Here is a 56,291-nt window from a genome sequence, read left to right on the forward strand (position 1 = left end):
CTGGGCGTTCGTCTGGATAGCGCGATCTTCGCCGGCTATTCGATCCCGCCCTATTACGACAGCCTGATCGGCAAGCTGATCGTCCACGGCCGCGACCGCGAAGAGGCGCTGGCCCGTCTGAAGCGCAGCCTGAACGAGACGGTCATCAGCGGCGTCGACACCACCATCCCCCTGTTCCAGAAGCTGTTGCAGGAGCCGGACATTCTGTCGGGCGACTATGACATCCACTGGCTGGAGAAGTGGGCGGCGGCGCAGAAGGCCAAGGCCTAACCCCTCTTGGACGAGCCCGGCTTCAGCGCAAGCGGCGCCTCTGACGTCTTCGGACCGGAGGCGCTGCTCGCCTGCTACGCGCGGGGCGTCTTCCCGATGGCCGAGGCGCACGACGATCCGCGCGTCTTTCTGGTCGAGCCGGACCAGCGCGGCCTGATACCGCTGGATCGCTTTCACATCCCCTCGCGCCTGCGCCGCACGGTGCGCAGCGAGCCGTTCGACGTGCGGGTGAACACGGCTTTCGCCGCCGTTCTGGACGCCTGCGCCGCCTCCGCGCCCGGGCGTGAGGACACCTGGATCAACGCCCCGATCCGCCGCCTCTATGTCGAACTGCATCAGCGCGGCCAGGCCCACAGCATCGAATGCTGGCGGGACGAGACGCTGGTCGGCGGACTCTACGGCGTGACGCTGGGCGGCGCCTTCTTCGGCGAGAGCATGTTCAGCCGAGCGACGGATGCGTCAAAGGTGGCGCTGGTCCATCTGGTCGCGAGACTGAAAAAGGGCGGATGGCGGCTGCTGGACACGCAGTTCCTGACCGACCACCTCAGCCAGTTCGGCGCGGTGGAGACGCCGCAGGAGGCTTACCTGCGGATGCTGCCCTGGGCCTTCCAGGCAACGCCCGACATGGACGCCTTCACCGCGCCCCTGAGCGGGGCCGACGCCGTGGACTACGCCTTACAGCCGACCACCCAGGCGTCATAGACCGGGTGCTGCAGGCCGCTGACGCTCGGCGATGAGGCGAACATCCAGCCCTTGAACACCTGACGCGCCTCGGTCGGCGCCGCCAGACCGCGCGGCTGAACCCCGACCTCCATATAGGCGATGGCGTCCTCGGTCATTTCATCGGAAGCCGAGACTTCGCAGGCCCGGGCCTTGAACAGCAGGGTCTTGCCGAACCGCACCGGACGGCCGCCCACCTCGACCTCGAACCGCATGGTCTCGGTCGTGGTCTTGTCCACCGCCTGAATGACGGCGACGCGGCGGCGCTGGCGCACGCCCGGCGGCGAGGTCGGTTCGACAGGCGCAGGCGCGACTTCTTCGACGGGAATCTCTTCAGGCGCTTCTTCCTGAACCGCGACCTCCTGCCCCTGCGCCACAAGAATGGGCGTGGACGGCGCGGCGGCGGGCGCCGTCGGCATGACGATGACGGGGCCGGTCGGCTGGGCCTGCGGCTGCGGCGCCGAGCCCTGCGGATTTTGCAGCGGCGTACGGCTGGTGTCGCGCAGCATGTCGCCGATCGGATCGGCGGGCGCAGGCGTCGCGTCCTGCGGCAGGTCCATCAGCACGCTGGTCACGCCGGCGCCGGATATCGCCAGTCCCGCGACGACCACCCCGGCCAGCAGGACATGGCGAAGGGTCATTCCGGGCTCCAGGCCTGATAGTCGCCGGTGGCGGCCGGGCGCTGGCCCAGGGCAGACAGCGAGCCTTGCGGACGACGCGCCATCGGCGTGCCGGTCATATTCGGCAGATGATCTTTTTCCCACGCCTGACGCGGCAGCGGACGCTCGGCCGGAGTCTCGTCATAGGTGTAGCGCAGCCAGCCCTGCCATTCCGGCGGCACCTTGGTCGCCTCGGCATAGCCGTCATAGATGACCCAGCGGCGCTTGCGGCCGTCATAGCTGACGGTGTCGCGGGATTCGTAATAGCGATTGCCGAATTCGTCCGTGCCGACCTGCTGGCCGCGTTTGCCAACGGTGAACAGGGTGCCGATCGTGGCGCCGTTCCACCAGGTGAAGATCTTGCTCAGCACGTCGTCGAACTCACTCGAATCCACCGCCCAGGGAAGGTCCGGCGGCGCAGGCCGATCATAGAAACCGCGACGCCCTACGTCCAGCACGGAGCGCAAGGGAAACGCCTCAACATCTTGTGGGCAACACCCCATCCAGCCGCAACATCTATTGAATGGCGTCATCCGGCCCCGTTAAGCTGCCTTCAGGACACGCCCGGCCCTCCCGGTCCGGCCTCAAGCGTGGGAGACGCCCGATGCGCTTCAAGCCCCTGTTTGCTCCCCTGGCCGCCGCCATCGCCATGGAGCCGCGCGAGATCGAGCGCGCCGATGCGGTCGAGACGACGCTGGCGCCCGCCGCATGGCCCGACGCACAGGTCGAGGCGTGGCTGGACTGGGCCGACGCCTGCACCGCCGCCCATGCCGATCTTCCGCTGAACGGCGGCGTGCAGGACTGGGCCGCGCGCCTCGCGGCCGCAGGCCATGAAGGCGGCGTCTTCGCCAACGCCGCCGAGCGCAACCGATTCGAAAACGAACTGATGTCCGCCGTCCTGCTGGGACTGGCCGCCGTCAGCGATGCGGGCGGCCGCAGCGACGCCCCCCGTCGTCTGGACCTGTCCGAGCCCGAGGCCGGGCGCCGTCTGGCCCAACAGGCCGCCGCATGGCGACGCGACCGACTGGCCAGACAGGCCGCCGAGGCGCTGGCTCAGGCGCTTGCCAATGTAGCCGACGCTGTGGCGCGGTGCGAGGGCGACGCCGCCGCCTGCGCCGATCCCGCCTCCAACCCGGCCCTGACCCGCGCCGCCCATGTCGCGCGACAGTGCGGCGCCGCCGATGCCGACATCCTGCGCGCCATCAGGGGCGAGGGCCTGTCGGCGGCCGCCGCGCCGCTGGCCGACGCTCCGCAGGCGCCGCTGATCGTGCTGGCGCAACCGGATACAGCCGCCGCAGGAGGGCCGCTGGCGCTGGCCGTGGCCGAGGCGGCGCTGGAGGGCCCTGTCGCCGTCGTCTTCGCGCCCGCCGACGCAGACGCCGCCGCCGATGCGGCCTTGGCCCCGCGCGCGACAATCAACCTGCCCGCTCTGGCGGCGATGTTCGCAGACAGCTTCGACGCTGCGCTGGCCGCCCTGACCGAACTGGTGGTCACGGCGCTGGACCTGACGCTGGACGAACAGAGCCGCCTCGCCGCCGCACGCCCCATCGCCATCGGCCTGGGCGCTCTGGCCGACTGGGCCGTGATGCAGGACGCCGCCGCGCCCGCCCTGCCCGCCGCCGCCGTGGCCGCACAGGTCGCGCGCTGCGCCAACGCCGCCTCGGCCGATCTGGCGGCGCGTCTTGGTCCCTGCACCGAATGGGAGACGGTGAAGGACGAAACGGTGGCCGCCCTGACCGAACGCGGAGAGCCGGTCGAGGTCCTGCACGCCCACGGGCGTCGCCATGCGACCATCAGCCTGTTCGCCGACGACGCCGAACTGGCGTTGCGCCTCGGCCTTTCGGCCTTCGCGGCGACGGAGGCGTGGCAAACGGCGGACGGCGAGGTCGAGCGCCGCCTGCGCCCTGCGCTGGCCCTCGCCCTGACCCGCGCGGGCGGCGATGTCGAGGCCGCCGAGCGCCACCTGTTCGGGCGCCGTACCCTGTCCGAGGCGCCGGGCGTCAGCCATGCCCGTCTGCGCGAACTGGGCTTCACCGATCTGGAGCTTGAGGGGATCGAGCGCGCCCTGGCCTCGGTCGAGGATTTCGCAGACGCCTTCGCCCCGCCGGTGCTGGACGAGGGGTTCATCGGCGACGTTCTGGGCCTGACCCCGGCGCCGGGCGAGGCCCTGCTGCCGCGTCTGGGCTTTGACGAAGCGGCGATCCGGGCGGCGACGGACTACGTCTTCGGCCGTCCCGACCTGTCCGACTGGGCCGAAGCGCCCGAGGCCCTGCGGCCGCTGCTGTCTCAATCCGGCGAGGCGTTGGAAGCCGAGCTGCGCCGCGCCGTCGAGCCGTTCAGCGACGCGCCCGACCTGCGTCCCGTCGCGCTGGACTGGCGCGCCGACCGGCTGGATCTGGCCCGCGCCCTGTCCGAAGCTGCGCTGAACGGCCGTCGCGCCGTTGTCCTGAATCGGGCGGCGGCCCCTGCCGATTTCCGCCTGCGCCTGCCCGAGGTCGAGGCCCCGCGCCGCGCCGAGGCGACCCCCGCGCCCGAGGCTGCGCCCCGCACCGTCGAGCGCGTGGTTGAGAAAGTCGTTGAACGCGACCGCACCCGCCGCCGCCTGCCCGACCGCCGCAAGGGCTATATCCAGAAGGCCTCGGTCGGCGGTCACAAGGTCTATATCCACACCGGCGAATACGAAGACGGCGAACTGGGCGAGATCTTCATCGACATGCACAAGGAAGGTGCCGCCTTCCGCTCGATGATGAACAACTTCGCCATCGCCATCTCCATCGGCCTGCAATACGGCGTGCCGCTGGACGAGTTCGTCGACGCCTTCGTCTTCACCCGGTTCGAGCCGTCGGGGCGGGTCACGGGCAATGATTCCATCCGCTCGGCGACCTCCATCCTCGACTATGTGTTCCGCGAACTGGGCGTCTCCTATCTGGACCGGCGCGAACTGGCCCAGGTCACGCCCGAGGCCGCCAATCTGGACGGCATGGACGGCGCCCCGACCGACGCGCCCCAGCCTGTGCCCGCCGCCCGCTTCATCTCCAAGGGTTTCGCCCGCGGCGCGGCGCCCGACAATCTGATCGTCGCCCCTTTCGGCCGGAAGGAGCCGTCGCCGCGCACCACGCCGCAAGCGCAGGCCGGTCCCTGCCCCGAATGCGGCGACCTGATGCTGACGGACCGGAACGGGACGCCCATCTGCGGCGCCTGCGGCGCGACGCCCAAGGTTCAGGGCTGAAACGGGACGCCCAAAGCGGGACAGGCTGTCCCGAAACGGCGGCCCGCTTCTTGCTGGAACAGGCGCAAAGTCTGGAGCCATTCGCATGATCCGTCCCGCAATCGCCCTTCTCGCCGCCGTCGGCCTGACGCTGACGGCCCTGCCCGCCTCGGCGCAGAACGCCTCGCAGATCGCCCAGGTGCGTCGCGGCGCCTCCTGCCCCGGCTGCAACCTGTTTCAGGGTGACTTTTCCGGCATGGAGCGCACCGGCCTGAACCTGTCCGGCGCCCGCATCCGTCAGGCGGACATCAGCCTGTCGGTGATGAACCGCACCAACTTCAGCCGCACGGACATGCGCGACGTGGAAGCCTATGGCGCGGTGCTGTCCAGTTCGAACTTCAGCGGGGCGGACCTGACCAACGCCAGCTTCGTCGGGACCTATCTGGAAGGCGCGACCTTCACCGGGGCCAAGCTGAACGGGACCAATCTGTCGGGCGCCGAAATGTCGCGCGCGCGCGGCCTGACCCAGTCGCAGCTCAATCAGGCCTGCGGCGACCAGAACACGGTTCTGCCGTCGGGCCTTCGCATTCCCGCCTGTTGAACGGCGCCATCGTTACCTCGATTTAAGTAGGGTTTTTACCGGCCCTGGCGCATTCAGGAGGGGTGATGGAACGCTCGATTTCACCCCTGCGCCTTTTGGCCCTCGCCGCTTCAGCCCTTGGAGGACTGATGACGGCCGCCCCTGCCCTGGCCCATGCGGCGGACGTGATTTCAATCCAGGACCGCGACGTGGCGCGTATGGTGTCGCTGGGCGGCAGCTGCACCCGCTGTGAACTGTCTGGACGCGATCTGTCGGGCGCCACCCTGACCGGCGCCAACTTCACCTACGCCACCCTGGTCGGCGCCAATCTGCGCGGGGCCGAACTGTTGGGCTCCAACTTTACCGGGGCGGACTTCAGCCGGGCCGACATGCGCGGGGTCGAAATGGTCGGTTCGGTCTTCACCAACGCCAATCTGACCGGCGCTCAGTTGATGGGCGCCGAGGCGACCGGTTCGATCCTGATGCGGGCCAATCTGACCAACGCCAACCTGACCGGCGCCGAGCTTCAGGGCGTCAACATGAGCTATGCCGTCCTGACCCGCGCGCGGCTGAGGGACAGCGAAATCTTCGGCGCCAATCTGAGCTATATCAACGCCAGCGGGGCCGATTTCTCGAACGCCGACATCAAGTCGTCGAACCTGACCAACGGGACCTACGACAACGCCTCATTCCGCGACGCCGATCTGACCAGCGCGCGCCTGTCAGGCAGCAGCTTCAACCGCACGGACTTCCGCGACGCCGACCTGCGCCGCACCGATATTCGCGGCGCCGACCTGTCCCGCGCGCGCGGCCTGACCGCCGATCAGGTCGAAGAAGCCTGCGGCGACGCCTCGACCCGCCTGCCCAACGGTCTGACGGCGCGTAACTGTCGTGGGGGCAGCGTGCGCGTCATCCGTACGCCGCCTACGCCGCCCACTCCTCCGACCCCGCCTGTTCCGCCGCGCCAGCGCAATCTGGTCGCCTCGTCGGGCAACTGAGGCGGCGACTGGAATTCGGACACAAAAAAGGGAGGGGTCGCCCCCTCCCTTTTCCAATTCAGCCCAAAGACTCAGATCAGGCGGCGCCGGTCAGACCTTGATCGGCAGCTGTGTGCGGATCGACAGTTCCTTCAGTTGACGTTCCTCGACCTCGGCCGGGGCGCTCATCAGCAGGTCCTGGCCCTGCTGGTTCAGCGGGAAGGCGATGACCTCGCGGATGGCCTGTTCGCCTGCCAGCAGCATGACGATGCGATCAATGCCCGGCGCCAGGCCGCCGTGCGGCGGCGCGCCATAGCGGAAGGCGTTCAGCATACCGCCAAACTGCTCCTCGACCACCGAGGCGTCGTAGCCCGCGATGTCGAAGGCCTTCAGCATGATCTCGGCCCTGTGGTTCCGGATCGCGCCCGAGCACAGCTCATAGCCGTTGCAGACGATGTCGTACTGATAGGCGCGGATGGTCAGCGGGTCCTGCGTCTCCAGCGCCTCCATGCCGCCCTGCGGCATCGAGAAGGGGTTGTGGCTGAAGTCGACCTTCTTCTCTTCTTCCGACCACTCGAACATCGGGAAGTCGACGATCCAGCAGAACTTGAACTGGTCCTCGTCGACCAGCTTCAGCTCCGTGCCGACGCGGGTGCGGGCCAGACCGGCGAACTTGGCGAAGACGCCCGGCTGACCGGCGACGAAGAAGGCCGCGTCGCCCTTGCCCAGACCCAGCGAAGACATCAGGGCCTCGGTCGGCTCCTGCCCCAGGTTCTTGGCGATCGGGCCGCCCCACGACTGCTGGTCGTCCGACCAGAAGATGTAGCCTAGGCCCGGCTGGCCCTCGCCCTGCGCCCAGGAGTTCATGCGGTCGCAGAAGGCGCGCGAACCGCCCGTCGGCGCCGGGATGGCCCAGACGGCGTTCTTCTCGTCGGCGCCCAGAATCTTGGCGAACAGGCCGAAACCACCCTCACGGAAGTGGTCAGACACGTCCTGCATCTTGATCGGGTTGCGCAGGTCCGGCTTGTCCGAGCCGTACCACTTCATCGACTGCTCAAACGTCAGACGCTCGAAGCCCTTGTGCTCCATCGTCTGACCGAAGTCGTTGGTGAAGGTGTGGACGCCGTCGATCGGCGACACCGGCTTGCCCTCGCCGAACTCGGTGAACAGGCCGTGCATCAGCGGCTCGATCGCCTGGAAGACGTCTTCCTGAGTGACGAAGCTCATTTCCACGTCGAGCTGGTAGAATTCCAGCGAGCGATCAGCGCGCAGGTCTTCGTCGCGGAAGCAGGGCGCGATCTGGAAATAGCGGTCGAAGCCCGACACCATCAGCAGTTGCTTGAACTGCTGCGGCGCCTGCGGCAGGGCGTAGAACTTGCCCGGGTGCATCCGGCTGGGCACCAGGAAGTCGCGCGCGCCTTCCGGCGACGAGGCCGTCAGGATCGGCGTCTGATACTCAAGGAAGCCCTGCGCCACCATGCGGGTGCGGATCGACTGGATCACGCGCGACCGCAGGACGATGTTCTTGTGCAGACGCTCGCGACGCAGGTCGAGGAAGCGGTTGCTCAGGCGAATCTCTTCCGGATATTCCTGCTCGCCGAAGACCGGCATCGGCAGTTCGGCGGCTTCCGACAGCACCTCCACCGACAGGACGCGCACCTCCACCTCGCCGGTCGGCAGGTTGGCGTTGACGGTCGAGCCTTCGCGCAGGACGACTTCGCCGTCGACCTTGATCACGCTCTCGGCGCGCAGGCGCTCGACCACCTCGAAGCCCGGCGTCTCGGGGTGCAGGACCAGCTGGGTCAGGCCGTAGTGGTCGCGCAGGTCGATGAACAGCAGGCCGCCGTGGTCGCGCTTGCGGTGAATCCAGCCCGACAGACGAACATTCGCGCCGGCATCCGTCGAACGGAGGGCGCCGCAGGTGTGGGTGCGATAGGCGTGCATATCGGATTTTCGTCTGAAAACGGCTGTCGAACAGCGTGAATTAGGAGCGGGGAAAGGCCCATCATCGCCCCCGAAAGTCAAGGCTGAGGCCTCAAACGCCCATGATACGCCATCCACAGCGGCGCACAGGTTGTCCCCGTGATCCCGCCCTATCAACAGAGACGCCTGCATCCCCGCCCGGCTAGGGTCCAGTCATCATGAACGCCTCGGCCGCCGAAATCCGTCAACTGCGTCTGCCGCTGCAGCAGGAGACGCCGCAGCGCGCCTCGGACCTGGCGATCTCGGAAGCGAACGCGGCGGGCGTGGCTGCGCTGGCGGCATGGCCCGAAGCGCCCGGCGCTGTCCTCAGCCTGTTCGGCCCGGCCGGTTGCGGCAAGAGCCATCTGGCCGCCGCATGGGTCGAGCGAACCGGCGCCATCGCCCTGCACGGCGCCGAGGCGGCCCATGTCGACCCGCTGGAGCTTGAAGGGCGCCCCGTCCTGCTGGACGATGCTCAGGACGCGGGCGACGAGGCCCTGTTCCACCTGATCAACCTGACTCAGTCGGGCGGCGGCGCCCTGCTGCTGGTGTCGCGCGATCCGCCTGCGTCGTGGACGACGCAGCTGCCCGACCTGCGCTCGCGTCTGAACGCCATCCGCACCGTGGGGATAGAGGCGCCCGACGACGTGGTCTTCGCCGCCATGCTGCGCCGCGCCTTCGCCAGCCGGAACATCACCCCGGCCGATGAACTGATCGACTATCTGGTCCGCCGCATCGACCGCTCGGCCGAGGCCGCCGAGGCCGTGGTCGACCGCCTGGACGCCCTGCACCGCCCGGTGACGCGCGTGCTGGCCCGGCAGGTGCTGGACGGGGAATAGCCGCCCCTACACCACCGCTCATCCCGGCGGACGCCGGGACCCAGTGCTTTGGCTGCAAGCTCGCGCGTGGATGGGTGAGCAGGTTTTTTTAGCGGGGCGACTGAGGCTCTTACTGGATCCCGGCGTCCGCCGGGATGAGCGGAATTATAGCTGGCGCTCCAAAGTCCCGCCCGCCGCGACACAATCGCGGTTGCAGCCGTCACAGGCGCGCGCGACAACAGAATCATGACCGATATCGCGCCCATCGCCGTCGACACCACCGGTGAAGAAGTCCCCTCCTCGCGCGCGCCTCAGCTGGAGCTGTCCGAAGCGCTGATGGCCTCGCCTGAGCGGTTCATCAACCGCGAGCTGTCGTGGCTGGCCTTCAACGGCCGGGTGCTGGAAGAGGCCGCAAACGAGGGCCACCCCCTGCTGGAGCGGGTGCGCTTCCTGTCCATTTCGTCCAACAACCTCGACGAGTTCTTCATGACCCGCGTCGCCGGCCTGAAAGGTCAGGTGCGCGAGCGGGTGCGCGTCGTCTCGCCTGACGGCCTGACCCCGGCGGAACAGCTGGAACAGGTCAATGCGGCGGCGGGCGGCCTGATGGCCGAACAGCAGCGCCAGTGGCGCGTCCTGCGCAAGGAGATGGCCGCCGCCGGCATCGAGATCGTCGAACGCGCCCGCATCACCAAGACCGAGCGTGAGCGGCTGGAGCCGGAGTTCCTGAACCAGCTCTTCGCCGTGCTGACGCCGATGGCCATCGACCCGGCGCATCCTTTCCCCTTCCTGCCCAACCTGGGCTTCTCGCTGGCGCTGAAGCTGCGGCGCAACAGCGACAACCGCGTCCTCTATGCTCTGGTGCCGGTGCCGACGCAGGTGCGGCGCTTCTGGGCGCTGGCGACGGACGGGCGTTCGACGCCGGGGCGGACGCGTTATGTCTCGCTGGAAAACCTGCTGCTGCTGTTCATCGACCACATGTTTCCGGGCTGCGAGATCCTGGAAAAGGGTCTGTTCCGTCTGATCCGCGATTCCGACATCGAGATCGAGGAAGAGGCCGAAGATCTGGTCATGGAGTTCGAGGAGGCGCTGAAGCAGCGCCGCATGGGCTCGGTCGTCCGCATCAAGATTCAGGCGGACATGCCTGACGACCTGCGCGACTTCATCATCGCCCAGCTTCACGCCCAGCCGCAGGACGTGGTGCTGGTTGACGGCATGCTGGGTCTGGCCCAACTTTCCGAACTGATCCCCGGCGGCCACCCGGACCTGAAGTTCAAGGGCTATGAGCCGCGCTATCCCGAGCGGGTGCGCGACAACGGCGGCGACATCTTCGCGGCCGTGCGCGAAAAGGACATGCTGATCCACCACCCGTTCGAGAGCTTCGACGTGGTGGTGCAGTTCCTGCGTCAGGCGGCGCGCGATCCCAACGTCATCGCCATCAAGCAGACGCTGTATCGCACGTCCAAGGACAGCCCCATCGTCGCCGCCCTGATCGAGGCAGCCGAGAACGGCAAGAACGTCACCGCACTGGTCGAACTTAAGGCCCGCTTTGACGAAGAAGCCAACCTGCGCTGGGCGCGCCAGATGGAGCGGGCGGGCGTCCACGTCGTCTTCGGCTTCGTGGAATACAAGACCCACGCCAAGATGAGCGTCGTCGTGCGGCGCGAGGGCGACAGCCTTCGCACCTACTGCCACTTCGGCACCGGCAACTATCACCCGGTCACGGCCAAGATCTACACGGACCTGAGCCTGTTCACCTGCGACCCGGCGTTGGGGCGCGATGCGACGCGGGTGTTCAACTACATCACCGGCTATGCGGCGCCCGACGAACTGGAGGCGCTGGTCGTCTCGCCGCTGAACATGAAGACCAGCCTGATCGAGATGATCGGCAGGGAGATGGCCGCCGCCGCCAAGGGCAAGCCCGCCGCCATCTGGGCCAAGATGAACGCCCTTGTGGACCCAGAGATCATCGACGCCCTTTACCGCGCCAGCCAGCAGGGCGTGCGCATCGAACTGGTCATCCGTGGCATCTGCTGCCTGCGTCCCGGCGTGACGGGGCTGTCGGAGAACATCCGGGTCAAGTCGATCGTCGGCCGCTTCCTGGAGCACAGCCGCATCGTCGCCTTCGCCAATGGTCACGACCTGCCCAGCAACCGGGCGCGGCTCTATATCTCTTCGGCCGACTGGATGCCGCGCAATCTGGACCGCCGGGTCGAGGTGATGACGCCGATCCTGAACGCCACCGTCCACGATCAGGTGCTGGATCAGATCATGGTCGCCAATCTGAAGGACGACGCCCAGAGCTGGGTGCTTGAGCCTGACGGCTCCTATCGACGGGTGATCCCCAGCGGGTCGGAGCGGCCCTTCTCGGCGCATAAATACTTCATGACCAACCCCAGCCTGTCCGGGCGCGGCCGCAAGGTGAAGACCCTGCCCGGCGCCCTGTCCTATCCGGGTCTCAAGGTGCGGAAGCGCCGCTGATGAGCCCTGAGCGCGAATACGAGTCGAAACAGATCGCCGTCATAGACATCGGCTCCAACTCGGTGCGTCTGGTGCTGTATCGGCTGGAAGGCCGCGCGGTCTGGACCATGTTCAACGAAAAAGTGTTGGCCGGTCTGGGGCGTGATCTGGCCGCCACCCGTCGCCTGTCGGAGCCGGGCGTGGTCATGGCCATGACGGCGCTGCGCCGCTTCGCCGCCGTGATCGAGGGCGTCCAGCCCGATCAGGTGCTGGTCGCCGCCACCGCCGCCGTGCGTCAGGCCGAGGACGGCCCCCTGTTCTGCGAGCGCGTGGCCGCCGAGACGGGCCTGCACATCCGTGTCCTGAGCGGTGAGGAAGAGGCGAAATATTCGGCGCTGGGCGTGTTGGCGGGCGATCCCGGCGCGCATGGCGTGGCCGCCGACATGGGCGGCGCCAGTCTGGAGCTGACGCGGATCGGGGACGGTCCACGCGGCAAGGGCGTCACCCTGCCGCTGGGGCCGTTCGCCCTGCTGGACGACAAGGGGTTTGACGCCGACCGCCTGCGCGGCCGCATCGCCAAGCGGCTGGCGCCGATCGAGGACGACTATACGACCCCGACGCTCTACGCCGTCGGCGGGGCGTGGCGCAGTCTGGCCCAGATGCACATGGCCATGGCCGATCACCCGATCCGCATCGTCCATCAATACGCCCTGAGCGCCGCCGACGCCCGCGACATGGCCCGTCTGGTCGCACGCCAGCCTCGCGCCTGGCTTGAGAAACAGCCGGGCCTGTCCAAACGCCGCGCCGAGACCCTGCCCTACGCCGCCCTGGTGCTGGAGGGGCTGATCGACCGGCTGGGCCTGACCTCTGTCAGCTTCTCGGCGTGGGGCGTGCGCGAGGGGCTGCTGTATCACGGCATGGAGCCCGCCATGCGGGCGGTCGACCCCCTGCTGGCCGGATGCTCCGCCTGGGGCGGCCGTCAGGGCGTGGACCCGGCCCTGCCCCGTGCGCTGGACGGCTGGCTGCAGTCGGTCGCCTCGGCCCTGCCCGAGGTGTTCGGCGAGGAGCGCGACGCCCTGCTGACGTCATCGGTGTGCCGCCTGGCCGATCTGGGCGCGCGGCTGCACCCGGACCACCGCATCAATCTGGTGTTCGATCAGGTGCTGTGGTCGCCGATTCCCGGCCAGACCCACACAGAGCGCGCCTTCATGGCCGTGGCGATGAACGCCCGCTATGGCGGCGAGGCCCGCACGCCCGCGCCGGAAACGGTCGACCGTCTGCTGTCGGAGAAGGGCCAGAAGCGCGCCCGTGCGCTGGGGCTGGCCATGCGGCTGGCCTGCGACCTGTCGGGCCGCTCGCCGCAGCTGCTGGCGAACGCTACGGCCACGGTGGAAAAGGGCGCGCTGCGGGTGACAGCCGCCAACGGCTATGCCGACATGCTGCTGGGGGAGCAGACGAAGCGCAGAGCCAAGGCGCTGGCCGAGGCGATGGATCTGACGCTGAAAATCTAACGCGACGCCTCTCCCTCCCCGTCCCGGGGAGGGTGGCTGAGCCTGAAAGGCGAGGCCGGGTGGGGGCGGCAAGGCTAGTCAAACGCCGAGGCCAGGATCACCTCGCCCTCCCCACCCGGTCGCTTCGCGACCACCCTCCCCATAAAGGGGAGGGAGAAAGTGTCAGCCCTCGATCTCGACGACTTCCACGCGGGCGCCGTTCAGCACCAGGGCGATTTCGCCCTTCTTCAGCTTCAGCGCGTCCTCACCGAACAGCTCGCGGCGCCAGCCCTTCATGGCCTCGATGTCCGCATTGTCGTTCAGGGCGATCTTTTCGAGGTCCGAGACGGTGGCGATCAGCTTGGCCGCCACGCCCGCGTTATCGCTCTTGGCCTTCAGCAGCACCTTCAGCAGTTCGACCACCGACGGCGGCGCGGGCTGGTGGTTGGCCGGGCGCTCCAGCTTGGGCGCATGGGCTTCCGGGTCGGCCAGGACGCGCTTCAGCTCGGCCGCCAGCTCCAGCCCCAGACGCGAGCCGCCGAAGCCCTTGGGCACCGAGCGCAGGCGGTTGAAGGCGTCCGGGTCGGTCGGCGTCTGAACGGCGATCTCGTCGATGGCCTCGTCCTTCAGGATGCGGCCGCGCGGCTGGTCGCGTTCCTGCGCCGCGCGCTCGCGCCAGACGGCGGTGGCGACGAAACCGGCCAGATATTTGGCGTTGAACTTCTTGGGCTTCAGCCGCTTCCAGGCGTTCTCGGGCGAGGTGTCATAGAGGGCCGGGTCCGTGACCGCGCCCATTTCCGACATGACCCAGTCCAGACGGCCTTCCTTCTGCAGCCGGTCGCGCAGCTTGGGGTACAGCGCCGACAGGTGCGTCACGTCGCCCAGCGCATAGGTCAGCTGCGCCTCCGACAGCGGGCGACGCGCCCAGTCGGTGAAGCGGCTGCCCTTGTCCAGTTCCTGACGCAGCATCTGGCGCACCAGCGCCTCATAGCTGACCTGATCGCCGAAGCCTGCGGCCATGGCGGCGACCTGAGTGTCGAACAGCGGACGCGGCATGGCGCCCAGCTTGTTGAAGATCTCCACGTCCTGCCGGGCCGCGTGGAACACCTTCAGAATCGATTCGTCCCGCAGGATGTCGAGGAAGGGCTCCAGATCCAGACCCTCAGCCATCGGATCGATGATGGCGGCGTCCGTGGGCGAAGCCGCCGCCTGAATCAGGCACAGCTTGGGCCAATAGGTGGTTTCCCGCATGAATTCCGTATCAACGGTGATGTACGGGGCCTTGGCCAGACGATCGCAGAAGGCGATCAGCGCGTCATTGGTGGTGATTGGCGTCATTCCGATGCTATAGCCCCGCGCGACGCCGTCGTGGCAAGAGCGCTGCGACAAATTTTCGCCCCCGATTTCGAGCCGTGACCGATGAGCGACACCCCTGAGGCCCAAAAAGACGGACTGAAGAATGGCCTGACCTACGCCGATGCAGGCGTGGATATCGACGCCGGAGAGCAGCTGGTCGATGCGATCAAGCCTCTGGCCAAGTCCACGCGCCGCCCCGGCGCAGAGGCCTCGCTGGGCGGTTTCGGCGCCCTGTTCGACCTGAAGGCCGCCGGTTTTGAAGACCCGCTGATCGTCACCACCACCGACGGCGTCGGCACCAAGCTGAAGATCGCCATCGAAACCAGCCGCCACGACGGCGTGGGCGTCGATCTGGTCGCCATGTGCGTCAACGACCTGCTGGCGCAGGGCGCCGAGCCGCTGATGTTCCTGGACTACTACGCCACGGGCAAGCTGGACGTGGACGCCGCGCGCCGCGTCGTCGCCGGCATCGCCGAGGGCTGCCGCCAGTCGGGCAGCGCCCTGGTCGGCGGCGAGACGGCCGAAATGCCGGGCATGTATTCGGGCGGCGACTATGATCTGGCCGGTTTCTCGGTCGGCGCGGTCGAGCGCGGCAAGGTCCTGCCCTATCTGGACCAGCAGAAGCCGGGCGACGTCATCATCGGGCTGGCCTCGTCGGGTCCGCACTCCAACGGCTATTCCCTGATCCGCAAGGTGGTCGAGAAGTCGGGTCTGGCCTGGGGCGACGACGCGCCCTTCGCCAAGGACCAATCGCTGGCCCAGGCGCTGATGGAGCCGACCCGCATCTATGTGAAGCCGGTCCTGCCGCTGATGAAGGCCGACCTGATCAAGGGCGCGGCCCACATCACGGGCGGTGGCCTGATCGAAAACCCGCCGCGCTGCATCGCCGAGGGCCTTGAGGCCAGCTTCGACTGGGACGCCTGGCCGATGCCCGCCGTCTTCCAGTGGCTGGCCGAGACCGGCGGCGTGTCGGATCACGAGATGCGCCGCACCTTCAACTGCGGCGTCGGCTTCATCCTGATCGTCGCGCCCGAGAACGTCGAGACGGTGCTGGCCGCCCTGCTGAACGCAGGCGAGACGGCGTTCGTCTGCGGGCAGCTTCAGGCGGCATAAGACGCCGCCCTTACGACAAGACAAAAGCCCCCGGCCCACGCGACCGGGGGCATTTTTGTGGGCTGATCCCCCATTCCCGCTCATCCCGGCGCACGCCGGGATCCAGTGCTTTGGCTCAGGACGCCGCGCTTGCGGTTCTCACTGGGCCCCGGCGTCCGCCGGGGTGAGCGGAAGAAGGCGTAGGCGCAAAAAAAGGCCCCGGTCGCGCTGACCGGGGCCTTCTTCATTTCAGACTGTCGCTAGGATCAGCGCAGGCCGCCGTTGACCGTCTCGTCGTAGAATTTCGACAGGTCGACGTGCAGTTGCTCCAGCGCCGGGCGGGCCGTGTACATCATGTGGCCGCCTTCATAGTAGGTGAACTCCAGGTTCCGGCGCAGGTGCGGCTCCAGCATCATCTGGGCCAGATCATATTCCGTGCTGAAGAACGGCGTGGCGGCGTCGTAATAGCCGTTCAGCGCCAGCACCTTCATGTGCGGATTGCGGCGGATGGCGGTGGCCAGGTCGACGGCCGTGTTCGGCGTCGTCTGCGGGCCGCCGACCGGCGGACGGTGGTTCCAGTCCCAGTTGAAGCCTGGCAGGCCGCGCGCCGACTGGCGGTAATCCACGTCGGTCCGGTAGTTCAGCGTCGTGGCGATATAGTCGCGGAAGATGCCGAAATAGGCGCCGGTGATGGCGCTGCTCGACGGGTCTTCTTCCGGCGAGGCGCCGACGGCGTTGGCGTCGATGCCGGTATAGCGCATGTCCAGACGGCCGATGGTCTGGCGACGGTCGCGCAGCAGCTCCTTGCGGAAGGGGCTGAGTTCAAGGCGCAGGTTGGCCTGATCCAGCACCGTCGGCGAAATGCCGATCAGGGCGCTCATCTGCTGGGCGATCTGGGCGCGCTCGGCGTCCGAGATCAGGTGTCCCTTAGCCAGGGCCGCCGCATAGGGGCCGATGGCGAATTCGCGGGCGCGCTGGACGTGTTCTTCCAGGCTGGGCTTGTTCGGGATCTTGTTGTGATACCAGGCCGTCGCCGCATAGGTCGGCAGCAGGGTAATGAAGTTCTGCGGATAGCCCGGCTGGCGCACGCCGTAGTTCATGATCGACGACAGCAGCACCACGCCGTTCAGCGACATGCCGCGGTCTTCCAGCTGATGCACCAGGGCGCCCGCGCGCAGGGTGCCGTAGCTTTCGCCCAGAACGTACTTCGGGCTGGACCAGCGGTCGAACTTGGTCGTGTAGCGCATGATGGCGCGGGCGAAGGTGTCCGCGTCCTGATCCACGCCCCAGAAGGCCGAACCGGGCGTCTCGCCCAGCGGGCGCGAATAACCGGCGCCGACCATGTCGATGAAGACCAGATCGGTCTTGTCCAGCAGGGTCATGTCGTTGGGCGCCAGGTTGAACGGCGCAGGACGCTCGACCACCGGCTCATCGGTCTGGACCCGCATCGGGCCGAAGGCGCCCATGTGCAGCCACACCGTCGGCGAACCCGGGCCGCCGTTGAACATATAGGTGATCGGACGACGGCCGACCGGCTGGCCGTCCAGCGTATAGGCCACATAGAAGAGGCTGGCCGTCGGCATCCCCGCATCGTTGCGGACCGTCAGCGTGCCCGCCGTCGCCTTATAGCGCATGGTGCGGCCGTGGGCGTTGATCGAGTGGCTGGTGGTCACTTCCGATTCATCGGCGGTGGCGCGCGCCCAGTTCTTTTCGATCTGTTCGGCGGTGGCGTTGCGCAGGCGCTCGGCGGCCGAGCGCACAGGGCCGGAACCGCCCGAATTACCGGCCGAAGAAGCGGCCTCCTGAGCCACCGAAACAGCTGGAACGGCCAACAAGGCCGCCGCACAGGCAGCCGTCAACAAACGACGCATAGGATACTCCCCCTGACAGGCCGGACTTTCCGGCGGATCGACGCTAACGCCGCCGTTTCCGAAGAAGCAACGGAGTTTGCGACAGTTCAGCAACAAATATTCAGCAACGATACGCCCCCTGCCCTCGTCCCGGCTCCCCTCTTGCCAAGCCGGATTGAGGGACGCATGGCAGTCGCCACCTGCTTTCCACGTATGAGTTCTCCATGTCCGTCGCTAAAACCCGCGTCGCCGTCCTGATTTCGGGGACCGGTTCGAACATGGTCAGCCTGATCGAGGCGGGACAGGCGCCGGACGCGCCCTATGAAGTGGTGCTGGTCGTCTCCAACATCGCGGACGCCGCCGGACTGGAGCGGGCGCGGGCGATGGGCGTCGAGGCCGTCGCTGTCGAACACGCCCCCTTTGGCAAGGACCGCGAGGCGCATGAGCGCGCCGTCGACGCCCTGCTGCGCGAAAGGGGCGTCGAGGCTGTGGCTCTGGCAGGCTATATGCGCCTGCTGACACCGTGGCTGGTGCGCGGATGGGCGGGCCGGATGCTGAACATCCACCCGTCGCTGCTGCCGCTCTATCCGGGGCTGAACACCCACGCCCGCGCCATTGAGGCCGGCGATGTTGAGGCGGGCTGCACCGTCCACATCGTCACCGAAGGCGTCGATGAAGGTCCGGTTCTGGGTCAGGCGCGCGTGCCCGTTCTGGCCGGAGACACGGCTGAAATTCTGTCCGAAAGGGTCAAGGCGGCGGAACATCAGCTTTACCCCCGAATTCTGACGAACTTTCTGAATGCTCCCCATTCTTAACGATTTTTAATGCGACAGCCGGTCGCAGCCCGGCGCAGGTTGCCGGCAAGCTCGAATGCCCGTTCCGATGGTGCAATCGCGCACGTCTGTACGACTGGAAAGACCCGATGATGAAAACTCGCCTGATGGGCGCCGCCGCCATGGCCGTCGCCCTCGCCTTCACGGCCCAACCGACCCTCGCACAACACGCCCACGTCTCCACGACCGTCTCCAACGTGCCCGAGATCAAGCCGTGGGGCTTTGATCTGGACGGCCGCGACCTGACGGTGAAGCCGGGCGACGACTTCAACGCCTACGCCAACGGCGTCTATCTGAAGAACACGGAAATCCCCTCGGACAAGGCCCGCTTCGGTCCGTTCGACGTCCTGTATGAGAATTCACAGGCCCAGTTGCGCGCCATCATCGAGACCAGCGCCGCCAACCCGACCAATGACAACGCCCGCAAGGTCGGCGCCCTGTACGCCAGCTTCATGGACGAGGCCCGCGTCAACCAGCTGGGCGCCCAGCCGATGGCCGCCGATCTGGCCGCCATCCGCGCCGTGGCGAACCACAGCGACATGGCCCGTCTGATGGGCGCCAGCCACGAAGGCTTCGGCGGCTCCCTGTTCGGGGTGGCTGTGTTCGAGGACCTGCAGGACCCCAACGTCAACTCGGCCTATCTGGGTCAGGGCGGGCTGGGCCTGCCGGACCGCGACTATTATCTGAAGCCCGACTTCGCCTCGCAGCGCGAAGCCTATGTCGGCTATGTCACGCGCGCCCTGACCGCCGCCGGATGGAGCAACCCGGCCCAGGCCGCCGCCGACATCCTGGCCTTCGAGACCAAGGTCGCCGAGAAGCACTGGACCACGGTCGAGCGTCGCCAGATCGACAAGATCTACAACCCGACCCCGGCCGCCCAGCTGGCGACCTTCGCGCCGGGCTTTGACTGGGCCGCCTTCCTGCAGGCGTCCAAGGTCGAAAGCGTGCCGACGCTGGTGCTGATGGAAAACACCGCCATCCCCGGCATCGCCCAGGTGTTCGCCGACACCCCGATCGAGACGCTGAAGGCCTGGCAGGCCTTCCAGACCGTCGATCAGGCCAGCCCCTATCTGTCGGACGCCTTCGTCAACTCGCGCTTCGAGTTCCGCGGCAAGACCCTGCGCGGCCAGCCCGAAAACCGTCCGCGCTGGAACCGCGGCGTGGTTCTGGTCGACGGCCAGCTGGGCGAGGTGCTGGGTCAGGAATACGTCCGCCTGCACTTCCCCGCCTCGTCCAAGACGCAGATGGAACAGCTGGTCGCCAACCTCAGCGCCGCCATGACCGAACGTCTGAAGGTGGTCGACTGGATGAGCGAGGCCACGCGCGCCCAGGCCCTCGAGAAGATGTCGAAGTTCGGCGTGAAGATCGGCTACCCTGAGAAATGGCGTAACTATGATGGGCTGGAGCTGAAGGCCGACGACCTCTACGGCAACGTCGAGCGCGCCGCCGCCTTCGACTGGGCCTATGAGCGCGGCAAGATCGGCAAGCCGGTCGATCCGCTGGACTGGGGCATGACGCCCCAGACGGTGAACGCCTATTACAACCCGCCGCGTAATGAGATCGTCTTCCCGGCCGCCATCCTGCAGGCGCCCTTCTTCGATCCGAACGCCGATCCGGCGGTCAACTATGGCGGCATCGGCGCCGTGATCGGCCACGAGATCACCCACGGCTTCGACGATCAGGGCCGCAAGAGCGACGCCAACGGCGTGCTGCGCGACTGGTGGACGCCGGAAGACGCCGCCCGCTTCGAGGAACGCGCCAAGACCCTGGGCGCCATCTACGCGGCTGAAGAGCCGGTGCCGGGAATGCACATCAACGGCGAGCTGACGATGGGCGAGAACATCGCCGATCTGGGCGGTCTGCTGATGGCGCTGGACGCCTATAAGCGCAGCCTGAACGGCCAGCCAGCCCCGGTGATCGACGGCCTGACCGGCGAACAGCGCGTCTTCCTGGGCTGGGCCCAGGTGTGGCGTGAGAAGTCGCGCGAAGAGGCTCTGAAGGAGCAGCTGACCACCGACCCGCACTCGCCCGGCATGGCGCGCGCCTCTACGCCGCCGCGCAACATCGACGCCTGGTACGCCGCCTTCGGCGTCACCCCGGATCAGGCGGAATACATCGCCCCCGAGAAACGCGCCCGCATCTGGTAAGCGGCGCGTCCGGCGACGGACAAAGGGAAAGGGCGTCGGCTTCGCGGCCGACGCCCTTTCTGTTTTCAACGCCCTATCGTCACCGTCATCCTCGGGCTTGACCCGAGGATCGAGTGCAGCGTCCTGCTTAACCTTGCCGCCGTCGCGCAGACGGTTAGTCCGATCCTCGGGTCAAGCCCGAGGATGACGGCGCCTCAGGCAAGAGGCCAGAGAGTTACTCGTGCGGCTTCTTCGGTGTGGTCGCAGCGCCGCCGATGGCGCCGATGGCTGCGCCCGCTGCGGTGGCGCCGGTGTTGCCGCCGATCACCTGACCGGCGACGGCGCCGCCAAGTGCGCCCGTGGCGGCGCGTTGCTCCGTCGTCGTGCCGCAGGCGGCCAGCAGGGCCGTCAGGCCGATCACGGGGGCGAGTTTCAGCATCGTCTTCATGGCGGTCATCCTGATCTGTCTGCACGAACCAATGTGATCGCAAAACGAAACGGCCCGCCCCCGGTTCCGGGAGCGGGCCGAATTGTCACACAGCTTGAGCATAAATGATCAAGCCCGCGGCTCATGAATCAAGCCGCGTCGGATCGGGAGGTCCCGAAGGGCCGACGAGCGCGGCCCTTCAAGATCAGCCGACGATGTCGGCGTCCGTGAAGAACTGCTCGATCTCGATCTTGGCGTTGTCCAGCGAGTCCGAACCGTGGACCGAGTTCTCGCCGATCGACAGGGCGAACAGCTTGCGGATGGTGCCTTCAGCAGCGTCGTTCGGGTTGGTGGCGCCCATGACTTCGCGGTATTTGGCGACAGCGTTGTCACCTTCCAGCACCTGGACGACGACCGGCTCGGCGATCATCTGCGAGACCAGTTCGCCGTAGAAGGGACGCTCGGCGTGCACTTCGTAGAACTTCTTGGCCTGGGCTTCGGTCAGCTTGACGCGGCGTTGGCCGACGATGCGCAGGCCGGCGCCTTCGATCACGGCGTTGATGGCGCCCGTCAGGTTGCGGCGGGTGGCGTCCGGCTTGATGATCGAGAACGTACGTTCGGTCATGGGAGTGACTTCTTGTTTGGGAGTTTGAGGGTCGGCGGCTTATAGCGAGCGCCGCACATCTTTCCAATATCCCCGCGCCTGGACCATTATCGGTTCGGATTGAGCCAATCCGAACTCAGATCAATGGCCCAGATCAATCACTTGAGCGAATATCTGGGTTCATATGCGAGCGCATATGAACCGATTTCGCTCTGAGCCTTTTTTCTTTCCGGTTGCCATGCTGCAGATCAAAAACCTGACCTACAACGCCTGGGGCCGCGAGTTCCTTGATGACGCCTCCGTCAGCCTGCCGCCGGGCTCCAAGGTCGGGCTGGTCGGCCGCAACGGCATCGGCAAGTCGACGCTGTTCAAGCTGATCCTGGGCGAGCTGGCCGCCAACGGCGACGAAATCTCCCTGCCCAAGACCGCGCGCATCGGCTCGGTCGATCAGGAACACCCCGCCACGCCGGTCAGCGTTCTGGACACCATTCTGGAAGCCGATGTCGAGCGTCACGACCTGTTGACCCGGCTGGAAACCGCCGAACCCGAGGAAATGGGCGAGATCTGGGGCCGCCTGATCGAGATCGACGCCGACAGCGCCCCGGCGCGCGCGTCTGAAATCCTGGCCGGTCTGGGCTTCAGCCATGACGACATCCTGCGCCCGATGGCCGAGTTCTCGGGCGGGTGGCGGATGCGCGTGGCCCTGGCCGCCGCCCTGTTCGCCGAACCGGACATGCTGCTGCTCGACGAACCGACCAACTACCTCGATCTGGAAGGCGCCCTGTGGCTGGAGCAGCGGCTGAAACGCTATCCGCATACGGCCCTGATCATCAGCCACGACCGCGAGCTGCTGAACGGCGTCTGCACCCACATCCTGCAGCTGTCGAACCGCAAGCTGGACCTCTACACCGGCAACTACGACACCTTTGAAAAGACGCGGGCCGAGAAACTGCGTCTGATGGAGGCCAACAAGTCCAAGCAGGACGCCGAGCGCGCTCACCTGCAGAAGTTCATCGACCGCTTCAAGGCCAAGGCATCCAAGGCGACGCAGGCCCAGTCGCGCGTCAAGCGGCTGGAGAAGATGCAGCGCATCGAACTTCCGCCCGAAGAGCGCGTCGCTCCCTTCACCCTGCCCTCGCCCGAACGTCCCCTGCCCCCGCCGCTGATCCGGCTGGAAAAAGCCAACGTCGGCTATGAGCCGGGCAAGCCGATCCTGAAGAACCTGAACCTGCGGATGGATCTGGACGACCGCATCGGCCTGCTGGGCGTCAACGGGGCGGGCAAGTCGACCTTCGCCAAGCTGATCGCCAAGGCCCTGACCATCGAGACGGGCGAGTTCCACCGCGACGGCAAGATGCGCGTAGGCTGGTTCCACCAGCACCAGATCGAGGCGATGGACCCGACCGACACGCCGCTGGAGATCATCCGCCGCGCCATGCCGGACGCCTCGGAAAGCAGCCGCCGCAGCCGTCTCGCCCAGTTCGGCCTGCCGTTCGAAAAGCAGGAAACAACCGTCGGCGCCCTGTCGGGCGGCGAGCGCGCGCGCCTGCTGCTGAATCTGGTGGCGATGGATGCGCCGCACATCCTGATTCTGGACGAACCGACCAACCACCTGGACATCGACAGCCGCCGCGCCCTGCTGGACGCGCTGAACGAATATACGGGCGCGGTCATCCTGATCACCCACGACCGCTCGCTGATGGAGCTGGTGGCCGACCGGCTGTGGCTGGCCGCCGACGGGTCGGTGAAGCCGTTCGACGGCGACATGGACGACTATCAGAAGTTCGTCCTCGACCGCGCCAAACAGGCGGGCATGAAGCCCAGTCAGGTCAAGCACGAACCTGAGGCCGACAAGGCTGCCGGTCCTCAAGTAGCGAGCGCCCGCGGCGCGAGCGATAGGACCACTAAAAAAGGACCGTCCCCGTCCACGCTTCGCCATGCGGTGAAGAAGGCCGAGGACAAAATGGCCCAGCTGACCGCCGATCTGGCGCGCCTGGACGACGACCTGGCCAACGCCGCCGTCAATGATCCGAAGAAGCTGGAAGGCCTGACCCGCGCCCGCGCCAAGGCCCAGACCGATCTGGATCAGGCCGAGGTCGACTGGATCGCCGCCGAGGAAGCTCTGGCCGAGGTGTCGTGATGAGCAAGGCGCCGCCCCTGCTGTCCAAGGACGAGATGCAGGAGGCGGCCGCCCGGCTGCAGACCTATCTGCGCGACGAGATGGAGGTCGAAATCGGCCGCCTGCCCGCAGAGATGCTGGTGGAGTTCATCGGCCGCGACATCGGTCGGCTGTTCTACAACCGCGGCCTGCGCGACGCCGAAACCGTGGTGCGCCAGAAGGTCGAGGACGTCGCCGACGCCCTCTACAGCTTGGAGCGATAAGCCTCCCGCTCACCCCGGCGGACGCCGGGGCCCAGTGAGAACTTCATCCGCCGCGTTTGCAGCCAAAGCACTGGATCCCGGCCTCCGCCGGGATGAGCGGGTATTAGGGGACCCTCACCCGCAGCTGACGCGCGTCACGACATCCGTCTTGTCGTTATAGGTGAAGGTCACGCGGTTGGAGCGATAGTCCAGCGTCGCCGCACAGGTGCTGCACAGCACCCGGAAGATGCGGCCTTCCGGCGCGGCCGGGATGGTCGAGCGGTTGCGGCCGACATAGCTCTGATAATCGCTGGCGTCGCAGACGAAGTCCGAGACGTCAGGGCCGCCGGGCGCGGGCGTCGCGCCGCTGCCTTGCGTCGGGGCGCAGGCGCTCAGGGCCAGAAAACCCGCAGCGGCGAGCAGAAGCGGAAACGTCTTCATGACAGCGTCCTTTCGATCAGCCGCAGCGGACCTGTTCGATCAGGCCGGTGCGCTGGTTGTAGAAGATGTTCAGCCGATACGGCGAATAGTCCTCGGCCACCGGACAGGTCGTGCAGGCGACCCGGCGGTTCACCACATCCACAGGAACGGGGATTTCGCTGCGCGGTTTCCCGATCAGCCACTGAAACTCATCCGCCTTGCACATGGCCTCGCCCGTGGCGTTGCGCACGCCCGGCTCCGCCAGATAGGGGCGCTCGGTCGCAGAGACGGGCGCGACGGGCGTGGTCGTCGGATAGCGGGGATAGGACGGCGCCCGCGTCGGCGGCGGCGAGGCGCAGGCCGATACGGCCAGCGCGCCTGCAAGCGCGATCAGGCCGCCTTTTCCCAGCGCCCCTCGTCCGACTGTTTCCAGTAGGCCAGGTCGGCGCCGTCCGCCTTCAGCGTCCGCCAGCGCCCGCGCGCGTGGTTCAGCGCCTGCTCGTCCCGGCCGTCGAAGATGATGAAGCAACGTGCGAACTCCTGCGTGGCCCCAAGCTCTGAATCATCGACGATGAACAGCGCCTGAGCGCCATTCAGATTCTCGCCCGATTCGGACAGAAGCACAGGCTGGCGCGCGGCATGATCGCCATCGGCCCGTCCATGAGGCAGGAAGCTGTCGTCGCGATAGGTCCACAACAGCTCGTCGATGTCGTCGAGCCGGTGCGAGGTAGCGCCCCGGATCAGAGCGCGCCAGCCCCGCTGAAGCGTGCGCTCCAGCAGGGTCGGCAGCACCTGATCCAGCGTCGAGCGCTCCAGATGGTAGAACCAGATTTCCGGCTTGGCGTCAGACACCCGGCCCTACCCTTTCATGAACGCAGGCGTGATCAGCCTTCGTAGGCGTCGGCGACCATGCGGTCCAGCAGACGCACGCCCCAGCCCACGCCGCCGTCCGGCACGGTCGGGTTCTTCGAATCCTTGACCCATGCCGTCGGCGCGATGTCGATGTGCGCCCACGGCGTGCCGTTGGTGAAGCGTTGCAGGAACAGGGCGGCGGTGATCGAGCCGCCGGCGCGGCCGTTGCCCATGTTCTTCACATCGGCGATCGGGCTGTCGATGTGGCGGTCGTATTCCGCCGGGATCGGCATACGCCAGGTCTTCTCGCCCACCTTGGGACCGGCGGCGGCGATGTTGTCGGCCAGATCATCGCTGTTGGAGAAGACGCCCGCATATTCCAGGCCCAGCGAGATGATCATGGCGCCGGTCAGGGTGGCTAGGTCGACCATGAATTTCGGCTTGAAGCGGTCCTGCGTGTACCAAAGGGCGTCAGCCAGAACGAGGCGGCCCTCGGCGTCGGTGTTCAGCACTTCGATGGTCTGGCCCGACATGGAGGTGACCACGTCGCCCGGACGCTGGGCGGCGCCGTCCGGCATGTTCTCGACCAGGCCCAGAACGCCGACGACGTTGACCTTGGCCTTGCGGCCGACCAGGGCGTGCATCAGGCCGGCCACGGCGGCGGCGCCGCCCATGTCCCACTTCATCTCTTCCATGCCGTCGGCGGGCTTCAGGCTGATGCCGCCGGTGTCGAAGCAGACGCCCTTGCCGACGAAGGCGATGGGGGCGTCGCCTTCCTTGCCGCCGTTCCACTGGATGACGGCCAGCTGGCTTTCACGCACCGAGCCCATGCCGACGCCGAGCAGCGAGCCCATGCCCAACTTCTCCATCTCGGCCTCGCCCAGGATCTCGACCTTGGCGCCCAGGGCTTCCAGTTCCTTCACGCGGCGCGCGAACTCGGCCGGGTACAGGATGTTGGCGGGCTCAGACACCAGATCGCGCGCGAACAGCACGGCGTCGGCCACAGCCGACAGCGGGCCGAAGGCGGCCTGGGCGGCGGCGACGTCCGAGGTCACGACGCGCACCGTCGTCACCGACGGAATTTTGTCGGCCTTTTGCTTGGTCAGATATTTGGCGAAGCGGTAGGCGGCCAGACGCACGGCGAAACCGGCGCGCGCCGCCAGTTCCGGCGACAGGTGCGCCGCGTCGATGGTCAGGACTTCGGCGCCCGACAGCTTGCTGGCCTGATAAGCGGCGGCGGCGGCGGTTTCGACCGCCAGATCATCGACCTTGTCCGCGGCGCCCGCACCGACCAGGAGGACGGCGTTCGCGTCGATCCCGGCGGGGGCGGCGACGCTCAGGCTGCTGTTGGAGGCGCCGGTGAAACGGCTGTTCTTCATCGCCTTGGCCAGGGCGCCCGAGGCGGCCTGATCCAGCGCCGGACCAGTCCCCGCCAGCGCGCGTCCGTCGTGAACCAGCACGGCGAGAATTTCAGCGGCTCCAGCCGAAGAGACGAATTCTATTTTCATTAATCTCACTCCAGACCGGGAAATCATGCCCCGATCACGCTTGTTTTCGACATGGTCGCGGCGACAGTTCCGTCGGGGCGGCCGGATGTGTATTACATGGCTCGCATCGCCCTGGGCTGCAACACGCTCGCAGTCGATTCTTACGACCTTTTCCGCCCCATGACCCTGATCCAGAGGTATCTTTTCCGCCAGATCAGCCTGCCCGTCGTGGCGGCGGTCGCGGCGCTGGCCGGCATCGGCCTGCTGAGCCAGAGTCTGGATCAGCTGGAAGTCATCGTCGAGCGCGGCCAGAGCGTCTGGGTCATGGTCAAGCTGACCCTGCTGGCCCTGCCGCAGCTGATCGCCGTCATCCTGCCCATCGGCCTGTTCGTCGGCGCCCTGATCGCCCTGACGCGGCTGCAGCGCGAGCAGGAACTGACCGCCGCCTACGCCGCCGGGGTCAGCCGCTGGTCCCTGATCCGGCCCGCCCTGCAGATCGCCCTGATCGTGACCGTCATCTCCCTGCTGGTGAATGTCTTCGTCCAGCCATGGGCCCAGCGTGAGGGACGCCGTCAGGCCTTCGCCATCCGCACCGATCTGGTCGCCCTGCTGGTCGAGGAAGGCCGCTTTGTCCAAGGCCCGGACGGCCTGACGGTCTATGTCCAGCAGATCGAGCAGAACGGCCTGATGAAGAACCTCTTCGTCTATCTGGACAACGGCAAGACGGTCACGACCTGGGACGCCGAAACCGCCCGCTTCGGCCGTCTGGACGGCCTGCCGGTGCTGACCATGCAGAACGGTTCGATGCAGCGCTATTCATCGCGCGAGGTGCTGAACCAGCTGTCGTTCGACCAGCAGGTGTTCGACCTGTCCCCCTACGCCAAGACGGATGAACGCATCCGCTTCAAGCCGTCGGACCTGTGGCTGACGGACCTGTTCGACCCGACGCCCGCCCTGCTGGACAGCGCCGGAACGCGCGGTGAACTGGCGGCCGAGGGGCATTCGCGGCTGGCCTCTCCGCTCTATGCGCTGGCGGCCATGGCTTTTGCGCTGGCGGCCATCATGGGCGGCGCCTTCAGCCGCAGCGGCTATGGCGGGCGGATCGCCCGGGCGGCGGGCGCCTTTCTGGTGCTGCGGGTGATCGGCTACGGTCTGGTGGCGGCCAGCGCATGGAACGGGGCGATGAACGTGCTGCAATACGCCGTGCCGCTGGCGGCCACGGCGCTGGCCCTGCGCATCCTGTTCCGCGCGCTGAAGCCGCGCCGCCGCCGCAGCTGGGCGCCGCTGGAACGTCTGAAGGCGAGGTTCGCATGAGGCTCCGTCTGGGACGTATCGAACGCTATGTGCTGATGCAGCAGATGAAGGCGCTGGGCGTGGCCCTGGCCGTCATCGCCGCCCTGGTCATGCTGATCGACTTCGTCGAGGTGTCGCGCGGGCTGAACTCGTCCGGCGAACTGTCCAGCGCGCGCATTTTCAGCCTGGTGCTGGTGAAGTCGCCGTCGGTGGTGGTCCAGCTTCTGCCGTTTGTTTTCCTGTTCGGCACCCTGGGCGCCTTCGTCAGCCTGAACCGGCGCAGCGAACTGATCGCCATGCGGGCGGCGGGCGTGTCGGCATGGCGTTTCGTCCTGCCTGCGGCGGGCGCCGCCGTCCTTCTGGGCGTGCTGACGGTGACGGTGCTGGGGCCGCTGGCCGCCGCGGGCGACGGCGTCTGGCAGCGCGAGCGCGCCCGCATATCCGGGACGACGCCCGGCAGCGATCCGGCCGAATCCGTCTGGCTGCGCGAGGGCGACGCCAACCGCCAGATGATCATTCGCGGCGGCCGTCAGGAACAGGCCAGCGGACGTCTGCTGGACGCGACCTTCTTCATCTACACCACGACCTCCAGCGGACGCCGGGTCTTCACCGAGCGGATCGACGCCGCCACAGCCACCCTGAACGCCGGGCGCTGGCGCCTGACCGACGCGGCAGGCGCCCAGACGGGCCAGCGGGCCGTGCGCTACGCCACCCTCGACCTGCCGTCCAATCTGGCCGACGAAGAAGCCTTCCAGCGCTTCGCCCGGCCGCAGTCGACGCCCTTCTGGTCGCTGCCCAACCAGATTCGCCGGATCGAGGACGCGGGCTTCGCCTCGACCGCCTATCAGTTGCGCCTGCAACAGCTGCTGGCCACGCCGCTGATCTTCGGCGCCATGTCGATTCTGGCGGCGGCCTTTTCGCTGCGGCTGATGCGGCTGGGCGATCTGGCGCGGATGACGGTAGCGGCCGTGGTGCTGGGCTTCGCCTTCTTCTTCCTGAATCAGTTCTCTTCGGCCATGGGCTCGGCCGAGGTGGTGCCGCCCCTGATCGCGGCCTGGTTGCCGCCGATATTGACGGCCCTCGCCGCCTTTACCTTGCTGATCTATACGGAAGACGGCTAATCGGGCGGTTTGCGCCCGCCCGGCAATGAGTGGACCCTGCATGACCAATCGCCGCCTCCCCCGTATGGGAGCCCTGCGTCTTCGGCTGCTGACCGGCGCGGCCCTGGTCATGGGCGCGCCCCTGTCCCAGCTGGCCTTTGTCCACGCCGCCAGCGCACAGGACATCCAGACGCCTGTCGCCGCTCCGGTTCAGGCTCAGACTCAGGCGCCCGGCGAGGACGGCCTCACGCCCGACGCCGTCTTCATCGACGCCCAGTCCGCCCAGCGTCAGGGCGACGTCGTCTCAGCCCAAGGGCCGTCCGACGCGCGCGTCATCGCCCGTTTCCAGCAACACAGCCTGCGCGCGCAGGAGCTGTCCTATGATCTGCAGAACCGCATCGCCACGGCCTCGGGCGACGCCGAGCTGACGGCGCCGGACGGTTCGGTCGTTCACGCCCAGCGCATTGAACTGGGCTCCGACTTCAAGGCCGGCGTCGCCGTCGATCTGGCCACCCGCCTGTCCAATGGCTCCAGCCTGATGGCGGCGACCGCCGTGCGCCGCTCGGAAACCGTCAGCGAGCTGAACAACGTCATCTTCACTCCCTGCCCCATCTGCACCGCAGAGGGCGCGACGCGTACGCCCAGCGTCTCCATTCAGGCTTCGAAGGCCGTCCAGAACGAAGAACTGCGCGCCATCCTGTATCGCGACGTGGTGTTCCGGCTGGGCGGGGTGCCGATCTTCTACCTGCCCGCCTTCTCGCACCCTGATCCCAGCGTGGACCGGGCGTCGGGCTTCCTGGTGCCGTGGGGCGACTACAAATCCGGGCGCGGGGTGTCGCTGGAGCTGCCGTATCTGCACGTCATCTCGCCGTCAGAAGACATTCTGGTCAGCCCCCAGTTCAACACCAAGGTCGAGCCGCTGATGAATCTGCAATGGCGCAGGCGCTTCAACGACGGCATGATCGTGGCCCGGGGCGGAGCCACCTATGGCCGCAACTTCGGCGAGGTCGATCTGGACGGCGACGGCAAGGCCGAGAGCAACGTCCGTTTCGGCGACAAGACCACCCGCAGCTATCTGCTGGCCCACGGCAAGTTCGATCCCGACGGCCCGTGGCGCTGGGGCTTCACGGCAGAGCGCACGTCGGACAAGAGCCTGTTCGACCGCTATGACGTGCGCGACACCTATCAGGACAACGGCCTCTATTACGGCGACAGCCGCCGTCTGATCAGCCAGATCTACGCCGAACGCCAGACAGAGCGGTCCTATCTGTCGATCGCGGCCTTCTCGATGCAGAGCCTGCGTCTGGACCCGGCCTTCGCCGCCACCGACTTCCGCACGCCGGAAGGCTATCTGGTGTTCGAGGACGACAACACCCTGCCGCTGGTGGCGCCGCTGGTCGACGCCCGGTGGGAGCCGGAAAACCCCGTCTTCGGCGGCCGCCTGCGCCTGCGCGGTTCAGCCGTGTCGCTGACGCGCGACGCCTATGTCGGCTTCCCCACCCTGGCGCCCAGTCTGATTCCCGTCAGGCCGACCGACGGCCTGCCCGGCGTCGACAGCCGCCGCGTCACCGGCCAGGCCGAATGGCGCCGCGCCATGATCTCGCCCATCGGCGTGCGGTGGGAGCCGTTCGTGGACCTGCGGGCCGACTTCTATGCCGTCGCCGACCTGCCGCCCGCCCTCGGCGTCAAGGACCAGACCCTGACGCGCGGCCGCGCCAGCGCGGGCGTGGACGTCAGCTATCCGCTGTATCGCCCCCTCAGCGCCTCGTCCGACCTGATTCTGGAGCCGATGGCCCAGCTGTCGATCTCGAACAAGGCGGACCTGAACCGCTATATTCCCAACGAAGACAGCCAGATCATCGAACTGGACCACCTGTCGCTGTTCCGCATGGACCGCTTCCCCGGCTATGACCTGCTGGAAGGCGGACTGCGCTTCACGGCGGGCGCCCGCGCCACCCTGCGCTGGGATGATGTGCGTTCGGCCAGCTTCTTCCTGGGCCGCAGCATGAGGGCGGACGAACAGGATGAATTCCTGACGCCGCTGCCGGATGACCCTTCGCGCCTCTATGACCCCACAGGGCTGGCAGGCCGGACATCGGACTGGGTCGTCAACGCCACCTTCAACCCGTCCGACCGGATGCGCGGCTGGTTCCACGCCACACTGGACGGCAAGGGCGAAGTCCGCCGCGCCGAGGCCACCGTCGACGGCCGCTGGGGCCGCCGCAACCTGGCCAGCCTGAGCTATATCGTCGACCGCTCCAATCCGCTGGATGGCCCCGGAAACCGCAACTATGAACTGGTCCAGCTGGCGGCCAATCAGTTCATCCACGGCAACTGGGGCATAGCGGTGACCGGCATCGCCGATATGGAACGCGACATCATCACCCGCTCGGAAGTGGGCCTGCTGTTCGACGACGACTGCTTCCGCATCGAACTGGGCTGGCGCCGCGACAACACGCGCGTGCGGCCGACCGGCCCGGCCGAGGGCGTTTACATCCGTCTTAACCTCGCCACTTTTGGGTCTTCAGGCTATGATCGCAATGAACTGCGGTAGGCATGATCCGTATTGCAGCGTAGGGGACATGCTTCCCGGCGCTGTGGCATGAACAACGCCGAACGACCGGCTCGGGACCGCTTTAGGGAATCAGGACTGACGATGGGTTTGATGCGTTACTCTACAGGAGCCGCCCTGGCCGCCCTCATGGTCGTCGCGGCCGTGGAGCCCTCCATGGCGCAGACGGCCCCTGCGCCCGCCGCCCAGCAGCCTGCACCAAAAGGGTCAGCCGCCGGCGCCCTGAACCCCGCCGCCGAAGAAGCGCCCCAGCGCACCGGTCCGGCGCCGCAGTTCCGCATGTCCGACGGCATCATCGCCACCGTCAACGACCGCATCATCACCGGCTTCGACCTGCGTCAGCGGATGCTGGTCATCATGGCCATGTCGCAGCTTCAGCCGACCGAAGAGAACATCGCGGCCATCCAGCAGCAGGCGCTGAACGACCTGATCGAACAGCACCTTCAGGCCGCCGAGATCGCCAAGTTCGAACAGCTGAAGATTCCCGATCAGGAAGTCGACGCCGAAATCGCCGACATGGCGCGTCAGGCGGGCGCATCCGCCCCCAACTTCATCGCCTTCCTGGAACAGGGCGGCATCTCCATCGCCCCCTTCCGCGAGCAGATCCGCACCGAGATCGGCTGGCGCGAACTGGTCGGCGGCCGTTTCCGCGACCGCGCCCGCGTCACCAAGGGTCAGGTTGATCAGGCCATGCGCCAGATAACCGAATCGGCGACCAAGCCCCAGTATCTGATCGGCGAAATCTATCTTGAGGCCGCGCGCGTCGGCGGGATGCAGGAAGCCATGGGCGGCGCCCAGCAACTGGTCCAGCAGATGATCCAGGGCGCCCCCTTCATGGCCGTGGCGCGTCAGTTCTCGGCCGCTCCGTCAGCGGCTCGCGGCGGCGACGCCGGCTGGGTGGTTCAGGGCACGGTCCAGCCCGCCCTGCAGTCCGTCATGGACACGCTTGAGCCCGGCCAGCTGTCGAACCCCATTCCGGTCGAGGGCGGGGTCTACATCCTGTACATGCGCGACAAGCGTTCGGGCGCCTCGACCAGCATGGTCCAGATGAAGCAGGTCATGATCGAGCTGCCTGAAAACGCCGACGCCGCCCAGGTCACGGCCGCGACCCAACGCCTTGAGGCCCTGCGCGGCCAGCTGACCTGCGACAATATCCTGACCCGCGCCCGCTCAGAACAGGGGCTGATGGGCGCCGATCTGGGCGAAAGCGATGTCGCCGACCTGTTGCCGCAGTTCCAGCAGGTCGCCCGCTCGGCCGAGGTCGGCACGATCAGCACCGCCGTCCGCACGCCGCTGGGCGTTCACCTGCTGGCCGTCTGCGGCCGTCGTCTGGGCGGGCCAGAGGCCCCCTCGGCGCAGCAGGTCGAATCGCGCCTGCAGAACCAGAACTACGCCATGCTGGGCCGCCGCTACCTGCGCGACCTGCGGGCCGACGCCCTGATCGAAATCAAGGAATGACGATGCTCCGGCCGCTCATCGTCACGATGGGCGACCCCGCCGGGGTGGGGCCGGAAATCATCGCGCGCGCCTGGTCGGTGCTGGGCTCGGCGCCCGGCCCTCTGGCGCCGGTCGCCCCTTTCGTCGTGGTCGGCGACGCCGAGGTGCTGAAGGCGCAGGGCCAGCCGGTCGAGGTTGTGCTCAGCCCCTCGGACGCCCCGGCCGTCTTCAGCCGCGCCATCCCCGTCCTGCACAATCCGGCGCCCGCCCCCGTGACGGCGGGCCAGCCTGAGCCCGCCAACGCCGTCGCCGTGGCCGACTGGATCGAGCGCGGCGTCGATCTGGTGCTGTCCGGCGAAGGCTGCGGTCTGGTGACGGCGCCCATCGCCAAGGCGCCGATGTATGCGTCCGGCTTCCGCTTTCCCGGCCACACCGAGTTCATCGCCGAACTGACCGCCGACATTCCCTTCAGCGGCACGCGCGGCCCGGTGATGATGCTGACGGCGCAGAACCTGCGCGCCTGCCTCGTCACCATCCATGTGCCGATCGACCAACTGCCCGAACTGGTGACGGGCGAGCGCGTCATCCGCGTCGCCCGCGTCGTCCACGAATCGATGAAGCGCGATTTCGGCATCGCCGCCCCGCGTCTGGCCATGGCCGCGCTCAACCCCCACGCGGGCGAAGGCGGCGCCATCGGCCTGCAGGAGATCGAGGTCCTGCGTCCCGCCGCCGAGGCCCTGCGCGCCGAGGGATTGAACATCACCGATCCCCTCCCCGCCGACACCCTGTTCCACGAAGAGGCCCGCGCGCGTTACGACGCCGTCGTCTGCCTCTATCACGATCAGGCGCTGATCCCGGTGAAAACGCTGGACTTCTGGGGCGGGGTCAACGCCACCCTGGGCCTGCCCATCGTCCGCACCTCGCCCGACCACGGCACCGGCTTCGACATCGCCGGCAAGGGCGTCGCCCGCGCCGACAGCTTCATCGCCGCCGTCCGACTGGCTTCCGAGATGGCGTCCGCCCGCCCCAACCGATAGCCTTCTCCCCTCGGGGGAGAAGGTGGCAGGCGCAGCCTGACGGATGAGGGGGCGGCCAGCCATGTGGCAAACGCCGGACAGGACGAAGCACGCCCGGCGACAACGGCGAACCCTCACCCCCGCCGAGGAAATATTTTGGCGGATCGTCCGCGACCGCCGCTTCGACAATCTCAAGTTTCGGCGTCAGACGCCCGTCGCCGGCGCGATCTGCGACTTCGCCTGCACGGAAATTCGACTCGTCGTAGAACTGGACGGCGGCGTCCATAAGCTTCATGAGGCGCAGGATGTGGAACGTGACGCCAGACTGGAGCAGGCGGGATTCATGGTGCTGAGATCGGGCAATGAAGCCTTTTTGTCCGACCCTAACGGCCTGTTGGGCGCGATCCGCCTTCGGGCCGAGCAGATGCGGACGCAGCCCCCTCATCCGAGCGGCTCCGCCGCCCACCTTCTCCCCCGAGGGGAGAAGGAGAAATGATCTTGCCCTCCCTGCGTGAAACGCTCGACGCCCACGGCCTGTCGGCCAAGAAGAGCTTCGGCCAGCACTTCCTGCTGGACCTCAACGTCACGCGGAAGATCGTCCGCTACGCCGGGCCGTTCGAGGGCAGCGCCGTCATTGAGGTCGGTCCCGGCCCCGGCGGTCTGACCCGCGCCCTGCTGGAGAGTGACGCGGGCAAGGTGGTGCTGGTCGAGAAGGACCCGCGCTTCATCCCCCTGCTGTCAGAACTGGACGACGGCTCGGGCCGCCTGACCATCGTCGAGGCCGACGCTCTGAAGGTGAAGGAAGCCGACCTGGTCGAGGGACCGACGCACCTGGTCTCCAACCTGCCCTACAACGTCGGCACGCCGCTGCTGATCAAATGGCTGACGGGGCCGTGGACGCCGTGCGCCCTCACCCTGATGTTCCAGAAGGAGGTCGCCGAACGCGTGGTGGCCCAGCCGGGCGAGGACGCCTATGGCCGTCTGGCCGTCATCAGTCAGGCCGTGGCCGAGGCGCGCATCGTCATGCACCTGCCCGCCGCCGCCTTCACCCCGCCGCCCAAGGTGGCCTCGGCCGTGGTGCATCTGATACCCTTCGCCGAGCGCCCTGCTCCCGACCGTCTGAAGCGGCTGGAACGGGTCACGGCGGCCGCCTTCGGCCAGCGTCGAAAGATGCTGCGCTCCAGCCTGAAACAACTTGGCGGCGCCGCCCTGTGCGAAGCCGCTGGAATCGAACCCGACGCCCGCGCCGAGACCATCGACGTTGCGGGATTCCTCAGATTGGCCGACGCTTTGACATGACAGTAGAAATCGAACCCTTCCGCGCCATCGCCATCAGCCGCATCGCCCATGAGATGAAGGCTGAAGGCCAGTCGGTCATCCATATGGAGTTCGGCCAGCCCTCGACCGGCGCCCCCAGCCGCGCCATCGCCGAGGCGCACCGCGTGGTCGACGCCGAAGCCGGCGGCTATTGGGAAAGCCCCAATCTGCGCGCCCGCGTGGCCAAGCTGTATAAAGACCGCTACGGCGTCGTCATCGATCCCGAGCGCGTCATCATGACGGCGGGCGCCTCGCCCGCCCTGGTGGTGGCGCTGAACATGCGCTTCGCCCCCGGCGACCGGGTGGCCATCGCGCGCCCCGGCTACGTCGCCTATCGCAACACGATGAAGGCCCTGCACATCGTCCCTCAGGAGATCGACTGCGGCCCCGACGTGCGCTTCCAGCTGACGGCCAAGGCGCTGCGCGATCTGGACCCGGCGCCGCAGGGCGTCATCATCGCCAGCCCCGCCAACCCGACCGGCACCGTCATCGCCGAGGACGAACTGAAGGCCATCGTCGAGGTCTGCCGCGAGCGCAACATCAGCATCATCTCTGACGAGATCTATCACGGCATCACCTACGGCCACGACACGCCCTGCATGCTGCAGTTCGACGACAAGGCCATGATCGTGAACAGCTTCTCCAAATACTGGAGCATGGCGGGCTGGCGCCTGGGCTGGCTGATCCTGCCGGAAGAAGAGGTCCAGCAGGCGCGCGCGCGCATGGGCAACATGTTCCTGACGCCGCCGACGCTCAGCCAGTTCGCAGGGCTCGCCGCGATGGACTGCGAAGAAGAGCTGGAAGCCAACATCGACGTCTATCGCGCCAACCGCGAGCGGATGCTGGAAGCCCTGCCCGCCATGGGCCTGCGTTCGATCGCCCCGCCGGACGGCGCCTTCTACATCTATGCGGATATCGGCCATCTGACGAACGACAGCATGGCCTTCTGCGAGAAGCTGGTGCGTGAGACGGGCGTGGCCACGGCGCCGGGCGTCGACTTCGACCCGGTCAACGGCCACCGCTTCATCCGCTTCAGCTTCGCCGTCTCGACGCCCGAGATCGAAGATGCCCTGTCGCGCATCAAGCCCTTCTTCGCCGCGCGAGCCGAAGAAGCGGCGCAGGGCTGAGTTTCTGATCCGTCATCCCCGGTCTTACGCCGGGGATGAATCAGCCTGCGTAAAGCATCGCCGCCGTCCGCCCCGGCGCGTCCAGCTGCGTCAGCGGCAAGGGCGGCGGGTCCAGCGTCACGCCCAACGCCTGATAGGTCGCTGCGCTGGAGAAACCGTAGGGCTCGGCGTCCCCATTGCTGAAGGCGTAGTAGACGGCGCTGACCCGCGTCATCACCGCTGCCGCCAGACACATGGGGCATGGGTGGCCGCTGGCGTAGAGCACCGCGCCCGACAGATCGACGCCGCCCAGCGCGGGGCCCGCCTGACGCAGGGCCTCCATCTCGGCGTGAGAGCTGGGATCGTTCGTCGCCAGCATCCGGTTGACGCCGCTGGCGACCAGCGCCCCGTCCTTGACCAGAACCGCGCCGAACGGCCGACCGCCCGCCCTGACGTTCTCCAGCGCCAGGTCGACAGCCTGAGTCAGCCAGCGGCGGTGTTCGGCCTCGGTCATGAGCGTCAGACCACTTCCTTCAGCAGGGCCTGCTTATAGCCGTCGACCCACAGGTTGCGGTGACGGCGGCTGCGCTCGGCGTGATAGATGTGGGCCAGTTCGGCGTAGGACCGGTCGAAGTCCTCATTGACCAGCACATAGTCGAAGTCGTCGCAGTGCTCGATCTCGCCCTTGGCGTTGGCGACGCGGCGCTCGATCACGTCCTCGGCGTCCTGAGAACGCGTCACCAGACGGCGGCGCAGCTCCTCAAGGCTGGGCGGCAGGATGAAGACCCGCACGGCGTCGCCGGGGCATTTGGCGGCCACGTCGCGGGCGCCCTGCCAGTCGATATCGAACAGGACGTCGCGGCCTTCCGCCAGCGCCCGCTCGACCGGCGCCGCCGGGCTGCCGTAGCGGTTGCCGTGCACGTCCGCCCATTCCAGAAAGGCGTCGGCGTCGATCAGGCGCTGGAATTCCTCGGCGGAGACGAAGTTGTAGTCGCGCCCGTCCACCTCGCCCGGACGGATGTCGCGGGTGGTCATGGAGACGGACAGCTCCAGCCCCTTGTGGTCGGCCATCAGGCGGCGGCACAGCGAGGTCTTTCCGGCCCCCGACGGACTGGCCACGATCAGCAGGACGCCACGGCGGGGGGTGCGGTTATTCGACATTCTGAACTTGTTCTCGAAGCTGCTCGATGACGGCCTTCAACTCCAGGCCGATTCCGGTGAGCGCGGTCGTAGCGGATTTTGAACAGAGGGTGTTCGCCTCGCGCATGAATTCCTGCATCAGGAAGTCGAGTTTTCGACCGGCGGGGGGTTGCTGCAACAGTGCGCGGGCCGAGGCGACGTGGGCCGTCAGCCGGTCCAGTTCCTCGCGCACGTCGGCCTTGGTCGCCAGCGCGGCGGCCTCCAGGAAGACGCGCTCGTCCAGACCCGGCGCGTCGGGCGCCAGTTCGCTGATGCGGCGGGTGAAGCGTTCGCGGATGGCCTCGACCTGCGCCGACGCCTCAAGCTCCGCGCGCGCGACCAGGGCCTCGATGGTCCCGACGAAGTCGTGAATCACCGGCGTCAGTTGCTCGCCTTCGCGTTGGCGCGAGACCTTGAGCGCGTCCAGCGCCTGTTCGACCGTGGCGGCCATGGCGGCCTCAAGTGCGGCGCGAGCCTCGGCGTCCTCGTCCTCTTCGACGACCTCGATCACGCCGCGCAGGGCCAGCAGGCCGTCGGCCGAGGACGGGGTCGCCCCCTCCTCCGCCAACTGGTTGGCCAGCCGCAGATAGGTCGCCAGCACCGCCTCATTGACGCGCGGCGCGGGCTCGCTTCCCTCGGCGCGCTTGGCCTGCAGGCCCAGCGTCACCTGCCCCCGGTTCAGTCGCGCCTGAGCCGCCGCCTTGGCCAGCCGCTCCAGATTGTCGAAGCCGTGCGGGCCGCGATAGCGCGTCTCCAGCGAGCGCCCGTTGACCGAGCGCGCCTCGACCGTCCAGGTCCAGCCGTCCAGCGCCCCGTCGGCCCGGCCGAAGCCGGTCATGCCTGAAATCAACTTGTTCATCGTCCAGCCTCCGTCGGCACGCGAATGACCTTGGCGCCCGGCGGGATGACGAGGGGCGGCGCGGCCTCGTCCGTCATCGGCGCCGGCGAGGTTTCAGGCGCGGTTTCGCCCGCCGCCAGACCGGCCTTGCGGCGCTCGATCTCGCGCCAGCGCGCCACGTTCAGCAGGTGCTCCTGATAGGTGCGGGCGAAGACGTGGCCGCCCGTACCGTCGGCGACGAAGAAGACGTATTCCGAACGCGGCGGGTTCAGCACGGCCTTCAGCGCCTCCTCGCCCGGATTGGCGATGGGCGTCGGCGGCAAACCGTCGACCAGATAGGTGTTCCACGGCGTCGGATTGCGCAGCTCGGACAACAGGATGCCGCGCCCCAGCGGCCGCCCCTTGGTCACGCCGTAGACGATGGTCGGGTCGCTCTCCAGCCGCATCCCCAGCCGCAGGCGGTTGGTGAAGACGGCCGCCACCTCGGGCCGTTCGGAGGCGATGCCCGTCTCCTTCTCGACGATGGAGGCCAGGATGACCGCCTCTTCCGGCGTCGCGACCACCGTGGCGGGCGAACGGGCGGCCCACAGCGTTTCGAGCTTGGCCTTGGCGGCGCGCTGCATCCGGGCGACGACGGCGGCGCGGGTTTCGCCGCGCGTGACCTCATAGGTCTCGGGCCACAGGCTGCCCTCGGGCGGAACCTCGACCTCGCCGGTCAGGACCGGCTGTTTCATCAGGATGTCGACCGCCTGGGCGCTGGACCAGCCCTCGGGCAGGGTCACGTAGTGGCGCACCGCCTTGCCGTCGACCAGCAGCCCCACCACCGTCGCCAGGGAGGCGCCCGACGGCACCTCATATTCGCCCGCGCGGATCTTGCGGTCGGCGCCCGTCAGGCTGATCGCCGCGCGGAACAGGTCGGTAGAGCGGATCACCCCCGCCGACTTCAGATTGGCCGCAATGGCCGGAACGCCCGCCCCGGACGGCAGGGTGACGATGGTCGCCTCGCCTTCCGCCGCCTTCGGCCCCGGTCCCCAGTAGATGGCCCAGAACGCCACCAGCGCCGCGACCAGAAACAGGCCCAGCGTCCCAGCGGCGGTAATCAGGCCGACGCCCAATCCTGTCTTGGGGCCGGAACGCCCCGCCCCGCCCCCGCTTCCCTTTTTCGGAACGCGCGACTTGGGAATGCGAACCTTGGGGGTGCGGCGGGACGGAGCCTTGGCCAAGTCAGTCGACCTTCTTGAAGATCACGGCCGCATTGGTGCCGCCGAAGCCGAAGCTGTTGGACATCGCCACGCCGATCTTCTTGGCCTTGCCCTTGTGCGGGATCAGGTCGATCGGCGTCTCCATCTCCGGGTCGTCCAGATTGATGGTCGGCGGCGCCATCTGGTCGCGGATGGCCAGGACCGAGAAGATGCTCTCGATCGCCCCGGCGGCGCCCAGCAGGTGTCCCGTCATCGACTTGGTGGACGACACGGCCAGATCCTTGGCGTGATCACCGACCAGACGTTCAACGGCTTTCAGCTCGATCCAGTCGGCCATGGTCGAGGTGCCGTGAGTGTTGACGTAGTCGAGGTCCGACGGCTGCATCCCGGCGCGCTTCAGCGCCGCCTTCATGGCCCGCAGGCCGCCGTCGCCGTCTTCCGACGGGGCCGTGATGTGATAGGCGTCGCCGCTCATGCCGTAGCCGACGACCTCGGCGTAGATCTTGGCGCCGCGCGCCTTGGCGTGTTCGTACTCCTCCAGCACCATGATCCCCGCGCCCTCGCCCATGACGAAGCCCGCGTGGCCGCGGTCATAGGGGCGCGAGGCCTTCTCCGGCGTGTCGTTATAGGCGGTGCACAGCGCCTTGCAGGCCAGGAAGCCGGCGATGCCGATCGGCACGACCGAGCTTTCGGCCCCGCCCGCCACCATGACCTCGGCGTCGCCCAGGGCGATCATCCGGGCCGCATCGCCGATGGCGTGGGCGCCCGTGGCGCAGGCGGTGACGACCGAGTGATTCGGCCCCTTCAGGCCGTGGCGGATCGAGATCTGGCCCGACGCCAGGTTGATCAGGGCCGAGGGGATGAAGAAGGGGCTGACTCGGCGCGGGCCCTGTTCCTTCAACACGATGGCGGTGTCAGCGATGGGGCCCAGGCCGCCGATGCCCGAACCGACCATGACGCCGGTGGCTTCTTTGTCGTCTTCTGATTCCGGCTTCCAGTTCGCATCGGCCAGCGCCTCGTCCGCCGCCGCGATGGCGTACAGGATGAAGTCGTCGACGCGCTTGCGGTCCTTGGCCGACATGACCTGATCGGGATCGAAGACGCCAGGCTGGCCCGCCTCGCCGCCGCCGCGCCCGTCCACGCTGGGGACTTCGCCCGCGATGGTGCAGCCGTAGCCTTCGGTGTCGAAGGCGGTGATCGGACGGATGCCCGAGCGACCGTCCAGAATGCCTTTCCAGACATGCTCGACGCCCGTGCCCAGAGGCGTGACCAGGCCAAGGCCCGTGATGACGACGCGGCGCATGGTTCGCGCTCCTTCTTGGTCAGAATCGTAGCCAGAAACACTAATGGCCGCCGAACGGTCCCGCTAGGGTCCCGTCACGGCGGCCATCAGCTTGGTCAAGTGCGACGGATCGCAGCCGGATCAGGCGGCCAGCTTCTCGTCGATGAACTTCACCGCGTCGCCGACGGTCTGGATGTGCTCAGCGGCGTCATCCGGGATTTCGACGTCGAATTCTTCTTCGAAGGCCATGACCAGTTCGACGTTGTCGAGCGAGTCGGCGCCCAGGTCGTCGATGAAGGAAGCCTTCTCGGTGACCTTGTCCGGATCGGCGTCCAGGTGGTCGATCACGATCTTGCGGACGCGTTCGAGGGTGTCGGACATGAGTGTCTCTCTGCCTGTTTGAAATCGCCGTGAAGGCGGGTCTTGGGTTGTTTCGCCGTGTCACGGCTGCCTGCCGGGATCAAGCCTCAATGAGACTCACCCCCGAAAGACGTCCGTGCCCTTTAGCACAGGGTGCAGAAGTGGAAATAGTCTGTTGCGCGTCGTGATGACACTTCACGCATTGATCAAATCATCGCCATGCCGCCGTTGACGTGCAGCGTCTGGCCCGTGACATAGGCCGCTTCATCCGACGACAGATAGACGGCGGCCGAGGCGATTTCGTCGCCCGCGCCCAGACGTCCGGCCGGAATCTTCGACAGGATGGCCTCGCGCTGCTGGTCGTTCAGCACGTCGGTCATCGGCGAGGCGATGAAGCCCGGCGCGATGCAGTTGACCGTGATCCCGCGCGAACCGACTTCCTGCGCCAGCGACTTGGAGAAGCCGATCATCCCGGCCTTGGAGGCGGAATAGTTGGTCTGGCCGGGGTTGCCGGTGACGCCGACCACCGAGGTGACGCCGATAATGCGGCCCGAACGGCGCTTCATCATCCCCTTCACCGCCGCGCGGGTCAGACGGAAATAGCTCTCAAGATTGATCTGGATGACGGACTGGAAGTCCTCGTCCTTCATCCGCATCAGCAGGCCGTCCTTGGTGATGCCCGCATTGGCGACCAGAATGTCCAGCGGCGCGCCTGCGGCTTCTTCAGCGCGTGCGACCAGACCGTCGACCGATTCCGCGTCCGACAGATTGGCGGCGGCGAAATGCGCCCGCTCGCCCAGTTCCTTGGCCAGATCGGCCAGCACGGCTTCGCGCGTGCCGGACAGGACGACGGTGGCCCCTTGCGCATGCAGGGCGCGGGCGATGGCCCCGCCGATGCCGCCGGTGGCGCCGGTCACAAGGGCGGTCTTGCCGGTAAGGTTGAACATCTCTGTCTCTCCTCTTCCTTCTCCCCTTGCGGGAGAAGGTGGCCCGTCAGGGCCGGATGAGGGGTCGTGCCGACCCCTGCCGTGTCTTCAATCTTGAGAGGCCACAGCGACCCCTCATCCGTCTGGCTGCGCCAGCCACCTTCTCCCGCAAGGAGAGAAGGATCAAAGGCTTTTCGCGAACGCTTCCAGCTCTTGGGCCGTGTTCAGCGCCAGAGCCTCGGCGTCGGGGGCGATGCGCTTGGCCATGCCGGTCAGCACCTTGCCCGAGCCGACCTCTACGAAACGGGTCACGCCGCCTTCAGTCGCCATCCACTCCATGCTCTCGCGCCAGCGAACGCGGCCGGTCACCTGCTCGACCAGCAGGCGGCGGATGACCTCGGCGTCGGTTTCCGGCCGGGCGGTGACGTTGGCGACCACCGGCACGACGGGCGCGACGATCTTCGCATCGGCGAGCGCGGCGGCCATCTCATCAGCGGCGGGCTGCATCAGCGGGCAGTGGAAGGGCGCCGAGACGTTCAGCGGAATGGCGCGCGCGCCCAGTTCCTTGGCCTTTTCGATGGCCAGGTCCACGGCGGCCTTGTCGCCCGAGATGACGACGTTGCCCTTGTTGTTGTCGTTGGCGACCACGCAGACGCCCGCCGCCGAACCGGCCTTGGCGGCCTCTTCAGCCAGCGCCAGATCGGTCTTGGGCCCGATCAGCGAGGCCATCGCCCCCTTGCCCACCGGCACAGCGCGCTGCATGGCCTGACCGCGCAGCTTCAGCAGGCGGGCCGCATCTGACAGGCTGATCGCGCCCGCCGCCGCCAGGGCCGAGTATTCGCCCAGCGAGTGACCGGCGACGAAGGCGGCGCGCGCCACGTCGACGCCGAACTCGACCTTCAGCACCCGCGCCGTGGCGACCGACACGGCCATCAGGGCGGGCTGGGCGTTCTCGGTCAGGGTCAACTGATCTTCCGGCCCTTCGCGCATCAGCTCGAACAGCTTCTGGTTCAGGGCGTCGTCCACCTCGGCGAAGACGTCGCGCGCGCTGGCGAAGGCGTCAGACAGGGCGACGCCCATGCCGACCGACTGGCTGCCCTGACCGGGAAAGAGAAGCGCGAGGCTCATCCGGGATCGTCCGTCATCCGTTGAATCAAGCCGCGAGGGGTAGGCGAATCCCTCCCCTACGGCAAGCAGGACGCAGTCGCTTTACCCCCGCTCATCCCGGCGGACGCCGGGACCCAGTGCTTTGTCTTCAAGGCGCTGCGGCTGACAGGACAGGCCTCAGAGCGGCGCTCTCACTGGGTCCCGGCGTCCGCCGGGATGAGCGGATTTGTAAGGGCGAGGCCCTCCCCTCAATCCTTACCGCGCGCGGTGCAGGGGCGGTCATCCGGCCCCGCCGCGCCGTTGCAGCGGCGCTGGGCCATCAGAGTCTCTTCCATCTCGATCAGCCGCTTCGTCCCACCGGCCTGCCGCTCCAGCGTGAAGGCGTCATACAGCCCGCCCGTCGCCGTGAAGGCGCGGAACGACAGGCGATCCGCCTCGACGTCGATCAACTGATACAGTTCGGTGTTCTCGGCCGCGCGCACCGGCTGCGTGTCGGCCCGGTCGTTCAGCCCGTACATCTTCGACCCCGTGACCGAGACCACATAGACCGGCCCCTGCGGACGGCCCGCCGCGCTGTCAGCGCGCGACGCCTCGGCTCCGGCGGGGTTGGAGACGCGGCCGTAGCAATGGTCGTGCCCCTGCAGCACCAGATCGATGTTGCGGGCGTCGAAGATCGGCTTCCAGGCGGCCTTCAGCTCCTCGGTGTCCTCGGGCCGGGCGCAGGTGTAGATCGGCTGGTGGAACAGGGCGACGTTCCAGCGCGCCGGGCTTTCGGCCAGCACGCGGTCCAGCCAGCGCGTCTGGCTGTCCCCTGCGCCCAAATCAATCGCCGCCGTGCCGTCCAGAACGATGAAGCGCACGCCCTGATAATCGACATAATAGCTGGTCGCCTTCACCCCCTCGGCGCCGTTGTCCGGCAGGGCGAACTGCAGCGGCCAGTGCGGGCCCAGGACGCGCGATTCCTCGCCGTTCGGCAGCACATGATCGACGTACTCATGGTTGCCGCTGGCGGGCAGTTGCGGCGTCATGGCGAAGGCGCGGCCGCCCGCCTCGGTCCATTCGCCCCACTCGTCATCGTGAACCTTTTCCTCGCGCTGGGCCACCAGATCGCCCGCATGAACGACCAGAGCCGCCGGTCCCGCCTCCTTGAAGGCCGAGCGGATCACGCGCGAGCCGATCTCCAGAATGTCGTTCTGGGTGTCGCCCAGATAGATAAAGCGGAACGGCGCGAACTCAGCCTTGGCCGTGCGGAACGGCAGCCATTCGCTCCAGCCGTCGGCCGCGCGCACGCGATAGACATAGCGCGTGTCCGGCTTCAGCCCGTCAAAGCGCGCCTGATGATAAAGGGCGCGGCCGTTCTCGTTCTCGATCGGCGCCGTGGTCCCGGCCACGGTGCGGGCGGCGAAGCCCAGCAGCGGGCCGTCGATCTCCTCGGTGATTTGGGCCTCGGCGGCGGTCTGGCGCGTGTCGGTGCGCCAGGCGACGGCGGCGCCGCGCGCAGCGTCTGCGGCCGGGCTCAGCACAATGCGGTCGGCCCAGCCCTTGGCCGCCCAACGCCCGTTCGGCGCGTGCAGGGGCGCGGGCTTCGTCGCCTCAGCCAAAACCATAGAGGGCATAGCGGACAACAGGGCTGCGGCGGCCAAGGACGCGACTTGGCAGGCGACGGACAGCTTCATGGCGGATGTATCCCCGAACCGATATGATCCCTGTTATGGATTAACGGGCCAGTGCGACGGTTCGCCGGGGGTTTTGTGAAACTCCTGCGAGGAATGCGCCGCGCACGATGCGATGGCGCCCCTGCCCCGCGCCCCGCCTTGCCCTGCCGGGGTTTTTCCCGTATAGGCGCGCCCTTTCCAGGGCTTCGGTCCTGCTGCGGAACGTCAAAGGGTCGGGAAACTCCCGTCCGCCGCATCAGGAGCCATCGTGGACGAACTCCCCGGTTCGCCTGCGCCGATGTCCGCCAAGGGAGAATACCGCATGGCTCTTTATGAGCACACGGTCATGACGCGCCAGGATATCTCGGCGCAACAGGCCGAAGCGCTGAACGACACCATCAAGGCTCTGATCGAAGAAGGCGGCGGCTCCGTCGCCAAGATCGAGTACTGGGGTCTGCGCAACCTGACCTACCGGGTCAAGAAGAACCGCAAGGCTCACTATTCGCTGATGGCCGTTGATTGCCCGCCGGCCGCCATGGCCGAAGTCGAGCGCCAGCTGTCGATCAACGAAGACGTGCTGCGCTGGCTGACCATCCGCGTCGAGGAACTCGACCTGGAGCTGTCGCCCCTGCTGGCCCGCCGCGAACGCGAGCGTGACCGCAGCGCACCGCGCGGCGAAGACGCCGCGGCTTCGGAATAAGGAACCGGATCATGACCGATACGACTGCCCCCATCCCGGGCGCTCCGGCCGGCTCCGGCCCGGCCCGTCGCCCCTTCTATCGTCGCCGCAAGGTTTGCCCGTTCTCGGGCGCCAATGCGCCGAAGATCGACTACAAGGACGTGAAGCTGCTGCAGCGTTACGTTTCCGAACGCGGCAAGATCGTGCCTTCGCGCATCACCGCCGTTTCCGCCAAGAAGCAACGCGAACTGGCCAAGGCCATCAAGCGCGCCCGCTACCTGGCCCTGCTGCCGTACGTGGTGAAGTAAGATGAAGGTCGTTCTGCTGGAACGCGTCGAGAACCTCGGCGCCATCGGCGACGTCGTCACTGTCAAGGACGGTTTCGCCCGTAACTTCCTCCTGCCGCGCGACAAGGCGCGTCGGGCCACGGAAGCCAACCTGAAAGCCTTCGAAATCGAACGCGCCGCCATCGAGCAGCGTAACGAGAAGAACAAGGCCGAGTCGCAGAAGATCGCCGACAAGATCGACGGTCAGAGCTACGTCATGATCCGTCAGGCCGGCGAAACCGGCCAGCTGTACGGTTCGGTCGCCGGTCGCGACGTCGCTGAGGCCGTTCGCGCCGAAGGCGGCAAGGTCGAGCGCTCGCAGGTCGTGCTGAACACGGCGATCAAGACGCTGGGCGTCCACGAGGTGCTGGTCCGCCTGCACCCCGAGGTCTCGGCCACGGTCAAGATCAACATCGCCCGTTCGGCCGACGAAGCCGAGCGTCAGGCCAAGGGCGAGGACGTGATCCGCAGCCAGTTCGACGACGAACGTCAAGCTGCTGATCAGGCCGCTCAGGAGCTGCTGGAAGGCGGCGCCGGCCAACAGGAAGGCTTCGGCGACGAAGCCTGATCCTGTCGCTTCGGCGAGATGATCGAGGGGCGCTTCCGCAAGGGAGCGCCCCTTTTTCGTGCCTGATGCCTGCCGTGCGGAAAGGCGCAGGCGAGCCCCTCCCTACCCGCTCATCCCGGCGGACGCCGGGATCCAGTGCTTTGGCCGGACTGCTCCTGGTCAATGTCCAAGGTGCGGTTCACCGTTCCTATTCGCGCCGGGATGGGCGTAACAGGACAGAGCGCGACGCCTGATTTCAACCGGCTGTTCTCACGCGCTTTCGTCCGATTACGGGCATGAATATTCGGCGGCAATGCACATCCGTCCGTCATTCATCCGCGGTCAAATCGATAGTTTTTCTAAATTACTTAAGACATATTCTCGGTATTCCGCGCCCTTTTTGCACCGCAATATGGCCCTGCTTCGCCACAACTTCGCGAGCGGGAGTTCTCTATGCATTTCAGACTGTTCGTCTTTGAAAGCGCGCGACAGGGCCAGGCTTCGCCCTGTTTTCTCCGCATTGCATAAGGCGAAAACCGCCGCCCGAAGCTTGACGTAAAGCCTTATCGGCGCAGGGTTAGACCGTCGCTCTTTCAGTATGCGGCGCGTATCCAGCGTCCAACCAGAAAAAAGCAGTTCTCTCCATGCACATTGTGAACATTCGTCGCACCGGCCTGCTGGCCGCCGTTTCCGGCTCTGTCCTGATCTCCGCCATGGCGGGCGGCGTCGCCCACGCCCAGACCGCCCCGGACAATGCGACCTCCGTCGACGACATCATCGTGACCGGCACCCGCGTCGCCAACCGCAGCCGTCTGGAGACGGTCGCCCCCGTCGACGTCGTCACCGCCGAGGCGCTGGAACAGCGCGGCACCACCGAACTGGCGGCCCAGCTGGCGGCGACGGTTCCGGCCCTGAACTTCCCCCGCCCGTCGGCGACCGACGGGACGGACTCCATCCGCCCCGCCACCCTGCGCGGTCAGGGCCCGGACCAGACGCTGGTGCTGGTCAACGGCCTGCGTCGCCACCAGACCGCCCTGGTCAACCTGAACGGTTCGGTCGGGCGCGGCTCGTCGGCTGTCGACCTGAACGCCATCCCGTCTTCCGCCGTCGAGCGGATCGAGGTGCTGCGCGACGGCGCCGCCGCCCAATACGGTTCGGACGCCATCGCCGGGGTCATCAACCTGCGCCTGCGTGAAGCCCGCGAAGGCGGCGGCGCCAGCGTGACCTACGGCTCCTATGTCACCGACTTCACCGGCTTCTACGGCCGCGAGGGCGACATCCGCGACGGCGACACCGTCACCGTTTCGGCGTGGCAGGGCTTTGGTCTGGGGCAGGACGGCTTCCTGACCGCCTCGCTGGAGTATCGTAACCGCGACGCCACCAACCGCTCGGACCTGCATCCCACGCTGGGCCGCATCACCGGCGCCCAGGGCGACGCCGAGGTCGAGGACATCTCGGCCTATCTGAACGCGGGCCTGCCGCTGGGCAACGGCTGGGAGGCCTATGGCTGGGCCGGGTATCAGACGCGCGACGCTACCGCCGCCGCCTTCTATCGCACCCCGACCGACAACGCCCAGAACCCGGACTATGGCGCGGGCCGCAAATACCCGAACGGCTATCTGCCCTATATCCTGACCGACACCACCGACTGGACTGCTGCGGGCGGCCTGCGCGGTCAGGCGGGCGGCTGGGATCTGGACATCAATCTGGGCTACGGCTCGAACAAGATCGAGTTCGGCGCCGAGAACACGATGAACCCGACCTATGGGATCGACGGCCAGACCTCGTTCGACGCCGGGTCGCTGGAATACAGCCAGCTGGTGTTCGGCGCCGACGCCAGCCGCCAGTTCGATCTGGGCTGGGCCGGTCCGCTGAACGTCGCCTTCGGTCTGGAAGCGCGCCGCGAAACCTACAAGATCGGCGCAGGCGAAGAAGCCTCCTACGCACGCGGCCCCGTCCTGACGGCGGGGGGCACGACCCTGAACTGGGGTTCGCGCGGCTTCACCGGCTTCACCCCCAGCAATGTGGTCGACGAGGACCGCAGCAACGTCGGCGTCTATCTGGATCTGGAAGGCGAGGTCATCGAGAACCTGACCCTGTCCGGCGCCCTGCGTTACGAAAACTATTCGGACTTCGGCGACAACGTCTCGGGCAAGATCGCAGGCCGCTACGACTTCAACCCGCACTTCGCCATCCGCGGCGCGGTCTCGACCGGCTTCCGCGCGCCCAGCCTGCAACAGCAGTATTACACCCAGACCGCCGTCCTTTACATCAACAACGTCCCCTATGAGACCGGCACCTATCCGTCGATCAGCGACGTGGGCCTGGCGCTGGGCGGCACGGCGCTGGAGGCCGAAACCTCGGTCAACTATTCGCTGGGCTTCGTCGTTCGTAACGGCCCGTTTGAGCTGACTGCCGACGCCTATCGCATCGACATCGACGACCGGATCATCCTGTCCGAGACCCTGACCGGCGACGCGAACGCCGCCGCAGGCAGCAACGCCAAGACCATCTTCGACCTGTTGACGCCCTATGGCGCGACAGCCGCGCGCTTCTTTATCAACGGCGTCGACACCGAGACGACCGGCCTGGATGTCGTGGCCCGTTACCGCGCCGAAACCTCGATCGGGCACCGTCTGGACTTCACGCTGGCGGGCAACGTCAACGACTTCAAGGTCACCAAGACGCCGATGACCCAAACAGGCGTGTTGCCGACCCCGACGTCCCTGTTCGGGCGTCAGGCCGTCACGCGCTTTGAAGAGGGCACCCCGCCGTGGAAGGTCGTCTTCCAGACCGACTGGGAAGCGCAACGTCTGGGCGGCACCTTCCGCCTGACCGGCTATGGCGACGTTCTGGCCGCCGGCGCGACCGAGGCCACCGATCTGAAGCTGGGCGACGCCCTGGTGGCCGATCTGGAGGCGCGCTACCGCTTCAACGACCGGGTCACGGTCTCGATCGGCGCGGACAACATCCTGGACCAGTATCCGCGTCAGAGCCTGCGGGTGAACAACACGACCGGGGCCTTCCCCTTCTCCAACTTCTCGCCCTACGGCTTCAACGGCCGCTTTGTTTACGGGCGTCTGGCGGTGAAGTGGTAACATCTGAAGTCTGATCGACGGAACCGGCGTGGGGGGATGTCCTCCCCTTCTCCTCACGCGGGAGTTCTGTCGCGGGGCGGCGTGACGGCGGCGGCGGCGGCCGCTGCAGCCGTCACGTGCCGCGCCTTTGACGGTCATTGTTCCACGAACAAAAGCCTGTCAGCCTGCAGCCTCTGCAGGAGGCCGTCATGAACAAGACCCTGTGCGCCCTTGTCGCCGTCGCCAGCCTGTGGGCCTCCGGCGCCCACGCTATGACGGTGCGCGAATTCCTGACCATGGCGGACCGGATACCGCGCAATGCCTCCGCCCTGCTGCGCTCCGATACGCGGTCGCTGATGAATGAGCTGAAGACCGCCTTCCAGACCGTGCGGACGGAACAGGCCGCGGCCCAGGCGGCGGGCCGACGCCCGGCGACCTGCATTCCCGAAGGCAAGATCAGCAAGTCGCCGGACGCGGTTCTCGAGCGATTCAACGCCATTCCGGCGCAGCGCCGCAGTATTTCCGTGACCCATGCGGTGCGCGAATGGATGGCTGAAGAACACCCCTGTCCAGTCTGAAATCCCCGGCCGAACCGATGACCTGACCTTGCGAACCGGGCGCATCAAGCGCATTTAAACGTCATGTCGCGTTCTGTTCATGCTCTATTCGCAGCGCCTCTGCTTGCGTTGACGCTGCTTTCCGCCCCGCTGCCCGCCCAGGCGCAATCCGCCGATATGACGGTCCAGCAGTTCCTGACCATCGGCCAGAATATCCCGCGCAACCGCGCCGTCGCCATGATGCGCCCCGACACCCGGCGGCTGATCCGCGAAGTCACCGGCGCCGTCAGCACGGTCAAGGCCGAGCAGGCCTCGGCCATCTCGGCAGGCCGCAAGCCCGCGCACTGCATCCCCGCGTCCGGCACCGGCATCACGCCCGAAACCCTGGTCTCGCGGTTTGAAACCCTGCCCGAGACGCACCGCCGCGCCACCGTGACCCAGGCCGTGCGCGACTGGATGGTCGAGAAATACCCCTGCCGGGCCTGAGCCCTCTGCGCCCTTAATCCGACGACGGTTTTCGAGGCCGTCCACAGGCGCCGCCGGACTGTCCACGGCCGTCGGGGCGCCCGCATCTGACGCAGGGGCCGCCTATGCGTATGGTCGATGACAATGAACGCCCTCGCCATGCCCTATGATTCCGCCAACGACGCCGTGCAGGTGTCGTCCATGCCCCACAATCTGGAGGCGGAGCAGGCCCTGCTGGGCTCGCTGATGTTCGACAACGCCGTGTTCGAGCGCCTGTCGGACCGACTGCGCGGCAGCCATTTCTACGAACCCTTCCACCAGCGGCTTTTCGACGCGATCGAGGACCACATCCGTCAGGGTCTGCTGGCCGAGCCGACCATCCTGATGGAGCGCTTCAAGCAGGACCCGGCGTTTCAGGAGTTCGGCGGCCTGCGTTACCTCGCCGATCTGGTGGACCGGGCGCCGCCCGCCGCCAACGCTCCCGACTACGCCCGCGTCGTCTATGACCTGGCGCTGCGCCGCGACCTGATCCGCATCGGCGGCGATATCATCAAGGAGGCGCCCAACCCCGAGACGCCCGCCGACGAACAGATCGAACAGGCTGAACAGACCCTCTATTCGCTGGCCGAGACGGGCAAGCCGTCGTCGGGCTTCGTCAGCTTCTCCCACGCCCTGTCCGGCGCGGTCGAGATGGCGGGCGAGGCCTATCAGCGCGAGGGCAAGCTGGCCGGTCTGGCCACCCGTCTGGACGATCTGGACCAGAAGCTGGGCGGCCTGCACCCGTCGGACCTTCTGATCCTCGCGGGCCGTCCGTCGATGGGTAAGACGGCGCTGGCGACCAACATCGCCTTCAACGTCGCGCGCAACTATCGCTGGGAGCCGACCCCGGACGGCGGGCGTAAGACCGTCGACGGCGGCGTCGTCGCCTTCTACTCGCTGGAAATGAGCGCCGAACAGCTGGCCATGCGTATCCTGGCCGATGCGTCCGGCGTGTCCTCGGACAAGCTGCGCAAGGGCGAGATCGACGCCTCGGACTTCGGCAAGATCCGCGACGCCGCCATCGAGATCGGCGAAAGCCCCCTCTACATCGACGCCACCGGCGGCCTGTCCATCTCCAAGCTGGCGGCGCGCGCACGAAGGCTGAAGCGGATGGAGCACGGCCTTGATCTGATCGTGGTCGACTACCTGCAACTGGTGACGACCGGCGAGAACAGCCAGAAGAACCGGGTGCAGGAAGTGTCCGAAATCACCGGCGGTCTGAAGGCGCTGGCCAAGGAGCTGAACGTCCCCATCATCGCCCTGTCGCAGCTGTCGCGTCAGGTCGAGCAGCGCGACGACAAGCGGCCCCAACTGTCCGACCTGCGGGAATCCGGTTCGATCGAGCAGGACGCCGACTGCGTCATGTTCGTCTATCGCGAGAGCTACTACCTGGGCCGCGCCGAGCCGCGCGAAGGCACCGAAGAACACCTGAAGTGGCAGGAAGACATGGACCGCCTGCAGCATCAGGCCGAAGTGGTCATCGGCAAGCAGCGTCACGGCCCCATCGGCATCGTCAAGCTGGCGTTCGATTCCAACACCACCCGCTTCGGCAACCTGGCCCACGACGGCCGCTACGGCGGCGCCTATGCGGATATTCCGGAATAAGGCGCTCCTCGCTCTGCGCGCGCCCAGTCTGCGCCTCCCCTCACTTTCACTCGCCGCCCGGGCTTGACCCGAGGATCGGGCTGTCTGCCTGCATGACATTGCACAGGTTGAGCGCATCCTGCACTCGATCCTCGGGTCAAGCCCGAGGATGACGGAGTGGGCGAGGACGACGACAAGCGTGGCGTGTAGCCGCCCAAGACGCAAAAGCCGGTAGCGCCGTGCGAACAGCGGCCTATAACCGTCGCCATGACCTCCCCCGCCCTTGCTCCCGCCGTCCTCAACGTCGATCTGGACGCGCTCGCCCGCAACTATCGCACCCTCGGCGCCGTCAGCGGCGCGCCGGTCAATCCGGTCGTGAAGGCCGACGGCTATGGTCTGGGCGCCGCCGCCGTGGCCAGGCGCCTGATGGCCGAGGGCGCGCGCACCTTCTTCGTCGCTCGCGCGGCCGAGGGCGTGCGCCTGCGCGAGGCGATCGGGCCAGAGCCGGTCATCTATATTCTGGACGGCTGCCACGGCGCCCCTCAAGGCGATGGGGCCGCCATGCTCAAGGCTTCAGACCTGCGGCCCGTCATCAACCACCCGACCCAGCTTCAGACCTGGCAGGCGGCGGGCGGCGGCGCCTGCGGGCTTCAGATCGACACCGGCATGAACCGACTGGGCTTCCGCGTCGAGGACGCGCCGGAACCGTTCGCGGGCCTCGAACTGGTGATGACCCATCTGGCCTGCGCCGACGAACCGTCGAACCCGCTGAACCGCGCCCAGCGCGACGCCTATGCGGCGGCGGTCCAGCGCTATCCGGGCGTCACGCGCTCCTTCGCCAACTCGGGCGGCTGCTTCCTGGGGCCGGACTTCGCCTTCGACGTGGTGCGGCCGGGCATCTGCCTGTACGGCGGCGGACCGGAAGGGCGCCCGCACGAGAAGATCGCCCCGGTCGCCAGCCTGATCGCCCAGGCGGTGCAGGTGCGCGACGTGCCCGCAGGCGAAACCGTCGGCTATTCGCAAGGCTATAAGGCGGATCGGCCGATGCGGGTGGCGACCGTTGGCGCGGGCTACGCCGACGGCGTGCTGCGCAGCTACAGCCCCAAGGGACAGGTCTTCATCGCGGGCGAGCTGCGGCCGATCATCGGCCGGGTGTCGATGGATGTGCTGGCGGTCGATGTGACCGGCCTCGACATTCAGGCGGGCGATCCGGTCGAGATCTTCGGCGCCAACCGCCTGATCGACGACGCGGCGGCGGCGGCGGGGACCATCAGCTATGAACTGCTGACCTCGATCACGCCGCGCGTGCCGCGCGTCTATAAGGGCTGAACAGCAAAGGGCTGAGGCGTAAGGCCCCAGCCCTTCTCTTCAGACTCAGCTCAGGGCGAACGCCGCCGCGCCTGCGCCGACGATGACGAAGCTGGCGATCACAGCGCCGACGATGGCGAAGACGATGGCGTTCAGGATGATGGCCGCGACCACCACGACGATGGTGTAGCCCAGCGCCTTGTCAGCGGCGGTCTTCATCAGCGTCGGCAGGCCCAGGAACATCAGGTAGAAGCCGTACAGGCCGATCAGCCCCGCCAGCCAGCCCAGCGTCGGGATGATGTTCAACACGCCCGCCACCCACATCGGCGTCATGGAATAGACGGCGACCTGCATCGCCTTCACCGGGTTCTTGGTCCCGCCAAAGGTGGGCGCCAGCGCGTCGATGATCATGCCGAGGATGTAGACGCTCAGCAGGCTCAGCACATAGCTGAGCGCGCCGCCCAGCAGCGGCCCGACCAGACCCCGATGACCAAAGGCGATCTGTCCCACGATGGTCGCCACCGCCGGAATGGCCGCCAGAATGACCGCATAGCTGGTGAACAGCCCCTTGATGCTCGCAGCTTCGGCGTCGATCACCGGCCATTCGAACTTGGGCTTGGTCAGGATGAATTTGACCCGCGAAACGAGCGAGGGATCGACGGCGGGCGGGTTTTCGAGGGTCATGCGTTAGCCTTCTGGGCGGTTGATTGGATCGCGGCCTTATCATGGCAGAATGACGGCTGTGTGGAAGTCTGCGCAAGACCCCTGTTTTTATACGTCAGCTTCGGTCGTGGACGCCCAGACCCCGCCTGCCCTCGCCCCTCTGATCTGCTAGGTCTGGGTCATGGCGCGCGACTCTCTTCTCTTCGTCTGCAAATCCTGCGGAGCGGTTCATTCCAAATGGGCCGGGCAATGCTCGTCCTGCGGCGAGTGGAACGCTCTGGTCGAGGAATCCAAGGCCGCCCCGCCGGGCGCCATGAAGCCCGCCTCGACCGCGCGCGGGCGCGGGGTGCAGTTCGAGACGCTGCAATCCGACACGCCCGAACCGCCGCGCATCGTCACCGGCGTGACCGAGTTCGACCGCGTCTGCGGCAGCGGCGTGGTGCCCGGTTCGGCCATTCTGCTGGGCGGCGACCCCGGCGTCGGCAAGTCGACCCTGCTGCTGGAAGTCACGGCCAAGGCCGCGCGCAACGGGGCCAAGGTCGCCTATATCTCGGGCGAAGAGGCGATCGAGCAGATCCGCGCCCGCGCCAAACGCATGGGCGTGGCCGACGCCGATGTGTCGCTGGCCTCCGCTACCGCCCTGCGCGACATCCTGACGACGCTGAAGCGCGACCCGTTCGACATCGTCATCATCGACTCCATCCAGACTCTGTGGAGCGACGCGCACGAGACCGGCCCCGGCTCCATCACCCAGGTGCGCGCCTGCGCCGCCGAACTGGTGCGGCTGGCCAAGAACGGCGGACCGGCCATCGTCCTGGTCGGCCACGTCACCAAGGACGGCCAGATCGCCGGGCCGCGCGTGGTCGAACACATGGTCGACGCCGTCCTCAGCTTCGAGGGCGAGCGCGGCTATCCCTTCCGCATCCTGCGCGCGGGCAAGAACCGGTTCGGCGCCACCGACGAGATCGGCGTGTTCGAGATGGGCGACGCCGGCCTGCGCGAAGTGCCCAACCCCTCGGCCCTGTTCCTGGGCGAAGGCAAGGACCGGGCGCCGGGCGCCGCCGTCTTCGCCGGGATCGAGGGATCACGCCCTGTTCTGGTGGAAATACAGGCTCTTGTCGCGCCTTCTGCATACGGAACGCCAAGACGCGCCGTCGTCGGCTGGGATTCCGGCCGTCTGGCCATGCTGCTGGCGGTGCTGGAGGCGCGCTGCGGTCTGGGATTCGGGGACAAGGACGTCTATCTGAACGTCGCGGGCGGAATGCGGATCAATGAGCCCGCCGCCGATCTGGCCGCCGCCGCCGCCCTGATCTCCTCGGCGCTGGACATGCCCCTGCCGCAGGGCTGTGTCGTCTTCGGCGAGATCGGCCTGTCGGGCGAGGTCCGCGCCGTCGGCCGCGCCGAGGCCCGCCTGCGCGAGGCCCAGAAGCTGGGCTTCGAGCGCGCCCTCGCCCCGCCACAAGCCAATGGCAAGGTGAAGAAGGGCGACGTCGCCCTGACCGTCGTCAACCGCCTGGCCGACGCGGTCGAAAGAATCTCGCAGAACCGCTATTAGGGCGCGTTCGCCATCCCCATGAGGCCGCAGCGCGCGTGACCGGCTACGACGTCTTCGTGATTCTGGCCCTGCTGGCCTCGGGCGCCGCCGGATGGTTCCGGGGCGGCATGCGCGAGATCACGGCCCTGTTCAGCTTCATGCTGGCGGCGCTGCTGGCGCTGATCACCCTGCCGTGGACGGCGCCGATCGGGCGGTCGCTGGTCGATCCGGACTGGGCCGGTTCGGTGCTGGCGGTGGGTCTGGTGTTCGTCGCCCTCTATTTCGGCCTGCGCTTTATCGGCTCAGCCATTTCGCAGGGCGCGCGCGGTCATGCGCTGGGCGTGGTGGATCAGACGCTGGGCCTCGGCGTCGGCCTGATCCGCGCCCTGGCCCTGATCGGAGCGGTGCATCTGGTCATCATGGGCGCCCTGCAGGACAACCCGCCGCGCTGGCTGTCCGAGGCCGCCACCGCGCCGATCAGCGAAGGCGCCGCCCGCGCCATTCAGATCGTGCTGCCGACGCTGGGCAAGGGCGCCGACGCCCTGACGCCCGTGGTCGGTTCTTCCGTCCGCG

Annotated in this window: 52 protein-coding genes (2 of these 52 only partly in view); 31 read left to right on the forward strand and 21 right to left on the reverse strand. The window is 67.4% G+C overall.

The window, feature by feature from the left end:
* Both accC and aat read left to right on the forward strand, forming a co-directional pair.
* Positions 1-270, forward strand: partial view of an acetyl-CoA carboxylase biotin carboxylase subunit gene (gene accC, locus ABE454_RS14120; protein ID WP_346532638.1) — the 3' end only. 1,083 nt of this gene lie to the left of the window's left edge; only the last 270 of its 1,353 coding nucleotides appear in the window; the start codon falls outside the window, past its left edge; its stop codon occupies positions 268-270.
* Positions 271-276: 6 nt separating this feature from the next.
* A complete protein-coding gene (gene aat, locus ABE454_RS14125) occupies positions 277-972 on the forward strand; it encodes a leucyl/phenylalanyl-tRNA--protein transferase (RefSeq protein WP_346532639.1) in 696 nt (231 codons plus the stop codon).
* Here aat and ABE454_RS14130 read toward each other — a convergent pair.
* Both ABE454_RS14130 and ABE454_RS14135 read right to left on the reverse strand, forming a co-directional pair.
* The gene (locus ABE454_RS14130) at positions 939-1,631 is read right to left on the reverse strand and encodes a DUF2155 domain-containing protein (protein WP_346532641.1); all 693 of its coding nucleotides are present in this window, start codon (positions 1,629-1,631) and stop codon (positions 939-941) included. The genes aat and ABE454_RS14130 overlap by 34 nt on opposite strands.
* Positions 1,628-2,020: an NADH:ubiquinone oxidoreductase subunit NDUFA12 gene (locus ABE454_RS14135; RefSeq protein ID WP_346532767.1), complete on the reverse strand. Its 393-nt coding sequence runs from the start codon at positions 2,018-2,020 to the stop codon at positions 1,628-1,630. The genes ABE454_RS14130 and ABE454_RS14135 overlap by 4 nt, the downstream gene beginning before the upstream one ends.
* A gap of 233 nt (positions 2,021-2,253) precedes the next feature.
* On the opposite strand from ABE454_RS14135, the gene ABE454_RS14140 reads away from it, so the two are divergent.
* The 3 genes from ABE454_RS14140 to ABE454_RS14150 all read left to right on the forward strand — a co-directional run bounded on the left by ABE454_RS14140 (position 2,254) and on the right by ABE454_RS14150 (position 6,435).
* Positions 2,254-4,878, forward strand: a complete 2,625-nt coding sequence (locus ABE454_RS14140; protein WP_346532643.1) for a TSCPD domain-containing protein — start codon at positions 2,254-2,256, stop codon at positions 4,876-4,878.
* 85 nt (positions 4,879-4,963) lie between these two features.
* Complete coding sequence (locus ABE454_RS14145) at positions 4,964-5,458, forward strand: pentapeptide repeat-containing protein (protein WP_346532645.1); 495 nt, start codon at positions 4,964-4,966, stop codon at positions 5,456-5,458.
* Between the two features lie 128 nt (positions 5,459-5,586).
* Complete coding sequence (locus tag ABE454_RS14150; protein ID WP_346532647.1) at positions 5,587-6,435, forward strand: pentapeptide repeat-containing protein; 849 nt, start codon at positions 5,587-5,589, stop codon at positions 6,433-6,435.
* Between the two features lie 90 nt (positions 6,436-6,525).
* On the opposite strand, the gene aspS is transcribed toward ABE454_RS14150, so the two are convergent.
* A complete protein-coding gene (gene aspS, locus ABE454_RS14155) occupies positions 6,526-8,358 on the reverse strand; it encodes an aspartate--tRNA ligase (RefSeq protein ID WP_346532649.1) in 1,833 nt (610 codons plus the stop codon).
* A gap of 197 nt (positions 8,359-8,555) precedes the next feature.
* On the opposite strand from aspS, the gene ABE454_RS14160 reads away from it, so the two are divergent.
* The 3 genes from ABE454_RS14160 (at position 8,556) to ABE454_RS14170 (ending at position 13,162) form a co-directional block, all read left to right on the forward strand.
* Positions 8,556-9,215 carry a DnaA ATPase domain-containing protein gene (locus tag ABE454_RS14160; RefSeq protein ID WP_346532651.1) on the forward strand — a complete coding sequence of 220 codons (660 nt, stop codon included), beginning with the start codon at positions 8,556-8,558 and terminating at the stop codon, positions 9,213-9,215.
* A 225-nt stretch (positions 9,216-9,440) separates the two neighbouring features.
* Positions 9,441-11,672 carry an RNA degradosome polyphosphate kinase gene (locus ABE454_RS14165; RefSeq protein ID WP_346532653.1) on the forward strand — a complete coding sequence of 744 codons (2,232 nt, stop codon included), beginning with the start codon at positions 9,441-9,443 and terminating at the stop codon, positions 11,670-11,672.
* A complete protein-coding gene (locus tag ABE454_RS14170) occupies positions 11,672-13,162 on the forward strand; it encodes a Ppx/GppA phosphatase family protein (RefSeq protein WP_346532655.1) in 1,491 nt (496 codons plus the stop codon). Before ABE454_RS14165 ends, ABE454_RS14170 begins: the two co-directional genes overlap by 1 nt.
* Positions 13,163-13,324: 162 nt before the next feature.
* Here ABE454_RS14170 and rnd read toward each other — a convergent pair whose 3' ends face one another.
* The gene (rnd, locus tag ABE454_RS14175) at positions 13,325-14,479 is read right to left on the reverse strand and encodes a ribonuclease D (RefSeq protein ID WP_346532656.1); all 1,155 of its coding nucleotides are present in this window, start codon (positions 14,477-14,479) and stop codon (positions 13,325-13,327) included.
* An 81-nt stretch (positions 14,480-14,560) separates the two neighbouring features.
* Between rnd and purM the strand changes: the two genes are divergently transcribed.
* The gene (gene purM, locus ABE454_RS14180) at positions 14,561-15,610 is read left to right on the forward strand and encodes a phosphoribosylformylglycinamidine cyclo-ligase (protein WP_346532657.1); all 1,050 of its coding nucleotides are present in this window, start codon (positions 14,561-14,563) and stop codon (positions 15,608-15,610) included.
* Between the two features lie 245 nt (positions 15,611-15,855).
* Here purM and ABE454_RS14185 read toward each other — a convergent pair whose 3' ends face one another.
* Positions 15,856-17,460 carry a S10 family peptidase gene (locus ABE454_RS14185; RefSeq protein WP_346532659.1) on the reverse strand — a complete coding sequence of 535 codons (1,605 nt, stop codon included), beginning with the start codon at positions 17,458-17,460 and terminating at the stop codon, positions 15,856-15,858.
* A gap of 203 nt (positions 17,461-17,663) precedes the next feature.
* On the opposite strand from ABE454_RS14185, the gene purN reads away from it, so the two are divergent.
* Both purN and ABE454_RS14195 read left to right on the forward strand, forming a co-directional pair.
* Positions 17,664-18,254 carry a phosphoribosylglycinamide formyltransferase gene (gene purN, locus ABE454_RS14190; RefSeq protein ID WP_346532661.1) on the forward strand — a complete coding sequence of 197 codons (591 nt, stop codon included), beginning with the start codon at positions 17,664-17,666 and terminating at the stop codon, positions 18,252-18,254.
* A gap of 107 nt (positions 18,255-18,361) precedes the next feature.
* Positions 18,362-20,419 (forward strand): M13 family metallopeptidase, encoded by a 2,058-nt coding sequence (locus ABE454_RS14195; RefSeq protein WP_346532663.1) that lies wholly within the window; start codon positions 18,362-18,364, stop codon positions 20,417-20,419.
* 214 nt (positions 20,420-20,633) lie between these two features.
* Here the strand turns inward: ABE454_RS14195 and ABE454_RS14200 are convergent, their stop codons facing one another.
* Both ABE454_RS14200 and ndk read right to left on the reverse strand, forming a co-directional pair.
* Entirely contained in the window at positions 20,634-20,846 is a 213-nt protein-coding gene (locus ABE454_RS14200; RefSeq protein ID WP_346532665.1) for a hypothetical protein, read from the reverse strand.
* 184 nt (positions 20,847-21,030) lie between these two features.
* Positions 21,031-21,450, reverse strand: a complete 420-nt coding sequence (ndk, locus tag ABE454_RS14205) for a nucleoside-diphosphate kinase (protein WP_024353012.1) — start codon at positions 21,448-21,450, stop codon at positions 21,031-21,033.
* A 217-nt stretch (positions 21,451-21,667) separates the two neighbouring features.
* On the opposite strand from ndk, the gene ABE454_RS14210 reads away from it, so the two are divergent.
* Complete coding sequence (locus ABE454_RS14210) at positions 21,668-23,569, forward strand: ABC-F family ATP-binding cassette domain-containing protein (protein WP_346532667.1); 1,902 nt, start codon at positions 21,668-21,670, stop codon at positions 23,567-23,569.
* Positions 23,569-23,811, forward strand: coding sequence for a DUF2164 domain-containing protein (locus ABE454_RS14215; protein ID WP_346532669.1), 243 nt, complete (start codon positions 23,569-23,571; stop codon positions 23,809-23,811). Before ABE454_RS14210 ends, ABE454_RS14215 begins: the two co-directional genes overlap by 1 nt.
* 114 nt (positions 23,812-23,925) lie before the next feature.
* Here the strand turns inward: ABE454_RS14215 and ABE454_RS14220 are convergent, their stop codons facing one another.
* The 4 genes from ABE454_RS14220 to ABE454_RS14235 all read right to left on the reverse strand — a co-directional run bounded on the left by ABE454_RS14220 (position 23,926) and on the right by ABE454_RS14235 (position 26,570).
* Positions 23,926-24,231, reverse strand: coding sequence for a hemolysin (locus tag ABE454_RS14220; protein WP_346532670.1), 306 nt, complete (start codon positions 24,229-24,231; stop codon positions 23,926-23,928).
* A gap of 16 nt (positions 24,232-24,247) precedes the next feature.
* The gene (locus ABE454_RS14225) at positions 24,248-24,460 is read right to left on the reverse strand and encodes a hypothetical protein (protein ID WP_346532671.1); all 213 of its coding nucleotides are present in this window, start codon (positions 24,458-24,460) and stop codon (positions 24,248-24,250) included.
* A gap of 140 nt (positions 24,461-24,600) precedes the next feature.
* Positions 24,601-25,062, reverse strand: coding sequence for a DNA polymerase III subunit chi (locus ABE454_RS14230; RefSeq protein ID WP_119411811.1), 462 nt, complete (start codon positions 25,060-25,062; stop codon positions 24,601-24,603).
* Between the two features lie 32 nt (positions 25,063-25,094).
* Positions 25,095-26,570: a leucyl aminopeptidase gene (locus ABE454_RS14235; RefSeq protein ID WP_346532674.1), complete on the reverse strand. Its 1,476-nt coding sequence runs from the start codon at positions 26,568-26,570 to the stop codon at positions 25,095-25,097.
* 96 nt (positions 26,571-26,666) lie between these two features.
* Here ABE454_RS14235 and ABE454_RS14240 point away from each other — a divergent pair, with 96 nt between their 5' ends.
* From ABE454_RS14240 to ABE454_RS14275, 8 genes are all read left to right on the forward strand, one after another.
* On the forward strand, positions 26,667-27,863 hold the full coding sequence (locus ABE454_RS14240) for an LptF/LptG family permease (protein ID WP_346532675.1): 1,197 nt from the start codon (positions 26,667-26,669) through the stop codon (positions 27,861-27,863).
* Positions 27,860-28,963 (forward strand): LPS export ABC transporter permease LptG, encoded by a 1,104-nt coding sequence (gene lptG, locus ABE454_RS14245; protein WP_346532676.1) that lies wholly within the window; start codon positions 27,860-27,862, stop codon positions 28,961-28,963. Before ABE454_RS14240 ends, lptG begins: the two co-directional genes overlap by 4 nt.
* Before the next feature lie 40 nt (positions 28,964-29,003).
* A complete protein-coding gene (locus ABE454_RS14250) occupies positions 29,004-31,496 on the forward strand; it encodes an LPS-assembly protein LptD (RefSeq protein ID WP_346532678.1) in 2,493 nt (830 codons plus the stop codon).
* 111 nt (positions 31,497-31,607) lie between these two features.
* Positions 31,608-32,972 (forward strand): peptidylprolyl isomerase, encoded by a 1,365-nt coding sequence (locus tag ABE454_RS14255; RefSeq protein WP_346532680.1) that lies wholly within the window; start codon positions 31,608-31,610, stop codon positions 32,970-32,972.
* Positions 32,969-33,988 carry a 4-hydroxythreonine-4-phosphate dehydrogenase PdxA gene (pdxA, locus tag ABE454_RS14260; RefSeq protein WP_346532682.1) on the forward strand — a complete coding sequence of 340 codons (1,020 nt, stop codon included), beginning with the start codon at positions 32,969-32,971 and terminating at the stop codon, positions 33,986-33,988. Before ABE454_RS14255 ends, pdxA begins: the two co-directional genes overlap by 4 nt.
* 61 nt (positions 33,989-34,049) lie before the next feature.
* Positions 34,050-34,463, forward strand: a complete 414-nt coding sequence (locus ABE454_RS14265) for an endonuclease domain-containing protein (RefSeq protein WP_346532684.1) — start codon at positions 34,050-34,052, stop codon at positions 34,461-34,463.
* A complete protein-coding gene (gene rsmA, locus ABE454_RS14270) occupies positions 34,460-35,266 on the forward strand; it encodes a 16S rRNA (adenine(1518)-N(6)/adenine(1519)-N(6))-dimethyltransferase RsmA (protein WP_346532686.1) in 807 nt (268 codons plus the stop codon). The genes ABE454_RS14265 and rsmA overlap by 4 nt, the downstream gene beginning before the upstream one ends.
* Positions 35,263-36,411: a pyridoxal phosphate-dependent aminotransferase gene (locus ABE454_RS14275; RefSeq protein ID WP_346532688.1), complete on the forward strand. Its 1,149-nt coding sequence runs from the start codon at positions 35,263-35,265 to the stop codon at positions 36,409-36,411. Before rsmA ends, ABE454_RS14275 begins: the two co-directional genes overlap by 4 nt.
* A gap of 40 nt (positions 36,412-36,451) precedes the next feature.
* Here ABE454_RS14275 and ABE454_RS14280 read toward each other — a convergent pair whose 3' ends face one another.
* The 9 genes from ABE454_RS14280 to ABE454_RS14320 all read right to left on the reverse strand — a co-directional run bounded on the left by ABE454_RS14280 (position 36,452) and on the right by ABE454_RS14320 (position 44,960).
* Complete coding sequence (locus ABE454_RS14280) at positions 36,452-36,904, reverse strand: nucleoside deaminase (RefSeq protein WP_346532690.1); 453 nt, start codon at positions 36,902-36,904, stop codon at positions 36,452-36,454.
* Positions 36,905-36,909: 5 nt separating this feature from the next.
* Positions 36,910-37,551: a guanylate kinase gene (gene gmk / locus ABE454_RS14285; RefSeq protein WP_346532691.1), complete on the reverse strand. Its 642-nt coding sequence runs from the start codon at positions 37,549-37,551 to the stop codon at positions 36,910-36,912.
* A complete protein-coding gene (locus tag ABE454_RS14290) occupies positions 37,541-38,428 on the reverse strand; it encodes a YicC/YloC family endoribonuclease (protein ID WP_346532692.1) in 888 nt (295 codons plus the stop codon). The genes gmk and ABE454_RS14290 overlap by 11 nt, the downstream gene beginning before the upstream one ends.
* The gene (gene mltG / locus ABE454_RS14295; protein ID WP_346532694.1) at positions 38,425-39,630 is read right to left on the reverse strand and encodes an endolytic transglycosylase MltG; all 1,206 of its coding nucleotides are present in this window, start codon (positions 39,628-39,630) and stop codon (positions 38,425-38,427) included. The genes ABE454_RS14290 and mltG overlap by 4 nt, the downstream gene beginning before the upstream one ends.
* A gap of 1 nt (position 39,631) precedes the next feature.
* Positions 39,632-40,912, reverse strand: a complete 1,281-nt coding sequence (gene fabF, locus ABE454_RS14300) for a beta-ketoacyl-ACP synthase II (protein WP_346532695.1) — start codon at positions 40,910-40,912, stop codon at positions 39,632-39,634.
* A 120-nt stretch (positions 40,913-41,032) separates the two neighbouring features.
* Positions 41,033-41,272, reverse strand: coding sequence for an acyl carrier protein (locus ABE454_RS14305; protein ID WP_003165440.1), 240 nt, complete (start codon positions 41,270-41,272; stop codon positions 41,033-41,035).
* Between the two features lie 185 nt (positions 41,273-41,457).
* Positions 41,458-42,198 (reverse strand): 3-oxoacyl-[acyl-carrier-protein] reductase, encoded by a 741-nt coding sequence (fabG, locus tag ABE454_RS14310; protein WP_346532697.1) that lies wholly within the window; start codon positions 42,196-42,198, stop codon positions 41,458-41,460.
* A 162-nt stretch (positions 42,199-42,360) separates the two neighbouring features.
* Positions 42,361-43,305, reverse strand: coding sequence for an ACP S-malonyltransferase (gene fabD, locus ABE454_RS14315; RefSeq protein ID WP_346532699.1), 945 nt, complete (start codon positions 43,303-43,305; stop codon positions 42,361-42,363).
* Positions 43,306-43,532: 227 nt separating this feature from the next.
* Entirely contained in the window at positions 43,533-44,960 is a 1,428-nt protein-coding gene (locus ABE454_RS14320) for a metallophosphoesterase family protein (RefSeq protein WP_346532701.1), read from the reverse strand.
* 301 nt (positions 44,961-45,261) lie between these two features.
* Between ABE454_RS14320 and rpsF the strand changes: the two genes are divergently transcribed.
* The 8 genes from rpsF to alr all read left to right on the forward strand — a co-directional run bounded on the left by rpsF (position 45,262) and on the right by alr (position 53,542).
* The gene (rpsF, locus tag ABE454_RS14325) at positions 45,262-45,639 is read left to right on the forward strand and encodes a 30S ribosomal protein S6 (RefSeq protein WP_024353035.1); all 378 of its coding nucleotides are present in this window, start codon (positions 45,262-45,264) and stop codon (positions 45,637-45,639) included.
* 11 nt (positions 45,640-45,650) lie between these two features.
* Positions 45,651-45,926 carry a 30S ribosomal protein S18 gene (rpsR, locus tag ABE454_RS14330; protein ID WP_003167100.1) on the forward strand — a complete coding sequence of 92 codons (276 nt, stop codon included), beginning with the start codon at positions 45,651-45,653 and terminating at the stop codon, positions 45,924-45,926.
* Position 45,927: 1 nt separating this feature from the next.
* Positions 45,928-46,512 carry a 50S ribosomal protein L9 gene (rplI, locus tag ABE454_RS14335; protein ID WP_312219657.1) on the forward strand — a complete coding sequence of 195 codons (585 nt, stop codon included), beginning with the start codon at positions 45,928-45,930 and terminating at the stop codon, positions 46,510-46,512.
* A 623-nt stretch (positions 46,513-47,135) separates the two neighbouring features.
* Positions 47,136-49,589 carry a TonB-dependent receptor plug domain-containing protein gene (locus ABE454_RS14340; protein WP_346532703.1) on the forward strand — a complete coding sequence of 818 codons (2,454 nt, stop codon included), beginning with the start codon at positions 47,136-47,138 and terminating at the stop codon, positions 49,587-49,589.
* Positions 49,590-49,777: 188 nt separating this feature from the next.
* Positions 49,778-50,146 (forward strand): hypothetical protein, encoded by a 369-nt coding sequence (locus tag ABE454_RS14345; RefSeq protein ID WP_346532705.1) that lies wholly within the window; start codon positions 49,778-49,780, stop codon positions 50,144-50,146.
* A 108-nt stretch (positions 50,147-50,254) separates the two neighbouring features.
* Entirely contained in the window at positions 50,255-50,611 is a 357-nt protein-coding gene (locus tag ABE454_RS14350; protein ID WP_346532707.1) for a hypothetical protein, read from the forward strand.
* Between the two features lie 123 nt (positions 50,612-50,734).
* Positions 50,735-52,234: a replicative DNA helicase gene (locus tag ABE454_RS14355; RefSeq protein ID WP_346532708.1), complete on the forward strand. Its 1,500-nt coding sequence runs from the start codon at positions 50,735-50,737 to the stop codon at positions 52,232-52,234.
* 246 nt (positions 52,235-52,480) lie between these two features.
* Positions 52,481-53,542: an alanine racemase gene (alr, locus tag ABE454_RS14360; RefSeq protein WP_346532710.1), complete on the forward strand. Its 1,062-nt coding sequence runs from the start codon at positions 52,481-52,483 to the stop codon at positions 53,540-53,542.
* Positions 53,543-53,587: 45 nt separating this feature from the next.
* Here alr and ABE454_RS14365 read toward each other — a convergent pair whose 3' ends face one another.
* On the reverse strand, positions 53,588-54,205 hold the full coding sequence (locus ABE454_RS14365; protein ID WP_346532713.1) for a Yip1 family protein: 618 nt from the start codon (positions 54,203-54,205) through the stop codon (positions 53,588-53,590).
* A gap of 160 nt (positions 54,206-54,365) precedes the next feature.
* Here ABE454_RS14365 and radA point away from each other — a divergent pair, with 160 nt between their 5' ends.
* A complete protein-coding gene (radA, locus tag ABE454_RS14370; RefSeq protein WP_346532714.1) occupies positions 54,366-55,739 on the forward strand; it encodes a DNA repair protein RadA in 1,374 nt (457 codons plus the stop codon).
* Positions 55,740-55,774: 35 nt separating this feature from the next.
* Positions 55,775-56,291: the 5' portion of a CvpA family protein gene (locus ABE454_RS14375; protein ID WP_346532715.1), read on the forward strand. Its footprint extends 20 nt past the window's final position; the window shows 517 of its 537 coding nt (coding positions 1-517); its start codon is at positions 55,775-55,777; the stop codon falls past the right edge of the window.

It is taken from the genome of Brevundimonas diminuta (assembly GCF_039673845.1).
Lineage (GTDB): Bacteria > Pseudomonadota > Alphaproteobacteria > Caulobacterales > Caulobacteraceae > Brevundimonas > Brevundimonas diminuta_E.

What these genes read in the sequence shown, in the direction of transcription:
- ABE454_RS14275 (WP_346532688.1), top strand. Translation starts at nt 35,263, where the DNA reads ATGACAGTAGAAATCGAACCCTTCCGCGCCATCGCCATCAGCCGCATC.
- ABE454_RS14170 (WP_346532655.1), top strand. Translation starts at nt 11,672, where the DNA reads ATGAGCCCTGAGCGCGAATACGAGTCGAAACAGATCGCCGTCATAGAC.
- ABE454_RS14355 (WP_346532708.1), top strand. Translation starts at nt 50,735, where the DNA reads ATGAACGCCCTCGCCATGCCCTATGATTCCGCCAACGACGCCGTGCAG.
- gmk (WP_346532691.1), bottom strand. Translation starts at nt 37,551, where the DNA reads ATGTCGAATAACCGCACCCCCCGCCGTGGCGTCCTGCTGATCGTGGCC.
- ABE454_RS14290 (WP_346532692.1), bottom strand. Translation starts at nt 38,428, where the DNA reads ATGAACAAGTTGATTTCAGGCATGACCGGCTTCGGCCGGGCCGACGGG.
- ABE454_RS14365 (WP_346532713.1), bottom strand. Translation starts at nt 54,205, where the DNA reads ATGACCCTCGAAAACCCGCCCGCCGTCGATCCCTCGCTCGTTTCGCGG.
- purN (WP_346532661.1), top strand. Translation starts at nt 17,664, where the DNA reads ATGTCCGTCGCTAAAACCCGCGTCGCCGTCCTGATTTCGGGGACCGGT.
- ABE454_RS14140 (WP_346532643.1), top strand. Translation starts at nt 2,254, where the DNA reads ATGCGCTTCAAGCCCCTGTTTGCTCCCCTGGCCGCCGCCATCGCCATG.
- radA (WP_346532714.1), top strand. Translation starts at nt 54,366, where the DNA reads ATGGCGCGCGACTCTCTTCTCTTCGTCTGCAAATCCTGCGGAGCGGTT.
- ABE454_RS14250 (WP_346532678.1), top strand. Translation starts at nt 29,004, where the DNA reads ATGACCAATCGCCGCCTCCCCCGTATGGGAGCCCTGCGTCTTCGGCTG.
- ABE454_RS14185 (WP_346532659.1), bottom strand. Translation starts at nt 17,460, where the DNA reads ATGCGTCGTTTGTTGACGGCTGCCTGTGCGGCGGCCTTGTTGGCCGTT.
- alr (WP_346532710.1), top strand. Translation starts at nt 52,481, where the DNA reads ATGACCTCCCCCGCCCTTGCTCCCGCCGTCCTCAACGTCGATCTGGAC.
- ABE454_RS14305 (WP_003165440.1), bottom strand. Translation starts at nt 41,272, where the DNA reads ATGTCCGACACCCTCGAACGCGTCCGCAAGATCGTGATCGACCACCTG.
- ABE454_RS14215 (WP_346532669.1), top strand. Translation starts at nt 23,569, where the DNA reads ATGAGCAAGGCGCCGCCCCTGCTGTCCAAGGACGAGATGCAGGAGGCG.
- rsmA (WP_346532686.1), top strand. Translation starts at nt 34,460, where the DNA reads ATGATCTTGCCCTCCCTGCGTGAAACGCTCGACGCCCACGGCCTGTCG.
- fabD (WP_346532699.1), bottom strand. Translation starts at nt 43,305, where the DNA reads ATGAGCCTCGCGCTTCTCTTTCCCGGTCAGGGCAGCCAGTCGGTCGGC.
- ABE454_RS14220 (WP_346532670.1), bottom strand. Translation starts at nt 24,231, where the DNA reads ATGAAGACGTTTCCGCTTCTGCTCGCCGCTGCGGGTTTTCTGGCCCTG.
- ABE454_RS14265 (WP_346532684.1), top strand. Translation starts at nt 34,050, where the DNA reads ATGTGGCAAACGCCGGACAGGACGAAGCACGCCCGGCGACAACGGCGA.
- rplI (WP_312219657.1), top strand. Translation starts at nt 45,928, where the DNA reads ATGAAGGTCGTTCTGCTGGAACGCGTCGAGAACCTCGGCGCCATCGGC.
- rpsR (WP_003167100.1), top strand. Translation starts at nt 45,651, where the DNA reads ATGACCGATACGACTGCCCCCATCCCGGGCGCTCCGGCCGGCTCCGGC.
- lptG (WP_346532676.1), top strand. Translation starts at nt 27,860, where the DNA reads ATGAGGCTCCGTCTGGGACGTATCGAACGCTATGTGCTGATGCAGCAG.
- ABE454_RS14200 (WP_346532665.1), bottom strand. Translation starts at nt 20,846, where the DNA reads ATGAAGACGATGCTGAAACTCGCCCCCGTGATCGGCCTGACGGCCCTG.
- pdxA (WP_346532682.1), top strand. Translation starts at nt 32,969, where the DNA reads ATGACGATGCTCCGGCCGCTCATCGTCACGATGGGCGACCCCGCCGGG.
- ABE454_RS14255 (WP_346532680.1), top strand. Translation starts at nt 31,608, where the DNA reads ATGCGTTACTCTACAGGAGCCGCCCTGGCCGCCCTCATGGTCGTCGCG.
- ABE454_RS14210 (WP_346532667.1), top strand. Translation starts at nt 21,668, where the DNA reads ATGCTGCAGATCAAAAACCTGACCTACAACGCCTGGGGCCGCGAGTTC.
- ABE454_RS14160 (WP_346532651.1), top strand. Translation starts at nt 8,556, where the DNA reads ATGAACGCCTCGGCCGCCGAAATCCGTCAACTGCGTCTGCCGCTGCAG.
- ABE454_RS14280 (WP_346532690.1), bottom strand. Translation starts at nt 36,904, where the DNA reads ATGACCGAGGCCGAACACCGCCGCTGGCTGACTCAGGCTGTCGACCTG.
- ABE454_RS14130 (WP_346532641.1), bottom strand. Translation starts at nt 1,631, where the DNA reads ATGACCCTTCGCCATGTCCTGCTGGCCGGGGTGGTCGTCGCGGGACTG.
- ABE454_RS14340 (WP_346532703.1), top strand. Translation starts at nt 47,136, where the DNA reads ATGCACATTGTGAACATTCGTCGCACCGGCCTGCTGGCCGCCGTTTCC.
- rnd (WP_346532656.1), bottom strand. Translation starts at nt 14,479, where the DNA reads ATGACGCCAATCACCACCAATGACGCGCTGATCGCCTTCTGCGATCGT.
- ABE454_RS14345 (WP_346532705.1), top strand. Translation starts at nt 49,778, where the DNA reads ATGAACAAGACCCTGTGCGCCCTTGTCGCCGTCGCCAGCCTGTGGGCC.
- purM (WP_346532657.1), top strand. Translation starts at nt 14,561, where the DNA reads ATGAGCGACACCCCTGAGGCCCAAAAAGACGGACTGAAGAATGGCCTG.
- ndk (WP_024353012.1), bottom strand. Translation starts at nt 21,450, where the DNA reads ATGACCGAACGTACGTTCTCGATCATCAAGCCGGACGCCACCCGCCGC.
- aspS (WP_346532649.1), bottom strand. Translation starts at nt 8,358, where the DNA reads ATGCACGCCTATCGCACCCACACCTGCGGCGCCCTCCGTTCGACGGAT.
- fabG (WP_346532697.1), bottom strand. Translation starts at nt 42,198, where the DNA reads ATGTTCAACCTTACCGGCAAGACCGCCCTTGTGACCGGCGCCACCGGC.
- ABE454_RS14320 (WP_346532701.1), bottom strand. Translation starts at nt 44,960, where the DNA reads ATGAAGCTGTCCGTCGCCTGCCAAGTCGCGTCCTTGGCCGCCGCAGCC.
- ABE454_RS14165 (WP_346532653.1), top strand. Translation starts at nt 9,441, where the DNA reads ATGACCGATATCGCGCCCATCGCCGTCGACACCACCGGTGAAGAAGTC.
- ABE454_RS14235 (WP_346532674.1), bottom strand. Translation starts at nt 26,570, where the DNA reads ATGAAAATAGAATTCGTCTCTTCGGCTGGAGCCGCTGAAATTCTCGCC.
- fabF (WP_346532695.1), bottom strand. Translation starts at nt 40,912, where the DNA reads ATGCGCCGCGTCGTCATCACGGGCCTTGGCCTGGTCACGCCTCTGGGC.
- ABE454_RS14240 (WP_346532675.1), top strand. Translation starts at nt 26,667, where the DNA reads ATGGCTCGCATCGCCCTGGGCTGCAACACGCTCGCAGTCGATTCTTAC.
- ABE454_RS14150 (WP_346532647.1), top strand. Translation starts at nt 5,587, where the DNA reads ATGACGGCCGCCCCTGCCCTGGCCCATGCGGCGGACGTGATTTCAATC.
- ABE454_RS14195 (WP_346532663.1), top strand. Translation starts at nt 18,362, where the DNA reads ATGATGAAAACTCGCCTGATGGGCGCCGCCGCCATGGCCGTCGCCCTC.
- ABE454_RS14145 (WP_346532645.1), top strand. Translation starts at nt 4,964, where the DNA reads ATGATCCGTCCCGCAATCGCCCTTCTCGCCGCCGTCGGCCTGACGCTG.
- rpsF (WP_024353035.1), top strand. Translation starts at nt 45,262, where the DNA reads ATGGCTCTTTATGAGCACACGGTCATGACGCGCCAGGATATCTCGGCG.